The organism is Roseimaritima multifibrata (genome assembly GCF_007741495.1).
In the GTDB taxonomy this organism is placed as follows: Bacteria; Planctomycetota; Planctomycetia; order Pirellulales; family Pirellulaceae; genus Roseimaritima; species Roseimaritima multifibrata.
In genome coordinates, this window is the sequence record NZ_CP036262.1 from 5305772 (window position 1) to 5363442 (window position 57671).

Here is a 57671-nt window from a genome sequence, read left to right on the forward strand (position 1 = left end):
CAAGCCGAAGACAATCTGCACTTCCAGTATCCAGACTGCGAACACGACTTTCCCGAAGACGTCCGTGAGCAGGTTTATCAATGGTTGGAAAAGGCACTGAAGAAGTAGAAAGATTGTAGCCTTTCACGCCGCGACACCGTTGCGCAAGAATCGCCATCCACGGCGGTGCAATCGCACGTAGCAGAGTCTCTCCGAGACTCGTGCGATATATAAATGAAGAAAGTCTGGCTCCCCTCGCCCCTAAGCGAGCTCTTTGGTGCGGAAGAAATCTCTGCTAGCTCATTGTGTGATCTCTGCCTCTTTGTTTGATTTAGTGGAGCTCGCTTGGGGGAGAGGGGCTGGGGGTGGACTGTCAGAAATCATAGCGGCGTGGCAATCTACGTAAACTGCAGCATGTCAGACAACCCGGACTTGGAACGCTGTGAAACCATATTTTTACCAGCACTTTGCGGTAAAAACGACCGTGAAACACATCGGTTTTGTCGGGTTGCGTCCAGGTCGACACCGACAAGTTTTTGACAGTCCAGGCTGGGGGAGAGGGGGAGATTTCCAGGCGGCGATTTTGCAGCGAAGACGCGGTGAAAGCCTCGGATTTCAAGCGATTATGCCACGCCTTGCCCAACGCTGTCGGCCCCTCTCCCCCAGCCCCTCTCCCCCAAAACAAGCCTTTGAATCGTACTTAATTGCATTAGCTGGCGAACCGTTGATCCAGTATCAAACCTGTTTTAAGCGAGCTTGTTTTGAGGGCGAGGGGAGCCAGACTTTCTTTACTTGTAAATCTCATCGCCTCTCGGGACGTGCGATTTATTAATGAAGAAAGTCTGGCTCCCCTCGCCCCTAAGCGAGCTCTTTGGTGCGGAAGAAATCTCTGCTAGCTCATTGTGTGATCTCTGCCTCTTTGTTTGATTTAGTGGAGCTCGCTTGGGGGAGAGGGGCTGGGGGAGAGGGGGAGATTTCCAGGCGGCGATTTTGCAGCGAAGACGCGGTGAAAGCCTCGGATTTCAAGCGATTATGCCACGCCTTGCCCAACGCTGTCGGCCCCTCTCCCCCAGCCCCTCTCCCCCAAAACAAGCCTTTGAATCGTACTTAATTGCATTAGCTGGCGAACCGTTGATCCAGTATCAAACCTGTTTTAAGCGAGCTTGTTTTGAGGGCGAGGGGAGCCAGACTGTCTTCATTTATTCTTTTCACGTCCCGAGAGGCGGAGCCACACGTAGTAGAGTCTCTCCGAGACTCGTGCTGGCTGCTCTCCGCCTCGGAGAGGCGGAGCTACGAGAATGGAGCTACGAGAGGCGACAATTTGGTGCCGCGCGCTTATGGCGGGTTACTCTTTTACTTCTGCGATGTAGACGGCGGTTTTGAATTTCTTGTTGCCGACCTCGTGCGCTGAATAATAACTAACCCACAACGAATCATTGTGCCAGACGAGCCCTGGATAGCTGGTGTCGCCTCCGGAGGGGAGCGTTTGGAATTCGGTCAACGCACCGGTTTCTGGATTCAACCAACAAAGTGATGTGCGAACTCGTCCGTCATACAGTCGTACGGCGGCGACGATTCGGCCATCGGGTAACTGCAAGATATGAGGCCCACCGACTCGGGTGCCCATGTCGATCCATTCCCACTGATCGTAGGGAGGCATCGATTTCCCTAGCATCCCCGACTTCGAATCGCCGTCGCGACGCAGCAGACAAATCGCCTGCCCGTCGGCCTGAAATAGGATCGACGTCTCGTTGGGATAACCGGCTTCGAACATCCGATCGACATGGGTCTGAAAGGTTCGTCCGCCATCCTGACTGCGGAACAGGCTTATATGCTTGTCCACCGGAACACCGGTATGGTAGCCAATCGCATAGGCATTGTCCCCGGCAAACGTCGTTCGCCATAACCAATAGTTTGCCGGTCCGATGTCTTGTCCCTCGGACCATGTCTTTCCGTCTTTGGAAAACCAGGCGATCGACTGATGACGCACGCCCGTTTCCGGCGGAAAGGCTCCAGCCCCCGACAGCATCAGCTCTCCTTCAGGCGTGACGGTCATTTTTGCATCCCGCAAATCGGCCGTGGGATGCGTGATCACCGCGGCAGAGGTCCACGTCTTGGCATCGTCGGACGTCAAAATCTGCAACGCTCCATCGGGCGAAACATGAGCCGTTCCTTCGCGATAGACGCAGTACCACTTATCTTTAAACAAGACCAAATCGGTAAACGCATTGTGGAATTTTTTATCTCCGATCCGTTGCAATTTCTTAATCTTGAACGCATGCAACTGCTTATAAATTTCGGATAGCGGCAACCGACGGACGACCGATGTCGAAAGGTGTTCCCCTTTGGCTCGCCGGCCTGCAACATGCGACAACAATACCGAACCATCGACAAAATCGATCGAGGTGTAGCAGTACCATCCCATCGGATCCGAATCTAACGGGATCGAATCCGACCAGGTTTTTCCGTCGTCCGACGAAATAGCCAGGGCGAGAGGCGTGCGGTTTGGCGACGGGGAATCCATGAATCCATGATCGTTCCAAATCGCGATCAAATCGCCCGTTGCGGGGATTCGTTCAATCGAAGCGGGCGAGCGAGGCGAAACCAAAGCGGATGGTTTCAAAGTCGTCCAGGTCGCACCCCGGTCGGTTGATGTCGCTTGGTATTGGACTCCGGCGTCCGTGCGAACCCACATCAATAAACTCCCGTCCCGACGTTCGACGACGCCAGGCTCTTGGGCGGCCACGCGATTCCCTTCGGCATCGCTTGCTTTCTGAAACGTATCCGATCGTTGCCAAGTTGCTCCCGCATCGTCCGATGTGTAACACGTCACTTGCCCTAACCAATCCGGCTTCTCCTGTCCGGGACGATGATGCAGGGCCACCGGGGCAACCAATCGCCCAGCCGACAGTTGGATGACACGATCATTGTTCAATACGTAATAGCCAACTTCCGCATCCGGGATCATCTGAACCGGTTCGGTCCATGTCTTGGCTTCATCGGACGAAAAACGAACGACCGGTCGGCAATCGGTAAGCGAATTCTTAACCAGGTAGAAGAGGGCGATGCGATCGTCTGCCAAACGCAATAGCGATACCGACATCACATTCATGCCACCTTCGTTCGCAACGACCAATTCATCTTCGGTGCTCCACGTTGCACCACCGTCGTCGCTATATCGACTGACCAACGTCGCCGATCCATGGTCACTGGCGTCCGATTCAAAACGCGAATAAACATGCAGAACCCGGCCGTCGGCCAGCTGAATCAAATCACCTTCGCTGTTCCGCGGATTCCCTTCGCTAGGGGCGAGTGTCAAAACGGGTTCCAGCGATTCGATCCACTTCATCGCGGCCGCATATCGATAACCAAATTCACGCAGCGACGGGCTATCGAAATGAACCTGATCTCCTTTGTGGTTCAATCCATCGGCGGGAACAAACGCGGTCCGCGGAACAAGCCGAGTGACATTTTGTTGAGCGGTATCGACCTGAATGCGTCCTTCGGTCCAAGGGCGTTCCTCAAATTTGCCCAACTGACCGATCAAGAACGGCAGACGAGGGTTCTGAAAAGTTTCACGGAATCGACCGATCAATTCGATCAGGCGACCTTCATACTTTGCGGCCGCAGTCGGCTTCGAATCCGATTCGCCTTGATGCCACAAAATCCCCTTCAAATCACCTTGCTCCACGGCCGCAGTTGCACGAACCAACATGTCATCCCAGGGATGGGAATTGGTCTGTTTATGAAAACCTTCGGGCTGCCAAGTCTCGATCCCCGATCCACCCACAGCACAAGGGATCAAACCGACGGTGACTCCGGGATGTGCTTTGGCGTATTCCGCGGCAAAGGACCTTCCCACACCAACTCCGGCGATCGTTGGTTTATCGAAATGGAGCGGATCGACAGCCGGCACCCATTGGCGGTCTTTGTTTAGCATCAGAATCCGAGGATTCGGTTTCTTGTCGGCTTCGCTGACCACGCCTCGACCAGCCATATTGGACTGACCGGCCAACAAGAACAGATGAAATTTCTGCGGGTCTGCGGGGACCGGTGACGCGTCAGGGTCTGCCGACCAAGCGAGCGATACCGAAGAGCAAACCACGGCGAGGGAATAAAGAAAGAAACGCTTGAGGCGTTGCGCAGAAAAATGTCGAAGCATCTTGGAGGCTCAATTCATCGAGGCGGGAAATGCACATGAGGGCATCTAATATAGCCCAAAAGAATTGGCAACCTCGGCTTGGATGCAGATCGCGAAAAATTTGGAAACGTTTTTTGCGAGAGATTTTGGAGGAACGCTCCTTGCGGAGCGGCGCGAGCCGTCCGGACTTTCGGTGGGAGTGCGGCGGGCCGGAGGACTTGCGCCCTACCGCTAAGAATTTGCGTGACAGTCCTGGTGGAACGGCGTGAGGCGTCTGGACGTTCGATGGATGCGCGGCGGGCCGGAGAGCTCGCGCCCTACCGCTAAGAATTTGCGCGTCGCTCCTTGCGGAACGGCGCGAGCCGTACGGACTTACGTTGGGAGCGCGGCGGGCCGGAGAGCTCGCGCCGTGCTGCTAAGCCGATTCGTATTCGCTTAATCTTTTTTCTTGGCGGCCGGTTTGCTTTCAGACTTCTTTTCTGCGGGCTTGTCGTTCTTGGCAGCTTTCTTGTAGGAATCGCTGCGGTAGTCGGTTTGGTAGAACCCACTCCCTTTGAACATCAACGCCCCACCGGTACCGAACAGACGACGCAATTTCAGCTTTTTGCACTCAGGGCATTTCTTCTTGATGGGATCATTGATCCCTTGAAAAAGCTCAAACGTGTGATGGCAAGCGTCGCATTCGTAATCGTAGGTAGGCATTCTAAAAACCTTATCGCTTAACTGGTGGGTTGTTGAGGACCGGTGCTAACAATGACTTGGCTGGGGCGAACCACGCGGTCGTACAACTGAAAACCGGACTGGACTTCCATCGCAACGACGCCCGCAGGGTACTTGTCGCTTGGAGTCTGTTGGATCGCATCATGATAGTTCGGATCAAAAACTTCGCCCAACGCAGGAATCTGCTTGCAGTGATGTTTCGCCAAGCTGTCATCCAGTTGTTTGATCACAATGTTCAAACCATCGCGAACCGACCCTTCGACGTCACTGAAATCGGCATCGAGTGCACGAAGCAAGTTGTCCCGAACCTGGAGCACGTCCTGCAACAGTGGGATTGCCGCAAATCGCAATTGCGATTCGTAGTCAGCTTTGATGCGTTTGCGAAAATTTTCTTTCTCCGCTTCCGCCATCAAAACGCGTTTATCCGCCTCGACCAATTGCTGCTGCAAGGATTCAACCGTTGGTCCCTCCGCGTTGGAGTTTTCAAAAGTATCTTGCGGCCCGCCTTGTGCGGAATCTTCGCTCGAGTCTTGTTCTTGGTTTGAATTTTCTTCAGCCATCGTGATTCAGATCAGGATTCAGAGGGTGGGGTTGTTTCAGGGTCAAAAAATTCTCGCAGCTTCGACAGGAAAGACTTCCGTTGTGGCAGCACGGATTCATGCTCCAATTCCGCCAACTCTCGAAGCAGTTGTTCCTGCTTTTCACTCAATTTCTTTGGGACTTCAATAATGGTCTGGACCTGCAGGTTACCGCGTCGGCCTCCGCGTGGATCGGGCATCCCTTGGCCGCGAACCACAAACACCTCTCCACTATGCGTGCCGCTCGGAATCCGTAACTGATGCGGTCCATCCAGGGTCGGAACCTCAATCTCGGCTCCCAACGCGGCTTGGCTGTAGGAGATCGGCAATTGCAACACCAAGTTGCGTCCATCGCGTTGGAACAGCGAATGGGGCTGCACGGAAATAAACAGGTAGCAATCGCCAGCGGGCCCACCATCGGGACTCGCTTCCCCTTCACCGGGAACCCGCACGCGCATCCCATCATCGACTCCGGCGGGAATATCGACGCTTCGTTCGACTCGCTCGGACTGCAGTCCTTGGCCACCGCAATCGGGACAGGGAGTCCCGATCATTTTACCTGCCCCATGACACTGTGGGCAGGCGGTTTGGACGCGTAAAATACCGGCCGACTGAATCACTTGTCCCTGCCCACCACAGGTGGTGCAGGTTTGTGGTTTGCTACCGGCCGCGGCGCCGTTCCCTTCACAGGTGCTGCAGATCACGCGGCGGCGAAAGGAAACCTCTTTCGAAACTCCTCGGGCAGCCTCTTCCAACGTGAGCGATACATCGCAGCGGACATCCGCCCCGGGGCGTTGTCGTCTTTGTCGGCCGCGACCGCGTCCACCAAACAGATCGCCGAAGGAGCCTCCACCTCCGAACAGATCCCCGAAGGCATCGAAGATATCTTCGACGTCATGGAACTGCGAACCGCCCCCACCGCCGTTGTTCACTCCAGCGTGCCCGTAGCGGTCGTAACGTGCTCGTTTATCGGCATCGCTGAGGACTTCGTAGGCCTGACTAGCTTCTTTGAATTTATCTACCGCATTTTCATCATCTCGATTGCTATCGGGATGGTAACGAATCGCGAGCTTGCGGTAAGCGCGATCGATGGTTCCCTTGTCGCTATTCCGTTCGACTTGGAGAACTTCGTAGTAGCAGCGTTGCTCGGCCATCACTAATGAGCTGCGTTTTAGAGTAAATACGAAAAATCGGGCCATTCCTGCCAAATGCAGAGCATGGCCCGATTTAGTGAACGTCAAGCAATCCGAATTAGGCGATAACGCCTTCAACGGGACGCTTGTTTTTATCTTCGTCCTCGAAGTTGGTGACCAACGCTTCGGTGGTCAGCAACAAACCGGCGATCGATGCAGCATTTGCAAGTGCAGTGCGAACGACCTTAACCGGATCGATAACTCCAGCTTTGAACATATCGACGTATTCGCCGGTGTTCGCATTGAAGCCGATGTTGTCCGCTTTCTGGCGGACTTCATCCACAACCACGCTACCGTCGATGCCACCGTTATCGGCGATCTGACGCATTGGAGCATCCAGGGCTCGCAAGACGATATCAACACCAACGCGTTCGTCACCCTTGGCAGCTTTACGAGCGGCCAAAACGGCATCGTGACAGCGAACCAAAGCGACACCACCACCAGCACAAACGCCTTCTTCGACGGCTGCACGCGTCGCGTGCAGAGCATCTTCCAAGCGGGCTTTGGTCTGCTTCATTTCAGCTTCGGTTTCGGCACCGACGCTGATCACAGCAACACCACCGGCCAGTTTGGCCAGACGCTCTTGGTATTTTTCCTTGTCGTACTCGGAATCGGTTTGATCGATTTGAGCACGGATCTGGGAAACACGTTTGTCAATCGACTCACGAGGACCAGCACCTTCGACGATGGTGGTACTGTTCTTGTCGACGGTGACCTTTTTGGCGCGACCAAGCTGTTCCAGGGTCACGTTTTCCAACTGGATCCCTAGTTCTTCGCTGATCAACGTACCACCGGTCAGGGTCGCGATATCGCCCATCATGGCTTTACGACGATCGCCAAATCCTGGAGCCTTAACCGCACAGACATTCAAAGTCCCACGCAGTTTATTGACAACCAACAACGTCAACGCTTCGGCGTCAACGTCTTCAGCGATAATCAGCAAAGGCTGCCCGGTCTGAGCGGTCTTTTCCAACAACGGAACCAGGTCCCGAATGTTGCTGATTTTCTTGTCATAGAAGAGGATCAACGCGTTTTCAAGCGAAGCTTCCATGGTGGTCGAATCGGTGATGAAGTACGGGGAAACAAATCCCTTATCGAACTGCATTCCGTCGACGTATGAAACTTCGGTGTCACGGGTTTTGCCTTCTTCAACGGTAGTCACACCGTCTTGGCCAACCCGTTCAAGTGCATCGGCCAACAATTCACCAATGGCGTTATCGTTGTTTGCACTGATCGCACCGACGTGAGCAATTTCTTGCTTGCTGGTGACAGGACGAGCGGTTGCCAAGAGGTGATCGGTTGCAGCCTGAACGGCTTTATCGATCCCACGACGGACAGCCGTTGGGTTACTACCGGCAACGATATTTCGCAGCCCTTCTTTGAAGATAGCACGGGCCAGCACGGTAGCCGTGGTCGTTCCGTCCCCAGCCAAATCGCTCGTCTTCTGAGCGACTTCGATGACCAGTTTGGCACCCATGTTTTCGAACCGGTCTTCCAGTTCGATTTCTTTGGCGACAGTAACACCGTCTTTAGTGACCGTTGGTCCACCAAACGATTTATTAATAATCACGTTGCGGCCGGTGGGCCCCATTGTCGTGGCGACCGCTTTGGCCAGTTTCTCGACTCCGGCCAGCATCCGCGCCCGGGCGTGATCTTCAAATAGCAGTTGTTTTGCCATTTGTTATGTCCCTTGTAATGAAAGTTGGATTAAATGAAATGAAGTGTGTGCGTTCGGAGGGTCCTAAAGGACTTTTGCCAAAACGTCGCTTTCGCGAAGGATCTTCATTTCCTGGCCATCGATTTCGATTTCGCTTCCGCCGTACTTACCGTAGATCACGGTATCGCCAACCGCGACGCTCAGTTCGCCTCGGTTGCCACTGTCAAGCAGACGGCCTGGGCCAACGGCAACAACGGTTCCGCGTTGTGGTTTTTCTTGAGCCGAATCTGGAAGCACGATCCCACCAGCGGTGGTCGATTCAGCGGTAGCAGGTTGAACAACAAGGCGGTCATCCAGAGGACGAATGTTGATTTTTGCCATTAGTAGATTCCTGAAATTAAATTGAAAATTTGAATTGATTTAGAAAGGTAAAAGAGAGTGGCAGCCGGCGAGGGCCTACATCATGCCGCCCATGTCCATGCCGCCCATGCCACCCATTCCGCCCATGCCTGGCATTCCGCCACCCATGCCGCCCATTCCACCCATGCCGTGGTCATGATGATGATCGCCACCATCTTCTTCGGCTTCTTCGGGAATGTCGCAGATCAGGGATTCGGTCGTCAGCAACAGGATGGCAACACTTGCAGCGTTGGTCAGCGAAGTTCGCACAACCTTGGCGGGATCGACGATCCCTGCAGCCAGCATGTCGCCATAGCTATCGACGTTGGCGTCATAGCCATCGTTCTTACCCTTCATTTGGGCAACCCGGTTCACGACAACCGCACCTTCTAAACCAGCATTCGTGGCGATCGCTCGCAACGGTTGATCAAGAATTTTGCGGATGATTCGGACGCCCATCATTTCGTCCCCAGAGAGGGACTTTTCCAGTTTCAGGACTGCTGGAGTGCAGCGGATCAAAGTAACCCCGCCTCCAGGAACAATCCCTTCTTCCAGAGCTGCCTGAGTCGCAGCGCGAGCGTCGTCGATCAACGCTTTGCGTTCTTTCATCTCGGTTTCGGTTGCGGCTCCGACACTGATCTGAGCCACACCACCGGCCAACTTAGCAAGACGTTCTTGCAGTTTTTCGCGATCGTAATCGCTGTCGGTGTTTGCAATCTCGCGACGAATCTGCTCAACGCGTCCTTCGATCGCATCCTTTTTACCAGCACCACCAACGATGGTCGTTTCTTCGCCGGTAATGCGAATCTTTTTGGCCCGGCCCAGATCGCTCAATTTGACGCTTTCTAGATCGATTCCCAAATCTTTGAAGATGGCTTGGCCACCACAGAGAGTTGCGATGTCGCCCATGATCGCTTTACGGCGGTCCCCGTATCCAGGAGCCTTTACCGCACAGACCGAAAGGATGCCACGCATCTTGTTAACGACCAAAGTCGCCAACGATTCGCCTTCGACGTCTTCGGCGATGACCAACAGAGGCTTCTTCGATTTGCTAACCGCTTCCAACAGCGGAATCATCTTTTTGTTGCTGCTGATCTTTTCTTCGAACAGCAAAACGTAGCAATCTTCCAGTTCGACCGAAACGTCGTCCTGGTTGGTGACGAAGTGAGGCGAAAGGAAACCGCGATCAAACTGCATCCCTTCCACAACGTCGACCGTCGTTTCGCTGCCGCGGCCTTCTTCGACCGTGATCACGCCATTCTTGCCGACTTTGGTGAACGCATCCGCCAAAACCGTTCCGATGGTCGGATCATTGTTTCCAGCGATCGTCGCAACTTGCTTGATGGACGATTTCGATTTTTCGTCGATAGGAGTCGCCAATTTGGCGATTTCTTTGCTGACGGTTTCAACCGCACGATTGATTCCGCGGCCAAGAGCCATCGGATCGCAACCGCTAGCAACCGATTTCAGGCCTTCGCGGAAAATCGCTTCTGCCAAAACGGTTGCCGTTGTGGTGCCGTCACCAGCGACGTCGTTCGTCTTACTGGCAGCTTCCTTGACCAGTTGAGCTCCCAAATTTTCAAAAGGATCGTCTAGCTCAATATCTTCAGCAACCGTGACCCCGTCCTTGGTCACTTTCGGGGAGCCCCACCCTTTATCCAACACTGCATTGCGGCCACGTGGGCCCAAGGTGCTGCGGACGGCTCGGGCCAATTTGCTCACGCCAGCCAGCAAAGGGCCGCGGGTGTCGTCATCGAACACGATCTGTTTAGCCACGTCGTGTTTCTCCTGTGTCGTGTACAGAGGGAAGGTTTAGAAAAAATGTTCAGCCACCGAACCTGTTTGAATCAGAAACCGTTTTGGTTTGACTCGCAAAGACTCAGTAGATTGTTTCCTACGCCAGAGGGCCGGTCCGCCGATCTCATGGGATGGCAGTGCCCGTCTTGGGTCACCACCAATAGCAAGGAGCGTGCCACAACCTAAAAATCAGATCACAAACAGTTACCAGCAAACCACTTAAAGAAATTTCGAACCAGGCAATCCAGATTCCCACGATGGGCGCCATGTCACTCTGACAGCCCACAACGAACCGGCCTGAGGACCTGAGTCGGGATTGTTCGCGCGGTTTACGTGTTCGCGTGCAACTTGACATCGTCCCCACGACCGGGGGGCACCGCACGATTTCCCCCAAGTGGCCACGTCCGCTCGGGAGGCGAGAAAGATGGCTGGCTTTCGCTCGGGTCGCTGAACGGACAAGTGAAGAAAAGCCGGCTCCACTCGCCTCGAAGCATGCTCGTTGCAGCGAAAGAACTTATCGGCGGCCTCACTACGCCATCGCTTTGCGACACCTCTTTGCGACATCGCTCCTTTCTTGGTGGATCTGGTCTTGGTGGATCTGGCAGAGCTTGCTGCAGGGGGAGGGACTGGCGGGCCAGGAGGGACGACATGAAACAAATGCCAGCATTTCCGATCGTCGTGCCGTGACACTAAAAACAGCCTAACGCAAAACACAACAACCTTGACTCACCAACAAAGGAGGATAAAATAACAATAGCCACTAACCGACAACGATGGGCTACCCATTCTTCTTAGACATGAGTCGTTCGACCGAACGTCCGGTCGAGCGAGTTGCAGGGACGCAGGACCTTTCCTTTTGAGGGAGGTTTGCGATGTTGGACTGGTACGCATTCGCGTCTGGGCCTCTTCTTGGCCCCAACGTGCAGGATTGCTGGAAGTCTGCCGACCGGGTTTCTCCTAGCCGCCAGGGTTCCAATGACAGGCCGCGTGGCAGCGGTTCGCCGCTGAATCCCGATACGCTGGCGTGCAGGACACACCACGCTCCCAATCGGGTCTATTCGCGCCCGGTCTGGGAATTGCTTGACCGCGCCGCGTCGCAGGTCCCCGCTCAAATCGCCTGCCGCTACAACGACCAGACCTGGACCTACGAATCGTTGCGAACGGACGTCCTTCGGATGACGGGGATGCTGGAGCGAGCAGGCATCGGCCGCGGGGACCGTGTCGCTCTGCTCCTGCCCAACATTCCTGAAATGCTGGTCGCGTTTCACGCCATTTGGCGACGTGGCGCCATCGTCGTTTCGGTCAGCCCGCTGATGGTGCAGGAGGAAGTCCGCAAGTTCCTCAACGAAGTCGAATGCCGGCACGTGGTCGCTTTGGACTTGTTGGCCCATCTGCTTCCGACCCCACAACAAGGTTTGCAACAGGCATGGCTGGTGTCGCTTCGAGAACGCCTGCCAGGGTACCAACAGGTGGGCTACTTTCTCTCGCGGCTAAAACGGACTCGACAGTGGAGCCCCACCGGTCCGGCTCACGCGGACTGGCTGGCTGATTCACTTTGCGATTGTGAACCGTTGGCAGAAACGCCGACGTTCAATCCCAACCAAACCGCTGCGTTTATTTTGCCGACAGGCGGAACGACGGGATCGCCCAAGTCGGTTGTCCTCAGCCATCGCAATCTGGTCGCGAACGCCATGCAACAGGCCGCCCATGCCGGAGCGACCATGGGGGAAGAAAAACTGATGGGCGTCCTCCCGTTTTTCCACAGCTACGGACTGTCGGCGGTCGTCCTTGGCGGAGCGGCTTTGGGAGCCGAACTGATCCTGCACCATCGCTTTAACACCAGCCATGTCCTTGACCTGATCGAGCGGCAGCACCCCTCGGTCCTGCACGCTGTTCCCGCAATGCTGGTCGCAATGAATGCGCAGCTGCGGCGACATCCTCGCGATATCCAATCCCTGAAATGGGTCATCAGTGGCGGGGCCTCGCTGGAGCCCGAGGTCGCTGAAGAATTTGCAAAGCACAGCGGCGCAGTCGTCGTCGAAGGGTATGGCCTATCGGAAGCTTCCCCGGTAACCCATAGCGGTCCACTGGACGGAAGCGGTATCGCCGGCACGATCGGCCATCCTTTACAAGACACCGAATGCCAAATCGTCGATCGAATCGACGGGCATACCAATGTCCTTCCCGGCGACGTGGGCGAACTGATCGTACGTGGGCCGCAGGTGATGCTTGGATACTGGAAAGACCCCGCGGCGACGACCGAAGCGATCCGCGGTGACTGGCTGTATACCGGCGACCTGGCCTGCCAAGATGCTGCGGGAAATTACCGTATTGTGGAACGCAAAAAAGACCTGGTGATCACTTCGGGATACAACGTCTTTCCACGCGAAGTCGAAGCGGTGCTCCGCCGCGACCCGCAGATTGCGGACGTGGCCATTATCGGAATCCCCGATCCCGAGCGAGGCGAAATCGTCAAAGCGATCGTCCGCACGGTGGGCGATCGACGCCTGAACGAAACCTCTCTGCAAGCGTTTTGCAAAAAGCATCTTGCGGCCCACAAACGCCCACGGGTGTTCGAGCAAATCCAAGGCGAGCTACCGAAAAACTTCCTCGGCAAAATCCAACGTCGCAAACTCCGCAACCAGGCCCCTCACGATGCTCCAGCGGATGCTGCCGAAAGCGAGAAAACCGCTTTAGAAACGGTCGATTCTCCGCTCACAGACCAGCCCTCGATGACCACCTCCATCAGGGTGCCCGCTCCACAGGAGACCTTCTGATGGATCACGATTCACGAATCGCTATTGTCGCGGGCATGCGAACACCGTTCACCAAAGCCTTTACCACGATGGCCACGGTGTCGGCGGCCGAACTGGGGACCCATGCCGCCGTCGCCGCGTTGAACCGCCTATCCGAATCGCCTTGCCTTGACCTCCCGGCTCAAACGTTGGTCGACGAACTGATCATGGGCAACGTTGCTGGCCCCGCCGACGCGGCCAACATCGCTCGCGTGATCGCTCTGAAAAGCGGACTGCCCGAACACACAATTGCCCATACGGTGAATCGCAACTGCGGATCCGGCATGGAATCAATCCTGCAAGCCGCCACGATCTTGCGCGGCGGACGTGCGGAAATCGTGATCGCTGGCGGCACCGAATCGATGTCAAATGTACCGCTTCTTTTTAACGCCCCCGCCCGCCAATGGATGATGCAAATGGGGCGTGCACGCACGTTCGCTGCAAAGCTGAAAACGCTTAGCCGATGGCGACCGCAGATGTTGCGTCCGGTCGCGGCTCTTGAACTGGGGCTAACTGACGCGGTTTGTGGTCTGAACATGGGTCAAACCGCCGAAGCCTTAGCCGAAGAGTTTTCGATTTCGCGTGAGGACCAAGATGCGTTTGCGCTCCAAAGCCACCAGCGGGCGTACGAAACGCAACAGTCAGGTTTTTTCTCGGGCGAAATCGCTCCCTGGAATGCCAACCACCAAACCGTCGCCCAGGACAATGGGCCTCGGCCCAACCAATCGCTCGAGCAACTCGCAAAGCTCCGGCCAATCTTTGCGCCAAAAGGGAGTGTGACCGCCGGCAACAGCTGCCAGCTTACGGACGGGGCGGCCGCCGTTTTGCTAATGACGGAAGCCTCCGCCAAACGACGCGGATTTGTTCCGGTCGGATACATCACCGCGACCGCGATCGCAGGCTGCAGCCCCGCGCGAATGGGGCTTGGTCCCGTGTTCGCGATCGCCAAATTGCTGGACCAGCAACAGTGGAAACTCGATCGATTCGAACTGTTCGAAATCAACGAAGCTTTTGCCGCTCAGGTCCTCGCCTGCCTGCAAGCCTTGGGCTCCGCAGCCTTCGCTGAAAAGGAACTCAACCGCAGTACCCCGGTCGGCGAGATCCCACAAACCAAATTGAACATCCACGGTGGAGCGATTGCACTTGGGCATCCCGTCGGCAGCACGGGGACCCGATTGGTGCTGACTCTGCTGCGCACGCTAAACAAGTTTGGACTGCATCGCGGCTTGGCGTCGCTTTGCATCGGAGGAGGCCAAGGAATGGCGATGGCCGTTGAAACCGCAGGAGACAACTAATGTCCACTTACAACTGTTTTAGGCTAGCCCGCGATGACCGTAATGTCCTGTCGGTCTGCCTGGATGTCCCCGATCGTTCCTTCAACGTAATCACGCTTCGGGTCCTTGCTGAATTGGAATCGATCGTCGCCATGATCGAGGCGGACCCTTCCATCGAACTGGTCCTCTTCCGAAGCGGGAAACCGACAGGATTCTTAGCGGGTGCAGACATTCACGCATTCCTCAGCCATCGTCCAACGTCCCATTCCCCCGCAGCCGAAGAGGATGAAAGGGCCATCGACCAAATCCTCTGCGATGGTCAAAAACTTTTTAACCGAATCGAAAACCTGACGCCTTTGACCGTGATCGCAATCGACGGAGTTTGTTTAGGTGGTGGGCTTGAGTGGGCGCTGGCTTGCAACCATCGAATCATCTCCGATTCAAAATCAACGAAACTAGGACTGCCCGAAATTCGTCTCGGCTTACTACCTGCCTGGGGAGGCACGCAACGTCTGCCCGCTCAGATCGGTTTGAGCCATGCGTTGAAAATGATCCTTACAGGCAAACCGCTCGACGCACGCCAAGCCTTCGCTCAGGCGCTTTGCGATACGGTCCTCCCCGCGAAAGACTTTCAGCTCCACCTAGCAAAAGAAGTCTCATCGCTGCTGGAGCGGCACCACAAGTCCGATTCGCTGGAGCGGGGCACGAGCAAACGACGGCGTACTCAGGCCCCTGCCGCCGACAACTGGACAAACAAGTTGATGGACCACTTTACCCTGGGCCGCAAGTTCATTTTCCGCAAAGCGAAACAGCAAATTGCCACCCGAGACCCTAACGGGTTTTACCCCGCGGCCCCACTGGCCATCGATGCAGTGGAACAAGGGCTTCAGGATCGCCAAGCGGGACTGCACGCCGAGCGCACGGCTTTCACCCACCTGTTAAGAACCTCCACCGCGCAGCATTTAATCGGATTATTTTTCCAACGTGAGCGAGCCCGCAAGCAACAGACATGGCTGCCGCTGGCTTCACAGTCCTCTCGAACCGTTCGCCTGTCATCGATGGAATCGCCTGAGACCACGTCTTCCTCCAAGCAACCGATCGAGCGAGTCGTTGTGATCGGAGGCGGAGCGATGGGGGCGGGGATCGCCCACTGGATCGCCAGCCACGACATGGACGTCACGATCCAAGAACTCGATTCAAAAACAGCGACCGCGGCAACAGAGCGACTGGACCAGTTAACAACATCCTGGCGGAAACACCACAGCGCCACGAACGACGACGAACAACGTCTCCGTTCGCACCTAAGCGTCACCACTCACACCGACGCGATTCCCAGCGCCGACCTGGTCATTGAAGCGGTCGTTGAACGCTTGGACGTAAAACGACAAGTCTTTCAACAGACCGAACCGCTGCTTGCCGACGACGCGATCATGGTCACCAACACCTCATCGCTCCTGGTCCATCAAATCGCCGAGGTCATGCCTCGACCGGAACAGGTTGCCGGGCTGCACTTTTTCAATCCCGTTGCCCGCATGGAATTGGTAGAGGTGGTCCAAACCACAGAAACCAGCATGGCCACAACCGAACGGTTACTGCGGTTCCTAAAAGCGATCGGCAAAACCCCAATCGTGACCGCGGATGCTCCGGGTTTTGTGGTCAACCGAGTCCTCTTTCCATACCTGGGCGAAGCGATCCAAATGGCCGCCGAAGGGTTTGACGTGTCACAGATCGACCAAGAAATGGAGAAATTTGGAATGCCGATGGGACCGCTGGAACTGCTGGATCACGTCGGTATCGATATCGCGTCCCATGTCGCAACATCCTTGGCGACAATCCTTCCGCACAGCGAGTGCTCGGCGCAGGACCTGCAAAGAATGATCGACAAGCAGCGTCTAGGAAAAAAGAACGGAAACGGTTTTTATCGCTACCGGAACGGCACCAAGCGGGGACCGTTTACCGAAGGCAAGGAACTGCCAACGGCTTCGGTGACCGGAATCCAAAAAGATGGCCTGTCCGTCACCCAACGACGACTGCTTTACCCGATGGTCAACGAAGCGATCCGCTGCCTTGACCATCACGTTGTACGCGAATCCTGGATGGTCGATCTAGCCATGGTTTTAGGGACAGGGTTTGCCCCTGCCAAAGGCGGCCCGCTGCAGTGGCTGGAAGAGGCCGGCCCCGAAATCGTCCAACCCAACATGCAGCGATTGTTCCAGATTTACGGACCACGCTACCAGCCCGCTTCCGGTTTGGTCGCTCGATGGCTTGAGAAAGGAGTCGCTTAAGAAACAGAAAAACGTTTGAATTCAATTCCCTTTTGCGGAGGCCTACAGATGAGTACTCACATGCCCAAACGCCACGAAGCACCGGAGCCCCCGACCGTCTCCTTCGCGGAAACCGCACTCCGACTAGGAGGTGCTGGCGAAGACGAATCGCGCCGGACAGGCCAATTGGATACGGCCGATGATCAAATCGAAATGCTGTTTGCCCCGCAGTACCAAACCGTCAACAGTCCCATCCACCGAGCTGTCTGGAGCAACGAAGTCGATACGGCGTCGTTTCAGGCTCATCCGGCAGAACGTCTTTCCGCCGGCCCGGCTTCGTTTCCCGATTCAATCGCCCACAACAAAACGCCTCTCAACGTCCAGGAAACCATCGATCGCTGCACGGCAATTGTCCGCAGGCATCAAGAACAGGAAACGCTGCTTGACCAGGACAACAAGATTTCCGCCAACGTCCTCAACGAACTAGGAAGAGAAGGCTACTGGGGACTTCTGATCCATCCGAGATTCGGAGGGGGAGGGTGGTCCTTCCGGCATTTCGCCCAAATGATCACTCAGATGGCGACCGTCGATCCGACGGTCGCGGGCCTTGCCTCCGTCCATGGCTGTATCGGTGCAGTCGACCCCGTGCGCACCTTTGGAACGCCGGAACAGCAAGCTCGCTTTTTGCCGGACCTAGCCAACGGCAACCGATTGTCGGCATTTGCGTTGACGGAACCTTGTGCGGGAAGCGACTTAACCGCTCTAAAAACGACGGCAGTGCTGGACCGAGACGAGTACATCATCAATGGAGAAAAACTGTTTATCACCAACGTCCTTCCCGGACGAACCATTGGATTGGTTTGCCGGATCGAAGGGCGGCCGGCGGTCCTGATCGTGGAACTGCCGGAAACCGAAAGCGAACATTTCTACCTAAGACGATATGGACTGCATGCGTTGAAACATGCCCACAACTGTGGGATCGTCTTTAGAAACTTCCGAGTTCCGGCGGCGAACCGATTGAAACCACTAACCGGAGATGGCTTAACCGTTGCCTATCATGGCCTGAATCTGGGACGCATTGCTTTGTGCGCCAACGCTGCGGGAACCATGCGATCGATGCTGGCCGGTCTGCTTCCCTGGACGGCGTACCGCGAAACCTACGGACAAGCGATCGAGAAACGGGAACTGGTTCGCTACCGGATCGGCAGACTCGCTGGAGCGATCGTCGGGGCCGATGCATTGGTTGCTTGGTGTAGCGATCTGATTGACCGGGGATACCGAGGCGAAATGGAGTGTGTCGTCGCGAAGATTTTTGGCAGCGAAATGCAAAAAGAAGCGGCCATCGAACTGGTCATGAAAACGCACGGCGGGCGATCGTTCCTGCATGGGCATTGGTTCGGCGAAAACGTTCACGAATTCCTCGCCCCCTGCATCTACGAAGGGGAAGGGGAAATGCTAAGCATGGCGTTATTCAAATCGTTAGTAAAACAGCATGGAAGAGAGTACTTCGAATCGATCGGAAGAACGTTTGCGACCGCGGGGATTAGCAAACCCAACCTATTGAATCCTCGGCACGCATGGGCTGTCCGCAGCTCGCTGTTCCGCTATGCACGCTGGATGACAGGGCGGACCTTGCGTGGCAGTCCCTGGGATGTGTTGCCCAACATGCCTGGCGACCTGCAAAGCCATGCGACCGTCGCCCAGCGGATCCTGGCGAAAAGCGGTGACCAGATTTCAGCGATGATGCGGCGACTTCAACTACAACTGGCCAACCGCCAATGCCGCATCAACGCCGCTTCGACTCGGGTACAAGATGCTGTCGTCATGCTGGTCACCTCCCTTTACGCCGCTTCCAGCGACGACCCGATCACCCGGCAGGCCGCCGACACGCTTTGCCGAAGACTTGGCAACCGCCTGACGCACCGTGGCGAGAGCGACAGCGATTATGCGGCGACCGCAAAACTAGGACAAATGATCAGTGAAAACGGCTGGTCAGAACTCCTAAATGTCTCGTCCCCGCCCCTCTTAATGCCATACAAATAGCCTCAAAACAGGCCTAATTGCCTAGCAAAAAGGTCTATTTCAAGAAATGTTTCAAAATATCAGTAAATAACCCTCGCCCCAGCCTCAAGAAACGCTATGGTGGAGGTCGCTATGTAGCGGGCCGGGTGGTAACACACGGTCCAAGATGTTGTTGAAAATCCAAGAGCGTTTCTCGGATGGCCAGCGACACATTGTTTTTGAGAGTACTGGGTAACAGAGATGGCAGAAGGCACGATTAAACGCCTGACCGACAAAGGTTTTGGTTTTATTTCAACCGACACCTCGAACGACATGTTCTTTCACTGCTCGAACGTCGAAGGCACGACGTACGAAGAGCTTCGTGAAGGACAGCGCGTCGAGTACAGCGTAGGACAAGGCCCTAAAGGCCCTCGCGCAGAAAACGTCCGCTTGCTAGACGAGTAAAATCGTATGAGGTGACTTCACCGAATCACGAACAAGCATCGAGTTTTCCCTTTGGGAACTCGATGTTTTTTTATGCGCCGACCCAACGTTCGCCTGTCTAAATTTCGCCTGCCTAAAACGAAACCGTCCGCCCAAACGTGGCGACAAACAGACCGACGTGACCAAGCAAAAATCCAAGCGACCAGCGCGGATAGACCGACGTCAGGCCCAACAATCCCATCAGGCCCCCCAGACCAGCGATCAACAAGGCTCCGGGGGGGAACACCCACATCGCCACCACCACAAAGAACAACAATAAACCGGAAGCCAAAGTCGCACCACTTGCCGTGTTGCGCCACATCCCGGCTTCGAATTCTCGCCGCATCTGAATGGCCAACCGAGCCCGTGCATAGACCTCGGGCGGATCGCTGACAAATGGCGAACCGGTTCGAATCGGTTTGGCGTAACCGTCTCCTTCCGCCAAGGTCGCAACAAAGACATCCACGGAATCGGGCGATGAAGGCGTAGGCTCTTGCGAATCGGACATAATCATTTCTGACATTCAAGACAACAAATTTGCAGCTTGATCGAAATGAGACAAGCCAGCCAACAAGGGCAGTCTAACAAAAAACCACACGGTTGATCCGAACCGACGGCGCCCCGCAGGTGGACGTCTTCGTTCCACGGGAAAAAAGGTTCCGCGGGAAAAAGATCAATGGCGGCGACGGCGATCTACTTTCTTAGCGGAACGCCGCAAGCCGTCCGGCAATCGCAGAGAAAACAGAATGAGGCCGGTCGGCTTGTGCCGATCCACCAAGAAAGAGTTCGGGCGGCTTGATGCATCGCGGCCACTTCGAGCTAGGCAAATTCGGATCGGTGAGCCTGAACGACCCCTACGATCGCTTGGGCGATGACGATTGCGATCCCGGCGGTGATTGCGACATCGGCAAAGTTAAAGATGCCTGTTTGGAACGCCCCTAATCGCATGCTTAAAAAATCGATGACCTCACCGCGGTGGACCAGGCGATCAAGCAGGTTTCCAATTCCCCCAATCAGCAGAAGCCCTAAACCGATTCGAAGCATTCGCGGCACCATTGCCGGGACACACAGGAACCAGGCGATCGACCCCAGCAGGCCGATATTAAAAACAACGAAGAGGCCGTAACGGGCCGAAACCGAAAGATTTTCCCCAGCTCCCCAAAAGCCACCTGGATTCCTTGCTAGCTGCAAACGAACCGTATCCTCCCCGAATCGCAGCACTCCATGAGGCTGCAGTTGATCCAAAGCCCACAACTTTGTCCCTTGATCGACCACCAATCCCAACAAGAGGATCACCCCCACCACCCCGACTCGGCGGAAGGTGCGTAGCGTGGGCGTGGTCGGCTGAACCGAAGGACTGGCCGCCGCAGTGGAATTTAGGGGAAACAAACCGAAGGCATCCTGCCAGAGGAGGGGGCAAAAAAGAGGGATCGGTAAATCACGCTGCCAACCCGTCTACAGACAACCGCGCTGAGGTTGTACGATGGGCCTTTCTCAGATCGACCAAAACACCTCTCAGACCGCAGAAAAAAAGGATTCTCAATGGCTTTGCTGCAATTTGATCCCTCGGGGGCCTTAAACCCTGAATATGGCATCACCGAATCTCAATTGTCGCAATGCCTCGAATCGCTGCTGCCTCTTCGCCAAGAAATGGTCGATGTCGATCCTCAGCAATATGCTAGCGGCAACATTCCAAGTGAAAAACAACCGCTAGACGCTCGATTTTTCTGGCTTCCAGAAGAACAGTTGGCCGCGTACGAAAAACATCGTGACGCGAGCGAACTAGGGCGGATTTTCAATGTCGCCAATGGCATGCACGACCGCCTAGATGCCGTCGTGACCCTGGGTATCGGCGGATCGTACATGGGTGCCCGAGCGATGATGGAAGCTTGCTGTGATCCCTATCACAACGAGCTATCCCGAGGCCGCCGCGGCAGCAAACCGCGAATGTATTTCGAAGGAAACAACGTTGATAATGACGCCTCCTCGGCGTTGCTACAGCGTTTGGCAGCGGGCAGCTGCGAAGATACAGCCGTCTCCGATCGCTGGGGCATCTGTGTCATCAGCAAAAGTGGTGGCACGATGGAAACTGCCGTTGCCTTTCGGCAGTTCCTTGCTGCCCTTGAGAAATCGCTCGACAAGGACGCCGCCAGCCAGCTTTCCGATTTTGTCTTTCCTGTGACGGGTGAAAGCGGAAAACTTCACGACTTGGCAACTCAGATCGGCTGCCCTGAAATCTTTGCAGTCCCCGATGGAGTCGGAGGCCGATTTAGCGTGCTCTCTGCCGTCGGCCTTCTGCCAGCGGCAATCCTTGGCCTGGACTGCATGCAGTTGCTTGCCGGAGCCGTTGAGATGAACGAACATTTCAAAAACGCGGCCCCCGAAGACAACGTGGTCCTCAAGTATGTAGCGACCAACCACTTGCTGGAAAAACACCGCGGCTGCAACATCCGCGTCATGAGCGTCTGGAGCAAAGCTCTGGAATCGGTCGGAATGTGGTACGACCAATTGCTCGCTGAATCAAATGGCAAAGAGGGCAAAGGTGCCACCCCGCTGACAACCGTCAACACACGCGATCTGCACAGCCGGCATCAGCAGCACCAACAAGGACACGCGGACAAAGTCTTCAACAATGTGATCGTCAAAAACTACCGCACCGATCCACTGACCGTCGGACACAGCGACCGCAACCAGGATGGGCTGAACGATCTTGCCGATAAGACTCTGCCACAACTAATGGACGCGGCCATCAAAGGGACGAACGAAGCCCTGCACGCCGACGGCCGGCCAACGACAGACATCGTGCTCCCCACGATCGATACCCATGTCCTGGGACAATTATTTCAGATGCTGATGATCGCAACGGTCATCGAAGGGCGACTGTTGGGAATCAATCCTTACGGGCAACCCGGCGTGGAACAGTACAAGAAAAACATGAATAAGAACCTAGGAAGAGCGTAATGTCAGCCATCGACGATCTATTTCAGCAGCTCCGGGCCAAAGGCGAAAAAGCGCTCATGCCGTTTATCACGGCAGGGGATCCCGATATCGCTTTCACCGGCGAGCTAATCGAAACCCTGGCCGATGCCGGGGCTGCGATGTGTGAAGTCGGAGTCCCCTATAGTGATCCGGTCGCCGATGGTCCGGTGATCCAAGAGTCCTATCAACGAGCTCTGGATAGCAAATTTCGCTTGGAGCAGTTGTTTGAAATGGCAGCGAACCTGCCCAAGCAGCAAGCCCCCGATCGACCGGCCATGCCATTGGTAACGATGGTCAGTTATTCGATCATCAACCGAATCGGTTTGGAAACCTACGTGCAACGGGCACTCGCCGCCGGCTACAGCGGAGCGATTGTTCCAGATCTGCTGGTCGAAGAATCGGCGAAACTAACGGCAATCTGCAAAGCCCATGATTTCAGCTTAATCCAGCTGGTAACCCCCACGACTCCACGCGACCGGCAAATTCGGATTGCAGAATCCTCTACCGGGTTTCTTTACTTCGTCTCCGTCACCGGGATCACCGGCGAACGAACGGAACTGCCAACCGACCTAGTTGAAAATGTATCCTGGCTGAAAGAGCAAACCGATCTACCAATCTGCATCGGCTTTGGAATCAGCGGCCCGGAAACCGCCAAGCGATTGGCACCGGTCGCTGACGGCCTGATCGTCGGTTCCGCATTTGTCCGCCGAATCGCTTCTGTCACGCCGGAGAATCGCCAGCAAGTGTTAACCGAAGTCGGCAGTTTTGCGCGGAGCATCATCAAAGCGATGCACTAGTGCCCTCGCGATCCTGAAACGGCAGCGCATGCTTTTCCTACGATCCAAACCGCAGACAAAGCCGCCAGCGACAGCCCCCAACAGGGCTGACGCAAGCGGCTTGAGCCCTCTCAACGAAGTAGAGGCGTCGCGAAGGGACGTGAAGATCAACCTTCGCGACAACCAGACAACAAACCAAGCATTGGATTTTTACAAGCGTCATTAGCGGGCAAAAAGAACCGCGCAAAGCAACCTGCTCGCGAATCGACGCGAATCCGATCCTCGCAATTCTTGGCCGCTAGTTGGTTGCTGGCGAAGCCTCTCTCCAGGTGAATTCACCAAGGACTAAACTTTCTAGGCGAGCAGACCAAAAACCGAGCATTGGATTTTTATTAGCGTCATTAGCGTGATTAGCGGGCAAAAAGAACCGCGCATAACATCCTGCCCGCGAATCTACGCGAATCCGATCCTTGCAATTCTTGGCCGCTGGTTGATTGCTGGCGAAGCCTCTCTCCAGGTGAATTCACCAAGGGCTAAACTTTCTGGGCAAGCAGACCCAAAACCGAGCATTGGATTTTTATTAGCGTCATTAGCGTGATTAGCGGGCAAAAAGAACCGCGCATAACAACCTGCCCGCTAACCTACGCGAATCCCATATCCGTGAGGTTTAGCCGTTACTGGCGACCGGTGTAGTCCTCCTTCCGCGCCTGCCACTTTTTCAACTTTGATGCCTTGGCTGACGATTTTTTTGAGTACATCCATTAACCCCATAAATTCAGCTGCTTGCGACTAAAGAATTACTAACCGATGAACCGGGGTTTTCATTTGGTGCAAATCCGTGTCTCCATAGGATGACTCCTTCGAACGCAAACCTTGCGAATCGCAGACGAAACGGACGTATCGTGCTCTGAAAAATTCAATGAACACCGACGCATCGTCTAGCCTCCACTCACAGCATGCAGTGACTTCCCGAACCGAAACATTTTGCTTCACTTAGCGTCTTGCGATGCTGCAGCGCAAGGCACTCGCCCGGACTTTGGCGAGGCCTTTACTCCGGTGCGACCGCAGGTCTTTTCCGCATAGCGATCGCCCCCTGCCAATGCTCAAGATTGCTACCGTTTGATGGCATGAAAACGCAATCAGGGGGCACCAAACCACCACTAGGAATGCTTTTCACCGTTCCCCCATACTTAGCTTGCATATGGAACCAGATCACCCTATAAACAGCACTGTACGGTAGAATCAGCACCCGAAAGAGGGTCGTTTCTATTTGCGACCTCGGGCTACTTTTTTGAATTCACAGGATTTCCATGACAAACGCAGGCAGCAGGATGATCGCTCGAATTCCACATTACCTCTTAAGTGCGGTTTTTGCCGCAGGCTTAATGGGCACGTTCAGTGGCTGCAGCCCCGACACTGGTGGACGCGTGCCGGTCGCCGGAACGGTTACGCTTGGAGGAACGATGCTGGACCGGGGGACCATTGAATTTCATCCCGTCTCTACCGGTTCGATCACCGGTGGCACGATTCGCGACGGACGTTTCGAAATTCCCGCAACAACGGGAGCTTTCCCAGGCAGTTACGAAGTTCGCATCTTTTCGACCGACGTCGATGCGGCTGCTGAAGCGCCTACTGACGCTCCTCCGGGCCCAGAGTCCGAACGCCGTCCTTTGCAGCCAGAGCGGATCAACAAACGCTACAACATCGAAACCGAACTGACCGCAGAGATTCCAGAAGGCGGCACCTCCGAACTGGTCTTTGACCTAGAGTCGTAGTCGCCCCCGGCCGACTTGCCGCTTCGCTTGGAAGCCCCCCCCTTACAAGTCCCACCTTGCATCCCCTGCCTTGCAAAATTTTCGCCACCCACAACTCTAGCTGGGTGCGCGAACGGTAATCGGTAGCTACGTATGGCCGAACCGAACCTGTCCACGGACTCTTGCGCTAGAAGAGGTACATCCAGAAACCACCCCTATAGAGTTTATCAGAGAGACCGCAGAGCCCTTATTGGAAGGGAACCGAGAGCGCCTTCATTAAGCAGGTGTCTTACTAAATTCATTGCCTCGTTGTCCCTTATTCACAGAAGACGCCCCGGACAAGGCAACCATACTTTTCTCATTTTGGAGCGATAATAGATGCAGACGAAACGCAGGCGAGGTTTTACGCTAGTTGAACTACTAGTGGTCATCGCAATTATTGGTGTTCTTGTTGGTTTGCTACTCCCAGCCGTCCAAGCAGCTCGCGAGGCTGCCCGACGAATGTCCTGCAGCAACAATCTAAAGCAAATTGGATTGGCGATGCACAACTACCACGACTCGTTGGGCCAGTTCCCAACCGGGTCGTCTTCGTGCTGTTGGGGCACATGGCTACCGCTGATTCTTCCTTACATGGAACAGGGAAATATCGCTGACCTGTACGTCGACTGGGGGAACACCTCAGCCACTGCAGTCCGTTATTCGGGCGCTCCCAATACGACGAACGTTACAACCGTCCGCCAGGCCGCCTTCAGCTGCCCAAGCGATTTGGACAATGCTCCACTCGCTTCGATTACCAGCCACAGTTACGCCGTAAACTATGGCAATACCGGATACACCCAGCAAGCAACGCTGAATGGTGTCACATTTGGAGGAGCTCCTTTCGCGCCGCGTCTAGGCACAAAATACGGGTTCCGCGACGTGATCGACGGCACCAGTTCAACCTTGATGGTTGCCGAAGTGAGACAAGGTCAAGGAAGCGATCTTCGCGGCTTCCTATGGTGGGGCGATGCTTCTGGATTCACCACTTACCTGGGCCCTAACAGCCCGCTTCCAGACCGCATCTATTCATCCAGCTACTGCAAGGAAGTCCCCGGAATGCCGTGTGACATTTCGTCGGGCACCAACCCCACGATGTTTGCCTCACGCTCATTGCACCCGAGTGTTGTGCAAGCGGTCAACTGCGATGGTTCGGTCCAAATCCATTCAGAAACGATTGATCTGAATATCTGGCGAGCTCGAAGTACCAGCCAAGGTGGCGAAGTCATTAGCGATTAATCAGTCGCCGCGTCTCCGTGAAAATCGTTGAGCTAGAAGAGTTTTCTCTTCTAGCTTTTTTCATGCGCGGCCCGCACCTGAGGTTCGGCAAGCCGTCACTTTTAACAACCGCGTGGCGTGACGCGGTGAGCATGTTGAAAAACGACACAATCACGAACACCTAAACTTCTCACCAGGACTGAAAATTTAATTTAGCTTGCATCGGGAATTCATCACCTCTATAAAAACACCTGCACGGAAAAAGAACACCCCCTAAAAAACAACCGGATCTCCATTCTGCCTCGACCTATTTCTTAAATCTCACGGGATTTTCATGTCATACGCAGACGCTCGGCTGATCGATCAAATTCCACGCTACCTCTTAGGTGCAGTGCTGGCCGCAGGCCTGACAGGCACACTCAGCGGCTGCAGCCCCGATACGGGAGGCCGAGTACCGGTCGCCGGAACGGTTACGCTGGGTGGCACGATGCTGGATCGGGGGACCATTGAATTTCACCCTCTATCTACTGGCACGATTACGGGCGGCACGATTCGCGACGGGCGTTTCGAAATCCCCGCAACGAAGGGTGCTTTGCCCGGAAAGTACGAGGCACGCGTCTATTCGACCGATGTCGACTCAGCTCCCATCGTCCCAGATGATCTTCCTCCCGGCCCGGAATCCGAACGCCGCCCGTTGCAGCCAGAGCTAATCCACAAACGCTACAACCTTGAATCGGAACTCACCGCAGAGATTCCGGAAGGTGGCACCTCCGAGTTGGTTTTTGAACTGGATTCTTAGACGACCGCAGCCCCCAATACTCTCATACTCCGACGCAAATCATTCCTTTTTATAAAAAGATTAGTCCACCCGTCAGCTGTCGACGAAAGTCGCGCGAGAACGGAACGAGACGTTGATGTTGACGTTTCGCCGGACAGTGCAAGCCCGCTGACTTTTAATCCCCGGAGGTAAATTCAAGAAACGCCCAAGTAGATCGTATCGAGAGAGAGCCGAGCCCTTCATCGGAGGGAATGCAAACACCTGCAACGAGCAGATGTCTTGTTTATTTCATTGCCCTATTCGCCCTCACTCAAATATTTTTCGAGGGCCAGGCAAACATCCTTTTCTAAATGCGGAGTGATAATGATGCCCACGAAACGCAGACGAGGTTTCACGCTAGTCGAGTTACTAGTGGTTATCGCAATTATTGGTGTTCTTGTTGGTTTACTCCTGCCGGCCGTTCAGGCCGCACGCGAGGCTGCACGGCGAATGTCCTGCGGCAACAATCTAAAGCAGATTGGCTTGGCGATGCACAACTACCACGACTCGTTGGGACAATTCCCAACCGGATCGTCATCCTGCTGCTGGGGCACTTGGTTGCCTCTTATCTTCCCTTATATGGAACAGGGAAATATCGCCGAGTTGTACGTCGATTGGGGTAACACCGCAGGAGCCCGCTACAGTCACGCTCCTAACACGACAAACGTGACAACCGTGCGCCAGGCCGCATTCAGCTGCCCAAGCGATCTGGACAACGCTCCATTTTCAGGAATCGTCAACCATAGTTACGCAGTGAACTATGGGAATACGGGATACTCCCAGCAAGCAACGCTGAATGGTGTCACGTTCGGATCCGCTCCTTTTGCACCACGGCTAGGCCAAAAATACGGTTTCCGCGATGTGATCGACGGTACCAGTTCAACTCTCATGGTTGCCGAGGTAAGGCAAGGCCAAAAGACGGACCTTCGCGGTTTTCTGTGGTGGGGTGACGCGTCTGGATTCACCACTTACCTGGGCCCCAACAGCCCCCTTCCTGACCGTATTTATACCGCGTATTACTGCAACGAAGTCCCCGGAATGCCGTGCGATGTTTCGTCGGGTACCAACCCCACGATGTTTGCATCGCGCTCGCTTCACCCAAGCGTCGTGCAAGCGGTCAACTGTGACGGTTCCGTCCAAATCCACTCCGAAACCATCGATCTAAATCTCTGGCGTGCTCGAAGCACGACGCAAGGTCGAGAAGTTATTGGCGATTAATCAGTCGCCGCGTCTCTTTGAAATTCGTTGAGCTAGAAGAGTTTTCTCTTCTAGCTTTTTTTGTGCGCTAACGGCAACTTATCGATCGCACTTCATGTTTTGCTAAGCCCACCGACCTCCTGCCTCTTCAGCCATTCACGACCCGCCAACGGCCTGCGGACACCCCTCGGACAAGATTCGAACCGGACCGCAGACCAAACGCTGAGATCTGGGGCGATACAACGTATGCCTCCCCCCCGCCGGCAAAAATTTTTTGAAAGTTGTCCACCAAACCGAAGGGCGACATCTTTTCCCGTCCACCCCGTCTAGCTTTCAATTCTAATCCACAATCGTCAACAGCATAACCTAAGCTTATCAAAAGAGCATTTAATATACATTTTTCTTTTGATTTATAGTGTTCATTCCGTATAACGAGAGGAGTGTTCGGGCATTCAGTTCTATTCATTACCGAGTTCGCCGGTGGCGAATGCCCTGGCGACTTGAGCTCCCAAATAGTGACTTTTCTTATGTTTCAAGCGTTTCCCCGCAATAGGTTTCGACCCACCCCGCATCTCTCCTGGAGCCGTCTTCCATTTAGCGTGCTACTGATCGGCCTGTTTCTTCTCGGGGGCTGTGGGGCCCCCGATTCTGGCAAGTATCCGCTAGCGGGAACGGTATCGCTTGACGGGGTTCCCCTTGACCGGGGAACCATCGAATTCCACCCAGTAACTGCGGGCACGATCACAGGGGGCACCATTCGAGAGGGCAAATTCGATATTCCCGCTGCTCAGGGAGCCATGCCAGGCAGCTACGAGGTCCGGATTTATTCAACGGACCTAGAGGGGACGGCCGTTCCCGATCCTGAAGCGCCTCCAGGCCCCGAATCAGCGCGGCCAGCGAAACCGGAGCTTATCGCGAAGCGATACAACGTCGAATCGGAATTAGAGATCGAAGTCGAAGATGGTGGAAACACGGAATTAGATTTCCAATTGACAAAGTAAACCGACGAAGCAGCCTCTCCAAAATCCAATTCAGTTTTTCTTATCCATCCCACATTGGGATTCATTCCACGAAGTTTTTGAAGGATTTATTATGAAGAAGATGCGTCTAAGACATGGATTCACGCTTGTCGAACTGTTGGTCGTGATCGCCATCATCGGCGTTTTGGTCGGCCTTTTGCTACCTGCGGTTCAAGCAGCCCGCGAGGCCGCCCGCCGAATGTCTTGCAGCAACAATCTAAAACAGATTGGTTTGGCAATGCACAACTATCATGACTCTCTGGGACAATTCCCTACAGGTGCAACCAACTGTTGCGCCGGCACATGGCTCCCTTTGCTGTTACCTTACATGGAGCAAGGAAACCTCTCCGAGCTTTATGTCGACTGGGGCAATTCATCAGGAGTCCGTTATTCAGCGGCCCCGAATACAACCAACGTTACAACACGCCGCTTGGCCGCCTTCACCTGCCCTAGTGATCTAGAAAATTCGCCAATTTCAGATATTACCAGCCACAGCTACGCCGTGAATTACGGGAACACCGGTAAAAGTCAAGAATCGACGCTTAACGGCGTCGTTTTTGGTGGGGCTCCCTTTTCGCCAACGGGGGCCGGCAAACGATTCGGATTTAGAGATGTGATCGACGGCACCAGTTCCACTTTGATGGTTGGTGAAGTCCGGCAAGGGCAGGGGTCCGACTTGCGTGGATTTCTCTGGTGGGCCGACGCGTCAGGGTTCACGGCCTACCTTGGCCCAAACAGTCCCTTGCCAGACCGCATCTACAGCAGTTCCTACTGCAATGAAGCTCCGGGCATGCCATGTGACGTAACGGCCACATCCAATCCGACCATGTTCGCCTCGCGTTCGCTGCATCCCAGCGTCGTGCAAGCGGTTCGATGCGATGGATCGGTTAAAGCGTTTACCGAAACGATCGATCTTCTGAACTGGCGTGCACTCAGCACCACTCAAGGTGCCGAAATCGTCACCGAAGACTGATTCGCAGCGGACGTGTGAACGACACGTTGCGGTTTTCAAAAGACCGCAACGGTTCCCCCGTCGCTCTGCCGTCTACCCGAGCACGTCATGGACGACGTGCCCGTGGACGTCGGTCAAACGGAACTGACGTCCTTGGTACTTATACGTCAGCCGTTCGTGATCGATTCCTAGCAGGTGCAAAATCGTCGCCTGCAGGTCATGCACGTGGACAGGATTCTCCGTCACGTTGTAACCGTATTCATCGGTTTGGCCGTAGCTCATTCCCGGCTTCACGCCCCCTCCGGCCATCCACATACTAAAACATCGAGGATGGTGATCGCGACCGAAGTTGTTGGCGGTCAGTTTTCCTTGGCAGTAATTGGTACGCCCAAATTCGCCGCTCCAAACGACCAGTGTGTCGTCCAGCAGGCCTGCTTGCTTAAGATCTTTTACCAACGCAGCCGCGGGTTGATCGGTCTGTTGACATTTCTTAGGTAAACCGCCTGGCAATCCGCCGTGATGGTCCCAACCGGGATGATACAACTGGATAAATCGCACGCCCCGTTCTGCCAAACGCCGGGCCATCAAACAATTTGCGGCAAAGGTCCCGGGGTTGGCTGCATCCGGTCCGTACTGATCTAAAACGTGTTGTGGTTCATCCGACAGGTCGATTGCTTCGGGGATCGAAGCTTGCATCCGGTAAGCCAACTCATACTGGGCAATCCGTGTTTCGATTTGCCCATCGGCCTGGCTATTCAGTTGCAACTGATGCAATTCCCCAAGCGTATCCATGGCCCGGCGACGACTTTCCGAATCGATCCCCGCAGGGTTATTCAGGTAAAGCACGGGATCCGCTCCACTTCGAAAACGAACTCCCTGATGCTTACTTGCGAGGAATCCGCTTCCCCAAAGCCCCGAACTAAGCGGCTGACCTCCCTGATCTTTTGTGACCATAACGACAAACGCCGGCAAGTCTTGATTTTCGGTTCCCAGTCCGTAATCAAGCCAAGCTCCCATACTTGGTCGTCCGGGAATCATCGCCCCTGACTGCATGAAGGTAACGCCCGGGCCATGGTTGATTGCTTCAGTCACCATCGAACGGACGACGCAAATATCATCGGCAATCGAAGCGGTGTGAGGTATCACGCTACTGAACTCGGTACCACATTCTCCAGCGGGCCTAAATTCGAAAGGGGACCCGACCAGGGGCAAACTGGACTGATTGCCACTCATTCCGGTTAATCGTTGACCGCCCCGAACCGAATCGGGAAGTTCCAGTCCTTGCTTTTCCTTCAGCAACGGCTTGTGGTCAAACAAATCCAACTGCGAAGGGCCTCCGGACTGAAACAGAAAGATCACCCGTTTGGCTTTGCTTGGATGATGGGTCTGGGAGAGGATTCCATTCGCAGCGGAATCGCCTGCCAGCATTTGGCTAGCGGCTAAGCCACCAAAGCCCAAGCCCATCGACTGTAACATTCCGCGCCGCGTGAAATTTTCATTCATCGTTTCACCATACTTAAATCAAAATTCATAAGCGTGCTGACCACCACCGTCATTGCTGCGACGCTAGAAGCATCCAGATCAGCATTCACCGGTGCGTCCCCGATCGCCAAATACTCAGAAGTTCGTTTTGGATCCTCGGTAAAATATTCAAGCTGCGATTCAAACAATCGGCTCAACAAAGCGGCTTGAGCTTCACTAGGGTGTCGACTGGTAGTGATCCGAAACGCTTTCCGCACCCCGGCGTCTGCAAGTTTCTGATTCACCATGGCAGGTTTGCTTTCTTCCTCACCGGAGGAAGAAAGCTCTGCATATTCGCCAACAATCTGTTCGGCAAGGCCTCGAGCCGCTTCAACGTACTGCGGCCCATTCAGAATCACAAACGCTTGCAACGGAGACGAAGTGCGTTCGCGTTGAACACGGCAGACGTCTCTCGCGGCGGCGTCCAGGGTCATCATTGCTGGAGCAGGGCCGGTCCGTTTCCAGTAGGTATATAAACTGCGACGGTACAACCCAGCACCTTTGTCTCGACCACTTGGCTTAAACGAGGCTTCGATTTCGTACGGTTTAACGGGGGGCCCTCCAATCTTATCGACCAGTCGGCCGCTGATTGCCAGGGCGTTATCACGGAGCATTTCGGCAGGCAGTCGATAGCTGGGAAAGCGAGCCAACAACCGGTTCTCTGGATCTTGCTGAGCCAGTTTGGAATCGGGATGGCTGCTTGCTTGCTGGTAGGTCTGACTGAGAAAAATCTGCTTGAGCATCCGTTTGGTATCCCAGCCATTTTCGGCGAAGTCGACCGCCAACCAATCCAATAATTCGGGATGGGTTGGTGGCTGTCCCTGATTGCCAAAATCTTCCGGAGTCCGCACCAAGCCAACTCCAAAAACGATCTGCCAGAGGCGGTTAACCGCTACGCGGCTGGTCAGCGGATGCAGCGGTTTGGTTTCAAACAGCCACTGCGTCAGCCCCAAACGATTTCGAGGTGCGGCTTCGGGGAAGGGAGGCAACGCGGCAGGCGTCCCCGGATGGACCTCTTCTCCGATCTGCGCGTATTCGCCTCGGATTCGAATGAAGCTGGGGCGCGGCGGATCCAATTCCCGCATCACCATGATCTCTTGAAGCGAATTTTCCAGGTTGCAGTAAGTCTCGCGAGCCTGACGCAGTTTCTCCCGCTGTTCACCAACAACAGGATCCAAGCGATGCAGCAGGTGGGCCTTTACCGCTTCGCTAGTCGTGTCCAAATCTCGAGTGAATTGAGCAAGATCGTTCGGCTGGGAATCGGCCAAACGCTGAACTTCCAACTCGGTTAGCTGGCCATCAAAGACCTGAAAACGGTCGACCATCCCCCCTTTAAAACCACGATCACGAAAGCGTTCGCCAATCGCGATATTATCGCCGCCCCCACCCGTAATATTTTTCTGCAATCGATCACGAACCACTTCGCTTTCGACAGGCTTTCCATTCATGAAAATCTGTAGGCCTGCCGCACGACTGGAACCGTCATAGGTTACGGCAACGTGCACCCATTCTCCCACCGGCAGCGGCTGAACGGCTTGCAGACTGATCGCATTGCCCGGCCAGAAATGGATCAGCGACCACTTCAAACGTCCCTCTTCAATCAGTAGCTCATAGCCACGACTGGCCGCATCGGTCCAAGCTCGCGAACGGTGAAAAATGACGGCCCGCTCCTTCACATCCGGGGTTTGAATCCAAGCGGCGATGGCAAAAGGTTGCGAGCGTTTAAAATTCCCGACACTTGTTCCAACCGCATCGTCGCCGGTCAACTGAAAGGCTTTGCCAAAGACACCATCGACAAGAGAGTTCTTGGCGGGCGGAGATTCATCACACTCCAGAACCAATGTCGGCTGGAGGAGCAGTGGCTTGTCTGCGTAGGAAGTGTCGAGCAAGGCTTGCAGGTCTTTGCTTTCGGCAAATCTTTTCTCCCAGACTTTTGCCTGCGTCTTTAACGTTTTATCCCATTCGGCTGAGACGTTTTTTAGTTTTGTAGCAGCCTTATCAAGCTCCGCCTGCTGCTTGTCGGTCGGCAGGGTCAGGGTTGGAGTCGGGACCGAAGGCGTAAAGAACGAGTAGAGTCCTGCTTCATCGATGTTGTCGAAAAAAGCGGTCAGCTGGTAGTATTCCGCATGGCTGATCGGGTCGTATTTATGGCTGTGGCATCGACAACATTCGTAGGTCAATCCCATGACCGCCGTCGCAACCGTTTGCACGCGATCAGCGATGTACTCCGCCCTAAACTCTTCGGGAACGCTTCCTCCTTCGACCTTTTGCGGGTGCAAGCGACTGAAGGTCGTCGCAAGGATCTGGTCGCGACTTGCGTCCGGCAACAGATCGCCAGCCAATTGCTCCGTAATAAATTGGTCGTAAGGCAAATTTCGATTGAACGATTCGATCACCCAGTCTCGCCATGGCCAGACAAACCGATCACGATCGACCTGATAGCCGTAGGTATCGCTGTACCGAGCCGCATCCAGCCACTCGGCCGCCATTCGCTCGCCAAAGGCTTTATCGGAGAGCAGCCGGTCAACCAATCGTTCCACTGCATCGGGGGACGCATCGGATAGAAACGCGTCCATCTCGGCCAGCGTGGGAGGCAGGCCGGTAATGTCAAAAGTGATTCGGCGAAGCAATGTTTCGCGATCGGCAGGCGGGGCAGGGGAGATCCCTTCGTCGCGAAGCTTAGCCTGCACGAATCGATCGATGGGCTGAAGATCAGATCGTTCGGGAAGCGGCAATTCGGGGCGTACAGGAGGGCTGAACGACCAGTGCCCCTGATATTCAGCTCCCTCGGCGACCCACTGTTTCAATGCTTCGATCTCTTCGTTCGACAGCGAGCGTTCCGAGTCGACAGGGGGCATTCGATCCTCAGGATCGGTCGCAAGAATGCGGGTAATCAGCTCGCTTGCTTCCAAATCCCCTTCGACAATGGCATAGTCCTTTGCATCCGCTTCGACATCCAAACGAAGGTCCCCGCCTCGAGCCTCTTCATCGGGACCGTGGCAATGGAAACAGTTCTCCGACAGGATGGGGCGGACGACCGTGTTGAAATCGACACGTTTCGGCTGGTCCGCAACGACGGCCGAGGCAACAAAGACAGACCAAGCAAAGAAAGCCCAGCAGGTTAATAACGGAAGAATTCGCATCTTATGGCAGGGCAGGTGCTATTGGGAAAGGAGCGAAACATCCAGCGGGACTGGGACGTCGTGAATTTATATGGTCAAGCTTGGGTAGTTTCGCCTCGTGCTATGCAAACGCTACTTTCGCGAAAGACACAAAATCTTTTGATGACCTGTTGCCGGGCGGTCCACGCTCTGGCGAGCGCAGCGACGTGACTGCCGTAACGACCATCGCCAGACGCTCGTTCCCTTTTGGAAACCGTCACTTATTGAATTCACGTCCCTAGCGAAAGGCGACAATAAAAGCCTCACAGCCTCTGCGGGCTTCATGCCGACCGCAGGGGGTTGTTTCAGTATACCAGCGGTCTCTTCCGAAAGCACAAACGGCCTTCAATAGCGCATGCTGAACAGAGAATCACCATGCGGCGGAGCCACCATTTCAAACGGGGACACCCCGCTAATAAGTGCTCTGTTGCTGGACCGCTGCGACGATTTTCTCTGCGGGTGCGAAAACCAGCAGATAAGAGTTTCCTCCGTCCCGGATAACGACATGTTGCGTCGCCGCCGGTCCAATCGGAAGGGCTTGGCTACCCAAAACCTGCAAATCGATTTTTTGGGCCCCAGCGGGCAATTCGATACGAGCGACCTGAATTTCACGGGGCAGCAGGCCCCAGCAGCGGAGATCGGCCTTCTCGCGCGATTCCCAAACCGATCCTGCTGCAAAGGCAACGATGCCTGCGGCCTGACCATCCATATTTAACGCGTTGGTCGTCGTCTTAATCGCGGTCTCTTTGGCAACCCTCCGCATGACGGCTCGAGCAATGGTCCAAGGACGTTCCGCTTCACTTTGTGCCAACGCCAACTGAGCAACATCGGTCAGCGTGGCGGTCGCAGCCACAGGCCGATCGTTGACGCGGACGCCGACTCCAAAAGCAGGTGACGCGGGAATAACGACCGCGGGGATGGGAACGCTTGAAATCCGCGGCAGCGCCGTCTGGCCCGACGCGCTATCGACCGCCAACGATGCGATCCGCAGTGCATCGCTGGTCGTTTGGGCGACTTGTTCTTCCAACACGGGCCCGCGGCCGACACACGCGAAAACATACAGGACGCCGTTGCCGGGTTGGCAATGAAGTCCCTCCGAGGCTCTTTGAAAATCACCTTCGGCGGGCGAAAAACTGGGTTGCCACAGCGACACCAACTGGTAGGCCTTGGCGGCATCGTCATAGTCATGGTGGGTCGATTCGCGAAGGACTCCGCGAAGATAGGGTGCCAACGCCACAGGCTGAAACGCTTGCTGCACCTTCAAGCCCCGTTCTTCCGCTTGCTGTGCCAACTCCGTCTGACGCATCTGAGCCTGCATCGCATAGCTTTCTGCATCCGACCCATCTTTGGCCAAACTGCACATCGACAGCATTGCCCGCAGCATCACTTGCTCATAGCCAGCAGCGGAGTAGGTCCGCTTGGTGTCGTCTGTGAGCAGGGCGTGCGTTTCGGTAAGCGGATTGAACTTGGGCTGTTGATCAAACGCATCGCGAGCCTCGCGGAGCAAGTGCTCTGCTTCGGCCGGCTCGCCCGCTGCAAGTTGAGCGATCGCCAGATCGAGATTCGCGGCGGCAGCCCAACGTCGATCGTCATCGGCTACGGAAACGAAATGGGACTGAGCCGTTTCCAGGTCTCCCTGAAAAAACGCCTGCCGGCCTTCGTTCATTGGATCTCGAGTGACCGCACATCCAGCGATCCCCCCCAGCGCAACAAGCAGCATGCCGGCGGCCCACAAGGGAACCACCGACCCTCGGCCCGCCAAAACGGAGACCGGTTCGCTTGCCGACGGCCGCGTCATCGACGCGGCAGCAGCGAAGGGTGGGCTGGCCGGGTTCGCCAAGACCTTACCCATCGGCTTGTTTGAAAGGCCCATAATTCCACCATTTACCGGCGCGACTGTCATGGTACCCCTTACGGATCGTCGCCGATTCTTTGATGTATTCACCGCTTTCCAGATCGACCATTTCCAGCGTCAGCAGGTAATCGCGCTGCGTGGTGTCATTCCGCTCGGTCGTCCCGGAAGTGATCCGAGCGTAAAGCAGATAGTTGATCGGCGATCCGGCCCGCCCCAGATGAGCGGCAAAAACGTCTCGATTTTCGGGGATATAGAGGGAATCGGGACGCAAAGCCGTTTCATGCAGCGCGACATCAACCATTCGCCGGCTGACGCTCCGAAATCCGCCATTGCCGTTGATTTGGGAATCGATTCGCTCGTAAAGCTGATCTTTGAAATCAACCATCTCTTCGGCGCTTTTGTTTTCGATCCCGATAAAGCAGACCGTCGCCGGCCCAGCGGGCATGTTGGGCACCACCTGCCCATCAGGCGTTTCAAAACGGGTCGCATGGACATCCGGACAGCGAGAGAGCAGTTTTGCGACCGCTTCATCGACCAGCGGATTCCAGACGGCCGAACCGGCCTGATGACTGCCGACCAAGTCGATATCGTCCGACTTGAGGATGTGGGCGTACTGGGTGCTCTTGCACCCACCGACCAGCACGGCAGCGGCAACCGGGCCAATCCAGGAAGTTTGTTTCAGAAATTCTCGGCGACGCATCTTTGGGTTACCTGATTCGAGCCATTCGTGAAGGTCGGAAGACGAGTCTCCGTGTAGAATTTCCTTCATTTGCAGGAAAATCCAGTCGCTCGCCGCGATCCTGTACGTACCAAAAGGAGGCCAATTCTGCCAAGACGAAGTCGTCTGAACGGGTCGGCTCCACTGGAAAGATCGGTTGTCGGGGTCGTACTGCGTTGACAAACCTGCCAGGGTCGCGAAACTTTTAGCTTTTTCCGCACCTTGCCAAGATCAAACGCTGTTCTTTTTCGCAGCTAGCACCTCATAAGAGTATTGTTGCTCCCATGCTGACGTCCCTAATGACCCCCGGTACCTCTAACATCGCGTTGCTCGGTAAGGGCAACTCGACTTACCCCAATGGTAATATCCGCACAGAATTGTCCGGTTTTGAGGACGACGACCTCGATGAAGAAGACGACGACAATCTTGATGACGACGATGATGAGGACCTAGACACCCCTCCGGCGGGTGACCAGGACGAAGAAGACCTGGATACCTTCGACGATATCGACGACGAAGACTTTGACGATGACTTCGATGACGATTTCGAAGAAGAACTCGAAGAAGATTACGAATTGGACCTAGACGACGACATCCCAACCGAATTCGGCGGTGCCGGACTGGATGGTGACGACGCGGAGGACGATCTTCTTGATGATGTCGACGACCTTGATGATTTGGACAATTAGGGCAGATCCCAGCCTTGTCACAGAACATGCAGGCTGTCGACTTCATTCGCCGTGCGCACGAGGGCGTGCGGCTACCGACTGTTATCCGCTTGCCTTTGCATAGCGGCTGATCATTCAATGCACCCACTCCAATTAGCTCGACGCCCAGCATGTTCAAAGCCGTTTCGACCGATGTTTCTTTTCCCTCTCTTGAAAACGAAGTCTTAGAGCGTTGGGAATCGCAGGACATTTACGCTCAGTCGCTCGCACGTCGCGAAGGCGCCCCTCCGTTTGTCTTTTACGAAGGGCCTCCCACGGCCAACGGCATGCCCCACCCAGGGCACTGCCTAACGCGAGCGATCAAGGACCTTTTTCCTCGCTACAAAACCATGCGTGGTTTTCGCTGCGAACGTAAGGCTGGCTGGGATACCCACGGCCTGCCAGTCGAGGTCGAAGTCGGCAAAGAACTAGGGATTCACAGCAAAGAAGAAATCGAAGCCTACGGTATCGAACCGTTTATCCAACGCTGCCAGCAGAGCGTTTGGCGATACATGCAGCAGTGGGAACGGCTGACCAAGCGACTCGGTTTCTGGGTCGACATGGAACAAGCCTATGTGACCTACCACCAGCAATACATCGAAAGTGTCTGGTGGAGCCTAAAAAATCTGTTCGACCGCGGCTTGCTATACCAAGGCCACAAAATTGTCTGGTGGTGGTCGCAAGGGGGCACGGCACTATCCGCCGGCGAAGTAGGGCAGGGGTACCGCCAGGTTGCCGACCCTAGTGTGTTCGTAAAATTCCCCTTGATCGATTCCCCCACCGAAAGCCTGCTGGTCTGGACGACGACCCCCTGGACGTTGCCCAGCAATATGTTCGCTGCGGTCCATCCCGACCTTGAATACACCTTGGTGTCGGTTGCTGATAGCGATGATCAATTGTGGATCGCGACCGCGTTGATCGAAGCGATCGCCACGAAAACAAAACAAACGCTAACGGCTTTAAAAACATGCCAAGGGAGCGATCTGATCGGGCAACGGTACAAGCCGCCGTTCGATTTTTTCTATGCCGACCTGGGCGAACAGGAAGGAACCCTGCTTGAAGGGGGAAAAGAGCACTTCTACTGGCGTGTTGTCGCGGCCGATTTTGTGACCACCGACAGCGGTACCGGCTTGGTCCATCAAGCCCCTGCGTTTGGCGAAGTCGATTACGAGGTCCTGGCCCAGCAGCAATTGCGTTTCGTCGAAGGCGAACAGCCTGAACTGTTTCACTGTGTCGCCCCCGATGGCAAACTAACCGCCCAGGCAGGCGAATTTGCCGGGCTGTGGGTCAAGGAAGCAGACAAGCCGATCATCCGCGACTTGAAAGAGCGGAATGTATTGTTTTTCCAAGAACAGTACCTGCACGATTACCCTTTCTGCTGGCGTGCCGACCAGGATCCACTGATCCAATACCCGCGTGAAAGCTGGTTTGTGCGGACCACGCAGTTCAAAGATCAGATGCTGGCCAACAATGCTGAAATCGGCTGGATGCCAGAACACATCCGCGACGGCCGGTTTGGCAATTTCCTCGCATCCAATGTCGACTGGGCACTTTCCCGCGAGCGATTTTGGGGCACCCCACTACCGATCTGGGTTTGCCAAGAAACCGGCCGGATGGAAGCAATCGGTTGTTACGAAGAACTGCTCGAAAAACCGGGCGTCCGAGGAACCGAAGTCTGGCTAGAAGCCAAAGCGGCAAACCCTGAACTAGTGGATGACCTCCGCGTCCACAAACCGTACATCGATGCCGTCAAATACGATTCACCGTTCGCCCCAGGGGCGACGATGGAACGTGTCACCGAAGTGATCGATTGCTGGTACGACAGCGGAGCGATGCCGTTTGCACAGGTGGGTTACCCACACCAGGAAGGAAGCGTTGAGAAATTTAAGGAGAATTTCCCCGCCGACTTTATCAGTGAAGCACTCGACCAAACGAGAGGCTGGTTCTACAGCCAACTAGCGATCAGCACCTTGCTGTTTGGCCCTCAAGAAGGGGACAGCCCCACCGATCCGAAAGCGGCTGAAACTTCGCTTTTGGCACAGCCGTGGCCGCACCCTTACCGGAACTGTATCGTTCTTGGATTGATGCTGGCGGAATGGTACGAAGCCAAACAAGCGGGCGATAAAAAAGAGATTGCCCTAACCGAAGACGAAGCGAAAGAGAAATTCCCTGCGGGATTTGAGAAGAAAACCGGCAAGATGTCGAAGCAACTGCGCAATTACCGCAGCCCCGACGAGATCTTTGACCTGTACGGTGCGGATGCGCTGCGATGGTACTTCTTCGCCAATCAGCCCCCTTGGACATCGATCCTCTACAGCGAACGAACCATCCGTGATTCGATCCCTGAATTCCTGCTCCGTTTATGGAACGTGTTCAGTTTCTTCACGATCTATGCGGAAATCGATTCGTTTGACCCGACGGACGGAGTTAAACTGACCGCCGATTCGCAACTGAATCCAGAAGATCTAAGCCAAGGCAAAGGTTACCGACCTCCGTCGGAACGCTCGGAAATCGACCGCTGGATCCTTTCGGAATTAAACCGGACCATCGCTCAGGTAACCGAGCGAATGGACGCGTTTGACAACTATGCTGCCTGCCAACAAATCACCGCTTTGATCGATGGTTTAAGCAACTGGTACGTCCGCCGCAGTCGTGACCGTTTCTGGGCAAACGACAAATCGGATCCCAACAAACTGGACGCGTACTGGACGCTATATGAATCGCTGCTTCAAATCACAAAACTGATCGCCCCGTTTGTTCCCTTTCTCGCCGAGAAATTATGGGAAGAATTGAGCAAACCGTTTCAAACTGCAGCAGGGCAGGGCAAACCGCTCAGCAGCGTGCATTTGTGTGATTACCCAGAATCCGATGCCACTCGAGTCGACCAGACGCTATCGCAGCGAATGACCGTCTTACGTGAAATCGCGTCGCTCGGCCGGTCCGCTCGAAGCGAAGCCAAACTGAAAGTTCGGCAACCTCTATCCAGCGTCACCGTCGTCCTTGCAGACGAAGACCACATCCCATGGCTCAAGCAGCACGACGCGTTGGTACAGCAAGAACTGAATGTCAAAGCAGTGGATTACGTCACCGACGCTGAAGATCTAGTGCAGTACAAGATCCAGCCGAATTTCAAGCGACTAGGCCCTCGAGTTGGCAAAAATATCCCGGCCGTCAAAAAGATGCTCGGCGAAGCGGACGGCGGAGAACTGATGTCTCAGCTTCAGTCCAACGGTTCGATTGAAATTGTGGTCGGTGAGCAAACGCTGAAACTAGATGGCGAGGACATTCAAATTCGCCTGCAAGCTCGCGAAGGCTCGGCCGCGTCGCAGGGTGAGCACAGCGTTGTGGTACTGAGCACCGAAGTGACTCCGGAACTATTCCGCGAAGGGATCGCCCGGGACCTCATTCGGTTCATCCAAAGCCAACGCAAAGAAATCAATTGCGATTTTGTCGACCGGATCTCCGTCAGCATTGTTACCGACAGTGAACCGGTACGGCAGGCAGCCGAGGAGTACCTAAAAACCATCCAGGCCGAAACGCTGGCCGAGCAGATTGGTTTTGAAGCGATTGCTGGCAGCGACCCTGTCCAACTGTCGGTTGCAGGCGACCAAGTCGAATTGACCGTTGTTCGCCAATAACATCCACCGGCTCATATACTAGGCGTCGGGGCAGACGCCACTTCCCTGACAGGTGCACACTCGTGCACCAAAGCATTCTCAAATAAACCGGAAATGTCGGTTTATCTCTCACCGGCCGAGCCTGAATCGCTTCAGGAAACGAGTCTAGGCTGTTCGAATTCACTGCAGGGTGCCCACAGCCTTGGGCCGATCGCAGCTGAATCATTCGCGGGTAACGCACCGCTAACGCAGCTATCTGGGATCGCCCGGCGGATGTCGCCCCAAAGAACAAGCCCCTTCCTTGGCCAAGCAAGCTACAATGGCAAAGAGAGGTCCAGCCAGAAGAGGCGAGCGATCCCACCGAAATATATCTCAATCGCTTTACGCTGAATCTCATTGGCAAAGGTTGCTCATTGAACGACAATGAAGCATGCCTCGCCCTCCAAGAAGCGTTTATGTGCGAGACAATCCCATAAATTTAAAATAGATAACCATGGATGATCGATTGGTTGCGTCTGCCCCTCCTTCCCACCCTTTCAACGTCCCCATGCTTTTTTCCATCCGTTTGTTTTGCGGTGCAATCACAATCCTTACGGCGTTTGCGTCGTCAAACTCAGCCTTTGCCGAGGTCGACTTTACCCGAGAAGTTCAGCCGATCCTGGCAAAACACTGCTACGCCTGTCATGGCCCTGATATCGCGGAAAGCGGCCTAAGCTTCGTCGATCGAGAATCGGCGTTGGCGGAATCGGAATCGGGAGAGCATGCAATTGTTCCCGGCGATACTGAACTGAGCATGTTGGTGGCTCGAATTTCTTCCGGCGATGAATTCGAAAGAATGCCTCCGGAGGGCGATCCATTGTCGCCTGATGAAATCAAAATTTTGAGTGACTGGATCGACGAAGGGGCTGAGTGGAGCGATCACTGGGCTTTCGTTCCAATGAAGCGAGTGGAGGTCCCGCAGATTGACAACCCTGAGTGGTCCGCAAATCCGATCGATGCCTTTGTCTATGATCGTTTAGCGAAATCAGGGCTGGCTCCGAATCCGTCTGCGGATAAACGAACGCTTATTCGCCGCGCCTACTACGACCTGATCGGCTTGCCTCCGACCGTAGAGCAAATCGAAGCTTTCCTTGCGGACACCTCGGCGGATGCCTATCCAAAATTGATCGATGAACTTTTGGAATCTCCGCATTACGGCGAACGCTGGGGGCGGCACTGGTTGGACCTAGTCCGTTACGGCGAAACGAATTCCTTTGAACGTGACAGCGTCAAACCGAACGCCTGGAAGTACCGCGACTATGTCATTGAATCGTTCAACGAAGACAAACCATACGATCAATTCATTCGCGAACAATTGGCTGGCGATGAACTGGACGAAGTCACCCGCGAAAGCTTGATCGCAACCGGGTACTATCGCCTGGGGATCTGGGACGATGAACCGGCCGACCGCTTACTGGCCCGCTACGACGAATTGGATGATTTGATCACCACCACGGGACAGGTCTTTCTTGGGTTGACGATCAATTGTGCTCGATGTCATGACCACAAGATCGACCCTATCCCGCAAAAAGACTATTACGCCATGGTCGCCTTTTTCGGCGACGTGACGCCCTACGGAAATCGTGGCGATGAGCGAACGAATAATCAAATCGACCTTTCCTCCCCCGAACTGCGTCAGGCCTATGCCGAAAGCGACCGCCGGATCGCGGAAATCGAAAAGGCGATGCATGCCATCGAGCAGGACGGGATCAGCCGGATGTCCGCCCCCGACCAACGGGCCACCGAAGGGCCCGCCAAAGAACGGCGTCAAATCTTAAAAGCAAACCTGAAGAAAAATCTTTCGGACGAGCAGTGGACGAAATACACCGAATTGAAAGAAACGCTGGCGAGTGCCCGCAAACAACGCCAATCGCTCGCCGCTCGTGAAACGGCAATGGGCTTGGCTAGTTACCGCAGTACCGAAGAACCGACGCGGTTGCTTTTCCGAGGCAACCCCCATTCACCTGCGGATGAAGTCGGAATCGGATTTCCCAAACTGTTTAATGCCGACGAACCCGCCGCCCCAACCAGAGGGACGGAAAAAGGGTCTGCAGGGCGGCGTAGGATCCTTGCTGACTGGATTGCCAGTAAAGAAAACATGATGACATCGCGAGTCATGGCGAATCGCGTCTGGCAGTTTCACTTTGGTCGCGGGATCGTGCGCAGCACCAGCAACTTCGGACAATTGGGAACGCCTCCGACCCATCCCAAACTATTTGAATGGCTGGCTTTCCGGCTGATGGACGAAGACTGGAAACTAAAGCCACTGCATCGTTTGATCATGACCAGCCGCACCTATCAGATGTCTTCACAAAACCGTGACGATGCGATTGCGGTCGATCCAAATAACGATCTGTTTTGGCGATTTGACCGTCGCCGCTTAAGTGCGGAAGAAGTACGTGACAGCATCCTCGCGGTGAACGGATCTCTCAATCGCAAACTGTACGGCGAGAGTGTGTTCCCGAAGATCTCTGACGAGGTCCTGGCAGGTCAATCGGTCCCCGGAAAGGGCTGGAACGTATCCTCTCCGGAAGAGAGCGATCGACGGAGCATCTACGTCCACGTCAAACGGTCGCTCCTGTTACCGCTGTTAACCGCGTTTGACTACCCCGAACCAGACCGCACCTGCGATGGCCGTTTTGCGACGCTCCAGCCAGGGCAGGCGTTGTCGCTGCTGAACAGTGATTTCATTCACGCCGAATCGAAGATACTGCTGGCGTCGATCGGTGGCAGTGAGCAGCCCAATGAAGCGATCGTCCGCAAAGCGATCCAATCGGTTCTCAGCCGCCAAGCGACCGACATCGAAATTGCCGAAGGGTCCGAATTGATCGAAGCTTTGGCGGCCCGTGAAGAGGTTTCAAGAGAACGAGCCACGCAGTTGTATTGCTTGTCCGTTATCAATTGGAATGAATTTTTGTTTCTTGATTGACGTTGTCCCCCACCGACACGTTGTGCCAACGACAACCCGCTCACCTGTTACTCAACCAATAAACATGAATAAACGAAACAATTTCTGCGGCCGAACTCGTCGAGAATTCCTCTGGCAAACCGGAGGCGGATTCGGGGCAGCAGCCCTTTCATCCATGCTTGCCGGCGACGGATTTTTTCCATCGGCCGCCGCTAACGAAGCGTCGATCGACAGCCCGCTAGCGCCGAAACCTCCGCACTTTGCTCCCAAAGCAAAATCGGTCATTTTCCTATTCATGTATGGCGGCCCCAGCCATATCGACACCTTCGATTTCAAACCCAACATGATTGGGATGGATGGAAAAACAGCCGAAGTCAAAACCTTCGGTCGCGGCGGTCACAAAGCGGGCGGTCGCATCGTCGAACCCCGCTGGAAATTCAAGCAGCACGGGGAATGTGGCAAATATGTTAGCTCCCTATTCCCAAACGTTGCCAAACATGTCGACGACATTGCCTTCTTGCACTCGATGACCGCGGATTCCCCGATTCACGGTTCCGCAATGTTGATGATGAACAGCGGACGCATTCTCTCGGGAAACCCGGCGCTCGGTTCTTGGGTCAATTACGGCCTGGGGACGGTCAACCAGAACCTTCCAGGGTTTGTCGTCATGCTGGATTCCAAAGGGGGACCGATCAGCGGTGCGAAGAACTGGAGCAGCGGCTTCATGCCGGCGACCTATCAAGGTTCGGTCTTCCGTACCGAAGGGGCACCGATCCTCGACTTGGCCCCTCCAAAGGATTTGCCCGATGGGGTCCAGCGCCAGATGATCCAGTCGATCCAACAAGCGAATCATCGTCACATGGCAGAGCGCCCCGGCGATAGCGATTTGGCTTCGCGGATCGCCAGCTACGAACTGGCCTACAACATGCAAACGACGGCCCCAGAATCGGTCGACCTAAGTCAAGAAGATGCCAGTACGCTTGCCATGTATGGCATCGACAATGAACGCACCAAGAACTTTGGGACTCGCTGCTTACTCGCTCGCCGCCTGGTCCAGCGCGGCGTTCGCTTCGTCCAGCTTTATAGTGGTGGCGCACACAACGACGACAACTGGGATGCTCACGGGGACCTAGAAGTCAATCACAACAAGCACGCAGGAGCGACCGACCAACCAATCGCCGCGTTGCTGGCCGACTTAAAGCGGACGGGGATGCTGGACGAAACCCTGGTCGTATGGGGAGGCGAATTTGGCCGCCAACCGACCGCCGAGTACGCCAACGGTTCCGGCCGTGACCATAACTCCTACGGTTTTACGATGTGGATGGCTGGCGGTGGAATCAAGGGTGGGATCAGCCATGGCACCACCGACGAACTGGGTGCACGAGCCGTCGAAAATCCATTGCACGTGAAAAACCTGCATGCGACGATCCTCCACCAATTGGGATTGGACCCGAATCACCTTTCCTACTTCTACGGCGGCTTAGACCAAAAACTGGTCGGCGTCGAAGAAGTGGAACCGATTCATCAGATCATCGCGTAGCGAAAGTAGGCCGGACCAAAGAGCGACAGCGATGCCGTTCCGGCGAAAATCCATTGCACGTGAAAAACCTGCATGCGACGATCCTTCACCAATTGGGATTGGACCCGAATCACCTTTCCTACTTCTACGGCGGCTTAGACCAGAAACTGGTCGGCGTCGAAGAAGTGGAACCGATTCACCAGATCATCGCGTAGCGAAAGTAGGCCGGACCAAAGAGCGACAGCGATGCCGTTCCGGCGAAAATCCATTGCACGTGAAAAACCTGCATGCGACGATCCTCCACCAATTGGGATTGGACCCGAATCACCTTTCCTACTTCTACGGCGGCTTAGACCAGAAACTGGTCGGCGTCGAAGAAGTGGAACCGATTCATCAGATCATCGCGTAGCGAAAGTAGGCCGGACCAAAGAGCGACAGCGATGCCGTTCCGGCGAAAATCCATTGCACGTGAAAAACCTGCATGCGACGATCCTTCACCAATTGGGATTGGACCCGAATCACCTTTCCTACTTCTACGGCGGCTTAGACCAGAAACTGGTCGGCGTCGAAGAAGTGGAACCGATTCACCAGATCATCGCGTAGCGAAAGTAGGCCGGACCAAAGAGCGACAGCGATGCCGTTCCGGCGAACTACCGCGCCTCATAGCGCCGCCTCTCCGGGACGGAAGCACCTTTCGGATTCATTGGCTTGGGGGGGCGATGACGCCCTCGCTGCTTTAGCAGATGTAGCGATTGTCCGGCTTCGCATGAACTAGCCTGCCCCCCGGGGAAGCGAATATTTTTGAATTGACTGCGGCGACTGTCTATAACATGAAGTTAGCTATTTCCCGCTTGCTGGTCTTCAATGCTCAATTCACTTCCGCGGATGACGAATGTCCTTTTTTAAGATTTCCTGCCCAGGATGCAATAAATCGCTGAAGGTTCCTGAGACCCTGGCAGGTAAAAGTCGCGCATGTCCTTATTGCCGCGCGACGGTCCGAATTCCAGAAACGGCCCCTGCGGAACCTGAACCGCTTTTTCCTGGAATTCAAGTTGCGGGAAGTCCAAACAAGCCTGATGTCACTTCCGACGTTCCGTCATTCACCCCCGCGGCAAGCGCCCCTGGCAAAGCCGCAAAAACGCGTCCCAAAGCAGCGGATGCTGAAGGCCTGCCAAACCTCCAAACGCCAGTCGGCGGCGAGAAAACGGCTGCGAAGAAAGGCGTCAAACGGCGTCGCCCCGAAAAAAGCTGGTTTAGTTCTGGCGGCGAATCGGCAAGCAGCGATGTCAGCCTGCTTTTAAGTTTTTTGATCGGCAGTGCGCTAACGCTCGTTTGGTACGGGGCTCTCTTCCCGTTCCAAGATATGGCGTTTGGTCAGTTATTCTGGCAGCGTGGTCCGGTCCCGTTTCCGACCACGCTACTGATGTTTTGGGCTGTTGCCATTTTGATTTTGAAATGGCTGAACCTCAAAAAACAGTCAGACGCGATGCTGTTGGATGTTCTGCCAACGGAAATCTCTGCCGAGATCACCGTCGATTCAATCGACCGTTTCATCGAAAACATCAACCAGCTTCCCGGAGCGACCAGCGACACGTTTTTGGTCAATCGCGTAACCCGCGGGATTGAGCATTTCCGCGTTCGCAAGAGTGCTGCCGAAACCGTCACGATGATGGAATCGCAGGCGGCAATCGACGCGAACAACATGGCGGGCAGCTATACGATCCTGAAGGTCTTCATCTGGTCGCTACCGATCCTGGGCTTCATCGGTACGGTGATGGGTGTGAGTGCTGCGGTTGCCAGCCTTGCCTCCAGCCTTAGCGATGGCGGCAGCATGGATGCGATGAAATCAGCACTTCAAGATGTCTTTGGCGGTCTGGGTACGGCGTTTGACACGACGCTGCTTGCCTTGATCATGAGCATGCTGGTCAAAATCCCCGCCTCGGCACTTCAAAAGAGTGAAGAGGACCTACTGACCAGCGTCGACGAATACTGCAATGAGAACTTGCTGAGGCGACTGAACGACTCTCGAGACCAGCCCAAAGATAACGGCATCGACGGGGACGACGCCGAAACGAGTACGTTCCGTAAAGCGATCGAACAAGCGCTCAGTTCGCATCATGTCGAAATGGAGCAGTGGTTGACCAAGCTGGACAAAATCGGCACCCATTTGACCGACCAAGTTTCCGATGGCTGGGACCGCGTTAACAAACGGATCGAAGACCAACAGAAGAAGCATGTTACGCTGTTACAAAAACAGCAACTGGACCAGCAGGCTCGGCTCCAGGCCCAGCTTGACCAAATGGCAAACGCCGCCGACAAAATCCAGCACTCGCTTGATTCTCTTGCTCAACAAACCATCACGCTGCAGTCCCAGGTGAACGAGACCTACTCGCAAACGCAGACCGAGCTATCGGATCACCTATCGGGTGTCCAAACCGGCTTGGCTGGGCTGAGCAGCGTGCTGGAAAAACTGGGTGAGCAACAGGTGATTGTTCAGCAAGTCGCCACTCCGGAAACGGCGACTCGCAATGGATGGTTTGGCAAGCGGTCGCGACGGTAAGGAGATTCATGTAAATGGCACGCAGACCAAGACCTGCGGACGACGACATTTCGTTGTTTCCGTTTCTCAGCATTATCGCCAGCGTCATCGGAGTCCTAACGATGATGATCGCTACGTTGGCGCTCGCTCAAACGGACACCCCCGATGTCGCTCAGATCGAACAATTTGAATCGACGCAAAAGGAACTGGAATCCGCCGATGAAGAGGTCGCCGAACTGAAACGCGAAATCGAGGTTTCCGATTCGACAGGATTGCAGACTCGCGAAGAAAAACGTTTGCTGGACATGACGCTTGCCGAACTGGAAGCCCTGCTTAAAGAACAAGAAGAAATCGACAAGGCTTTAGCCGAGCAGGAAAAAATCAAAGTCGTGATCCCGATGGTCAATCCCAAAGACCGCGAGACCGCCGGGCAGATGCAAACGGAGCTGCAGTCGTTGCAGGAAGAACTTGCACAACTTGAAAAAGAGGCGACCGAGCGGGCAGCCGCATCGGAATCGAACGTGACCGTGCTGCCTCAGGGTAGTGGCCTGCAGTTTGTTCCGCACTTCGTCGAATGTGCCGACGGTGCGATCGTGATGCACCACATGCAACCGGCCAAACGTATTCGCGCCGGCGAGATGGCTTCGGACAAAGACTTCATCGCCCTCCTAGAAAAAACCCTTAATGGCAAAGACGATACGATTGTCTTTTTAGTGCGAAGCGACGGGCTAGGCGTTTACCGCGCCGCCAAGAAAATGTGTACCGATCGCAATATTCGAAACGGCAAACTGCCGATCGTCGGCAAAGGACGTATCGATTTGAGTGCGTTTGCAGACCTTTCCACCAAGGAGGCCGAATAAATGGCGCGTCGCCCAGCCTCGGATGATGATGACGGCGGACTCGATTCGTTGCTCGATACGATGACCAATGTCGTCGGGATCTTGGTGCTTGTCCTGATCGTCACACAAATGAGCGTGGCGGACGTGGTGACTCGGATCACCTCGGAATCGACGATTGATGAAGAGAAGATTGCTGAACTAGAACAACAATTGTTGGCCAAAAAGAAAGAAGCCTACGAACTGAACCGTATCCTGGTCGATCCGCTGAACATCGATGCCGCTGCCCAGCGTGAAGAATTGCGAAAGAGCAAGGAACTCCTTGCACGCCGCAAAAAGAACGCCACAGAGAGCCAAAAAAAGATGAACGAGTTCGCCATCAAATTGGAATCGGATCGCGAACAAGCTGAAAAGAACGCTGCGGAAATCGCCAACACCAAACAACAGCGTGAAGAGCTGCAGACGTTGATTTCCAAATCGCTAGAGAGAAAAGCGGAACTGGAAGCGTTGCTAGATAAAACCCCAAAACGACAGGCGGCCCCGGACGTTCAGGTCAGCATCCCCAATCCGCGTCCGGCTCCCCCCGGTGCCAAAGAAGCCCCCTTTATCTGCTCGGGGGACCAGCTGTTTCCCGCGAACGTTGAACTGTTCCGGAAACGTGCTCAGGTCAATGCAAAAGCCATTATCCAGCGTGCCGGTATGGATCGAAATCCAACCACCGGCATCGATCCGAAACTGTTCACGCCGTTGTATGAACAACTAAAAGATCGAGACGATTTTTTTGACGTCGAGTATTACGTCCAATCCGACACCTGGCCGCGGATCCGATTGATCCCGCGCGAAGGGCGTGGTGCGACTCAGGCGATGCTAAAAACTCCCCGTTCAAAATTCCGCCGAGAAGTCCTCAGCCAAATGGATATCACGAAATACTTCGGCCGGTTTTATGTTTTGCCAGATAGCTTTGATGTCTACGTCGAAGCTCGCAGCCTGTTTAGCGATCAAGGCGTGCTGGCAGGTTGGGAACCACAGGACGCTGACTGGAACTACACCACAAGCATCGGTGGTGGCATCCGTTTAGGGCCTCCACCACCACCGCCCAAAAATCCGCCCGACCCCAACGCCCCCAAACCGAAACCAGCTTCGGTCATCGACTGAGCCAATCGCGCAAGTATGTAGGCCGAATCGAGGAGCCATAGCGACGAAGATCCGGCAATCGACACATCGGAAGCGTCCAACCAAACGTCCGCCGGATCGCTATCGCTCTTTGATCCGGTCTACTTTCACCGAGCCAGCTCCGCGAACAAATTGGCTAGATCAGCTCCGCGGATCGATAGGCTTGTTCCATGACAACGTTGGCGTCACGCCCCTCTTCGCCATCCACGCGTGGCGCCCTCCCCAGCTGAATGGCTCGATTAAAATCAGCGATCAACGGCGTGCAAAAATTGTCGGGTGGAGGAAGGATTTCCTGCTCCGTTTTCCCATCCCGTTCAATGATCAACTGGTCTCCGTTTAACGGCCGCGCGATCAATCGGCCTTTGGTCCCAGTGACCACAAATTCATCGGGATCGTCGGCTCCGAAATGACACTGCAAGGTTCCCACGATCCCCGCCTGGAACCCTAACAGGACAACCGCGGAATCTTCGGCGGGATAATCAGCAGCGACACGGCGGGTGATCGCTTTGACATGATTGATCGGGCCAAACAAGTGCGTAAACACATTGATTCGGTGGCTGCCAACATCCATCAACGCCCCGCCGCCTCCGGACTCCAACGCAACGCGCCAATACCCGTCTTCCCCTGGCGACATATCAAGCCGCGTGGCGGTGACCGCAGAAACGGCTAGCGGAGTCCCGATCGTGCCGGCCCGCAAGAGTTCTCCGATTCGTTCAACCAGCGGATAGAACCGTCGGTAGTAGGCGACCCCTAAGCGAACGTTCGCCTTATCGCAGGCGGCGATCATCTGATCGCACTCCGCCACCGACATCGCCATCGGCTTTTCAACCAAAACATGTTTACCAGCTGCAGCGGCGGCCAGAGTCTGGGAAACATGCAGCGCGACGGGGGTCGCGATATAGACCGCATCGATATCGGGATCGGCCAAGAGATCGGCCGCGTCGGGATACCCTTTATCGATCGACATCGATTGGCAAAAAGCTGCCAGCGCCGCCGCGTCGCGGCGGCAGGCCGCTGTCAACAATCCTCCCGGCGCAGCGACGATCGCTTGTGCCACACGTTTACGGACAACGTCCCCGCACCCCAAGATTCCCCAGCGAACCGAATCCATGATGTCTTCCTATCAAAATCGCGAATGAATTTTCGGAAAGTTTAATGCAAACCAAGCGGGCTGGCGGCCTACGAACGGCCCGCCTCTCGACGACATACTCTTTCCAACTCTTTCGGCCAACCGCTTTCGACTAGTCGAGCCATTTGACCATCCTCCAACGCGACCTTGTGGCTATTGGACCTATCCTGCCGGTTCTAGCGATTGCCGAGACGTTTCGGACCATTCCCATTGTCAGATAGCCACTTGAGGAATCCCCCTTTTCTTGGAGGAAATTGCGAGCATTGCCCCCCCCACACTGGTCGATACCTGAAACAGGTTTGACTCTCGCTCAATGAATGAGGTGGTTAGACCTGGGAACGGAATCAGTTCACTTCGGGAAACGGATAACCCGGCCAATTTTCAGATCGCAAGTCGTCAATCAGACAAGGACTGTCCAAATTGCAGCGATGCAACAGCCATTGCAGGATGCGACGCGATGACAACCACAGGAGTCGATCGGTGAAAACCAATATCATGCGAGGCTTGGCGATTACGCTTGGTCTGAGCGTCGCAACCGTCGCTCAGGCGCAATACGGCAATTATCCGGCCTCTCCCGGATACCAACCACAACGAACCAGTACGGTTCCAGTGCACCCCAGCCTGCAACAACCTCAGGTCGCGAGCAATTGGAACAACTACCAACCGCCGGCAACGCTGACGGCTCCTACCACTGGGCAGGCTCCGGCTTACGGGCAGCCGGCTCCAGCCTTCAGCCAGCCTGGGCCGGGATATCCCCAGCAAGCGCCGATCAATCAGTCGGTTCAGCAGGTTTGGCCCAACAGCCCTTACCGAACAGCCTCCACCGGCTCAGGGCAAATACAGCCCGAAATCCTTCCCAGCGTACAACATCAGCACTCACACCAGCATTCGCAGCATTACCCATCCAGCCCCGCGATCGGCTCACCGGTTCCTGCACCGGTACCGACTCCAGCGAATGGTGGCAGCTACGTCGGTGGCGAATCGTGCTACAGCGAAACGTCGGCTGCACCATGGGCAGGGACTGCTCCAATGCAGTACGGTTCCGCGGCATCCTGTGCACCGCCGATGGAAAGCTTCGGCCCTCCAAAGCTCCGCAATTGGTTTGCAGGCAGCAACCTACTGTTCTTAGAAATGGAACAGAACTGTGATCGACGTTTGCTGTTTGATCAAGCGATGCCGACCACAACGGGGCTGCGTACCAGCCAGGTGGATCCAGGATCGAACGTTGGTTTTGAAACGTTTATTGGCCGCTACTTCAATTGCGGACAACACGCCGTGATGGCCAGCTATTTCTTCTTCGACCCGACGTCCGAAATGGCTGCGGTCGATCGTGGCCCGATGCCGGGTTCCACGAACTACCGGGTCATGATGCCTAGCTGGAACAACGTCATGTACGATGTTGGTCTGGACGGCATGCCGGGCAATGACGTTAGCTTCTACGACCTGTATGACTCCAATCAGCGTTACCGAACCTCTCGCGACGTTTCGTTCCAGAGCATTGAACTGAACCTCGTTAGCTTCGGAATCGGTGGGGCTCGCCGAGCCGGTCTTGGAGCGTGTGGCGGTGGATGTGGCGGATCGTGTGGCACAGGCTCATGCGGCCCGGAAATGGGTTGCGGTGGAGTTTGTGGCCCGATGATTCCAGGCTGCGGCAGCAAACTGCAATTGCAAACAACGCACGGCCTTCGCTGGTTCCAATTCAAAGACGCGTTTGAATTCGCCTCTAGCCAGACCGACACCTTCTACGGCCCGACGACGGACGATTTGTACTACAACATCGACACCGAAAACAACCTGTTCGGTTACCAATTCGGAGCCCGCCTGGACTACTGCCTGGGACGCAAGCTGAACGTTTACGCCGGAACCAAATTTGGTATCTACGCAAACGATGCTGAATTCCGCTCCCGCTTGGGAACGACCGGAACCGCGGGTTATGTTTCCGGCACCGCCTACCCATCTTTGGGTGGACAAGCGGTTGTCACGAACAACTCGTCGACCGTGCTGGCAACCATGGGTGAACTGGACCTCGGACTTGGCTACCGAATCAACAACTGCTGGAGCATCAGTGGGGGCTATCGCCTCTATGGAGTCACCGGCGTTGCAACCTCGGTTGGCTCGATTGCCGACGACTTGGCAAACCTTCCTGTCGCAGGACAAGTTTGTGCCAACGACAGCATCGTGATCCAAGGTGGATACATCGGAGCCGAGTACAACTGGTAACCCGGTTGCTCGATCGCTGAACGCAAACATGAAATTCGGCCGCGACGCTTGCTGAATGCGGGCCGAAACCCGGAGCCTCGAACATCGTCACAGGTGTTCGAGGCTTTTTGCGTGGATGAATTCGATGGCGTCACCATCGAGGTGCATGGTCCATCCGCTCCCGCCGGCAAGCTCGCTGCCGCAGGCACTGCTTGGGCGACGTCCCAGCCAACGCCAACCTCCGTTAAAGAAGCGAAAGAGCAGGGCAGGGCAGCCCCTTGTCAAACCGGCAGGTCACTGTGCCTAACCCGTCATGCGTTCCGCTCACTTTACGCGTCGGGTTGTGATCGGAACGGGGAAGGCCTAAAAAAGATTACGCCGCTGGCCGCTCTAAGCCTCGGCAGCCGATCCGAGCATTTAAACCGCTCATTCGACACCCCCTCATCGCTTACACAGCCATTCATGTCTTCTTCCAATCTGCTTGACCCAACCTTTCCTTTCCGGTTTGAAACAGCCCTACGGCAGGTTCCGCTAAAGTGGTCTGCCCAAGGAATTTCGCTTCCGGACGCATGCCGAATGCCTGCTTGGGGAGCCCTTGCGGACAGGCCGCTTTATGCGGATATCCGAATGGCGTGGTCGATTTCAGGGATCGCGTTTTCCGTTCAGGCGACCGGTAAACGCCAACTTCCCTGGTGTCGCGATGGTCGAATTGACGAAAGCGATGGCTTCCAATTACTGCTAGACACGCGTTGTTCCCCTGGGATTCATAGGGCAAATCGCTACTGCCACCGGTTCATGTTCTGCCCGATCGGCGGAGGCAACAAACGGGACCAACCGATAGCCAGCATGCTGCCGATCAATCGCGCCCGCCAGATGCCTCACGCGATTTCCCGTAAACAGATTGGGGTCGCCGCCAAATTGACCCAAGACGGCTACGGCCTTTCGGGGATGATCGCGGCGAGCGGGCTGACCGGTTTTGACCCCGGAGAATACCCGCGTATCAGCCTCTGGTATGCCGTCATCGATCGCGAACTTGGCTGGCAAACGTTTTCGTTAGGGCCAGAATTCCCGGTTACCGAAGACCCAACCTTATGGGGCGAAGCGACCCTCGATCCGAGGGTCGCACAGCAATAATACAGAGGAAATTGCTTCGGTCTATTCTGCAGCAAGCGCTTTGCGCAGGACCGGTTCAAAAATTTCCGCCTGACGCATGAAGCCCAGATCACTTGCGTGTGAACCGTCGGTAGCTCCTTCGGAATCGGTCCCATATAACCCGTCCCCTGGAATGTAATACAGGTTCGGGACCTTCAAATCTTGCAACTGTTGATAGGCGTTTCGCAGTGCGGCGTGGTTCGCCGTATGGTGCTTTTGTCGAGCCGGCAAGATCCAGTCGTTGGTGTTGCGACGGTCCTCCACCAAGACAATCGGGGTCTCCGGATGTGCCTCGCGCAGTTGTTGCACCAGAGGCACGCACCGCTGCGCGACATCGCCGGGCTGCATATTCGGCAGACAATCGATGACAAACACGGATGCATCGACCCGTTTCAGAATATCACCAACCTCAGCATCCATTCTTCCGTTTCCCGAAAACCCAAGATTCACCACGGGACGATCCAACCGGCGTCCTAGAATGCCGGTATGCACCATCCCCGGACGGCTCGCACATGCTCCGTGGGTGATACTGGTTCCATAAAAGACGATCGGTTTTTCGCGTGGTGCATGGGTTTCGAAACGCGCTCCTTCGGGAACTCCGATCTGCAGGAATTCAACTCCGTTATAGAGTGGCAGATAGACTGCATATTCGCGAAAACCCTCTGCTAAGCCTGAAACTAAAACCTGGTTCATTTCCTGCTTGCCAGGTTTGACAACTTGCACCCATCGCCAAGTTCCCTCGGAATCTCTGGCATACAAATCCACCCCGCTGACGCCGGTTGCCGGCATATGAGGGAGCGCTAAACTGGCGGACAACAGCTTGTAGTGAACGCGGATGGTCGTTGCATCGGTGGAGAAACGAACCATCATGCCGGAGCTATGGCGACTAAGGTTCCAGACGTTTTTGGTTACCGATCCTTCGGCCGATGCGGGCAAACGATCGAACCATCGCGCCCGATCTTCGTCAGGCAAAACACGTCCTTCGGCGCCCCACTCCGAAACATCGTGCCAGGTAATCTCCGCGGCCCGTGCCTCGCTGCACAGCGGAACCAGAAACGTCGCCAACACGAAACTCAACACACAACGAACCAACATAGATAATCTCGCAAATCAAGAAGCAAACAACGGAACGGATCGAAACCAAGCCAACTATTCTGCATTCAACTCTGCAGAGGTTCCATACAGCCAATGAATTTCGTTGCCCGGAGCGACGACGGTTGCCCCCATTCCCTGTGAGGCAAATTCTCCCCCCACTTTAAAGATCCAGCCTTTCCCCGCCTCGGTTCCATGCCCGTTTATCGATGCCATGAAGGCCGTTTCGCCCGAACCTCGTATCGACGTCTCCAGCGAACAGTCCTGCATAACGGTCTCGACCGTTGCCCCTTCTTCGATTGCGATTTCTTCAACGTGCGATTCCCCTTCGGGAATATCGACAACGACCTTTACCGTTCCGACCGGTTTGGCATCCGAAGCGGACTCCGCAGCAGCATTTTCGGTTTCGGACGAATCGATGGTTGCAGTTGATTGGCCGCAACCAACCATCGCGATGCACAACAAAGCGAAACCAACGCTCGCAATTCGGGACAAAGACAAAACGGGAAAAGCGGACATGAAAAGCTCCAAGGAAACATAGGTAGGACGGGGTCTGCACGGTATAACATGCTCCCATGAACACCGATCGACAAGCACAAACTCCGGCGACGACTCCCAATATTTATCTAATAGGAGGAGGCGTTGTCGGCAAAGCAATCTTGGCCGCCCACCTGCAGGCAGGCTGCCCGGTCGCATTAAGTGACCAAAACCCTGAACTCCTGCGATCCGTTACCGCTCAATTCGCCCAATCCTTTCCGGACGTCCGAATTGTCGAAGCGGCTTCACTCGGAAATGAATTGCCGACACTGCACTTCTGGCCACCTACCGAACCAAAAGGCAAAACGCCAGAAAATCAGAACGAGAGCGATTCCGATCCAGGAGGGATACGGTTAGCCATTGAATCGATCACCGAGAAGAAAGAGGCGAAACGATCGCTTTTAAGCCAGTTGCAGAGCTGGCTGGGCAAGGAGACCATTCTCTGCAGCAACACTTCAACTCTGCCCATCCATACCCTGACCGATCACCTGGAGGCTCCGGAAAAGGTGTGCGGCATGCACTTCTTCATGCCGGTCGACAAAAGGCCACTTGTCGAAATTGTGATCCCCAAGGGGGTTGCGGAGAAAACGATTCAGAATGCGGTCCAGCATGCGACTCGGATTGGCAAACCGACCCTTCCGGTCGCCGACAGCCCAGGTTTTGTGGTCAACCGCATGCTTTCGCCTTATATCAACGAGGCCCTTTTATTGCTTGGCGAGGGGGCGAGTGCGGAACAGATCGAACAGGTTTCTAGGGAATTTGGAATGCCGATGTCCCCCTTGGAGCTGATTGACTGGATTGGCCCACGGACCGCATTTGATGCCGGGCGGGTCTATTGGCAAGCTTTTCCGAAGCGAATTGACCCTGCGCCGATTCTCACGGGGATGGTGAAAAGCAAGAAAACGGGGCGAGGGAGCGGGGAAGGGTTTTACAGCTATTC

41 protein-coding genes and 2 pseudogenes (2 of these 43 running past the window's edge) are annotated in these 57671 nt (G+C 55.1%); 27 read left to right on the forward strand and 16 right to left on the reverse strand.

Features of this window, described 5'->3' with window-relative positions:
- Nucleotides 1-108: the 3' end of an alpha/beta fold hydrolase gene (locus tag FF011L_RS19230; RefSeq protein ID WP_145353393.1), read on the forward strand. Its footprint begins 2193 nt before the window's first position; 108 of the gene's 2301 nt are visible here — the last part of the coding sequence; its start codon lies beyond the left edge, outside the window; the stop codon is at nucleotides 106-108.
- A gap of 1216 nt (nucleotides 109-1324) precedes the next feature.
- On the opposite strand, the gene FF011L_RS26490 is transcribed toward FF011L_RS19230, so the two are convergent.
- The 7 genes from FF011L_RS26490 to groL (FF011L_RS19275) all read right to left on the reverse strand — a co-directional run bounded on the left by FF011L_RS26490 (nucleotide 1325) and on the right by groL (FF011L_RS19275) (nucleotide 10443).
- Nucleotides 1325-4084: a sialate O-acetylesterase gene (locus FF011L_RS26490; RefSeq protein ID WP_246109519.1), complete on the reverse strand. Its 2760-nt coding sequence runs from the start codon at nucleotides 4082-4084 to the stop codon at nucleotides 1325-1327.
- 471 nt (nucleotides 4085-4555) lie between these two features.
- Nucleotides 4556-4822 carry an FmdB family zinc ribbon protein gene (locus FF011L_RS19250; protein WP_145353395.1) on the reverse strand — a complete coding sequence of 89 codons (267 nt, stop codon included), beginning with the start codon at nucleotides 4820-4822 and terminating at the stop codon, nucleotides 4556-4558.
- A 17-nt stretch (nucleotides 4823-4839) separates the two neighbouring features.
- Nucleotides 4840-5400, reverse strand: coding sequence for a nucleotide exchange factor GrpE (locus tag FF011L_RS19255; protein ID WP_145353397.1), 561 nt, complete (start codon nucleotides 5398-5400; stop codon nucleotides 4840-4842).
- Between the two features lie 11 nt (nucleotides 5401-5411).
- A complete protein-coding gene (dnaJ, locus tag FF011L_RS19260) occupies nucleotides 5412-6572 on the reverse strand; it encodes a molecular chaperone DnaJ (protein ID WP_145355622.1) in 1161 nt (386 codons plus the stop codon).
- Nucleotides 6573-6669: 97 nt separating this feature from the next.
- Entirely contained in the window at nucleotides 6670-8289 is a 1620-nt protein-coding gene (groL, locus tag FF011L_RS19265; protein WP_145353399.1) for a chaperonin GroEL, read from the reverse strand.
- A gap of 63 nt (nucleotides 8290-8352) precedes the next feature.
- On the reverse strand, nucleotides 8353-8649 hold the full coding sequence (locus FF011L_RS19270; RefSeq protein WP_145353401.1) for a co-chaperone GroES: 297 nt from the start codon (nucleotides 8647-8649) through the stop codon (nucleotides 8353-8355).
- A 75-nt stretch (nucleotides 8650-8724) separates the two neighbouring features.
- Nucleotides 8725-10443: a chaperonin GroEL gene (groL, locus tag FF011L_RS19275; protein ID WP_145353403.1), complete on the reverse strand. Its 1719-nt coding sequence runs from the start codon at nucleotides 10441-10443 to the stop codon at nucleotides 8725-8727.
- 893 nt (nucleotides 10444-11336) lie between these two features.
- Between groL (FF011L_RS19275) and FF011L_RS19280 the strand changes: the two genes are divergently transcribed.
- The 5 genes from FF011L_RS19280 (at nucleotide 11337) to FF011L_RS19300 (ending at nucleotide 19263) form a co-directional block, all read left to right on the forward strand.
- Complete coding sequence (locus FF011L_RS19280; protein WP_145353405.1) at nucleotides 11337-13241, forward strand: AMP-binding protein; 1905 nt, start codon at nucleotides 11337-11339, stop codon at nucleotides 13239-13241.
- The gene (locus FF011L_RS19285; protein WP_145353407.1) at nucleotides 13241-14554 is read left to right on the forward strand and encodes a thiolase family protein; all 1314 of its coding nucleotides are present in this window, start codon (nucleotides 13241-13243) and stop codon (nucleotides 14552-14554) included. The genes FF011L_RS19280 and FF011L_RS19285 overlap by 1 nt, the downstream gene beginning before the upstream one ends.
- Complete coding sequence (locus FF011L_RS19290; protein ID WP_145353409.1) at nucleotides 14554-16818, forward strand: 3-hydroxyacyl-CoA dehydrogenase NAD-binding domain-containing protein; 2265 nt, start codon at nucleotides 14554-14556, stop codon at nucleotides 16816-16818. The genes FF011L_RS19285 and FF011L_RS19290 overlap by 1 nt, the downstream gene beginning before the upstream one ends.
- Before the next feature lie 48 nt (nucleotides 16819-16866).
- The gene (locus tag FF011L_RS19295) at nucleotides 16867-18840 is read left to right on the forward strand and encodes an acyl-CoA dehydrogenase family protein (protein ID WP_218932743.1); all 1974 of its coding nucleotides are present in this window, start codon (nucleotides 16867-16869) and stop codon (nucleotides 18838-18840) included.
- A gap of 219 nt (nucleotides 18841-19059) precedes the next feature.
- A complete protein-coding gene (locus tag FF011L_RS19300; protein WP_145353411.1) occupies nucleotides 19060-19263 on the forward strand; it encodes a cold-shock protein in 204 nt (67 codons plus the stop codon).
- Nucleotides 19264-19375: 112 nt separating this feature from the next.
- Here the strand turns inward: FF011L_RS19300 and FF011L_RS19305 are convergent, their stop codons facing one another.
- Nucleotides 19376-19804, reverse strand: coding sequence for a hypothetical protein (locus tag FF011L_RS19305; RefSeq protein WP_145353413.1), 429 nt, complete (start codon nucleotides 19802-19804; stop codon nucleotides 19376-19378).
- Between the two features lie 296 nt (nucleotides 19805-20100).
- A complete protein-coding gene (gene lspA / locus FF011L_RS19310; protein ID WP_218932744.1) occupies nucleotides 20101-20670 on the reverse strand; it encodes a signal peptidase II in 570 nt (189 codons plus the stop codon).
- A gap of 153 nt (nucleotides 20671-20823) precedes the next feature.
- On the opposite strand from lspA, the gene FF011L_RS19315 reads away from it, so the two are divergent.
- The 8 genes from FF011L_RS19315 (at nucleotide 20824) to FF011L_RS19350 (ending at nucleotide 30050) form a co-directional block, all read left to right on the forward strand.
- Nucleotides 20824-22242 carry a glucose-6-phosphate isomerase gene (locus FF011L_RS19315; RefSeq protein WP_145353417.1) on the forward strand — a complete coding sequence of 473 codons (1419 nt, stop codon included), beginning with the start codon at nucleotides 20824-20826 and terminating at the stop codon, nucleotides 22240-22242.
- Nucleotides 22242-23057: a tryptophan synthase subunit alpha gene (gene trpA, locus FF011L_RS19320; protein WP_145353419.1), complete on the forward strand. Its 816-nt coding sequence runs from the start codon at nucleotides 22242-22244 to the stop codon at nucleotides 23055-23057. The genes FF011L_RS19315 and trpA overlap by 1 nt, the downstream gene beginning before the upstream one ends.
- Nucleotides 23058-24346: 1289 nt before the next feature.
- Nucleotides 24347-24811: a hypothetical protein gene (locus tag FF011L_RS19325; RefSeq protein ID WP_145353421.1), complete on the forward strand. Its 465-nt coding sequence runs from the start codon at nucleotides 24347-24349 to the stop codon at nucleotides 24809-24811.
- Nucleotides 24812-25168: 357 nt separating this feature from the next.
- The gene (locus FF011L_RS19330; RefSeq protein WP_145353423.1) at nucleotides 25169-26065 is read left to right on the forward strand and encodes a DUF1559 domain-containing protein; all 897 of its coding nucleotides are present in this window, start codon (nucleotides 25169-25171) and stop codon (nucleotides 26063-26065) included.
- A 313-nt stretch (nucleotides 26066-26378) separates the two neighbouring features.
- The gene (locus FF011L_RS19335) at nucleotides 26379-26843 is read left to right on the forward strand and encodes a hypothetical protein (RefSeq protein WP_145353425.1); all 465 of its coding nucleotides are present in this window, start codon (nucleotides 26379-26381) and stop codon (nucleotides 26841-26843) included.
- Between the two features lie 345 nt (nucleotides 26844-27188).
- Nucleotides 27189-28079, forward strand: coding sequence for a DUF1559 domain-containing protein (locus FF011L_RS19340; RefSeq protein WP_145353427.1), 891 nt, complete (start codon nucleotides 27189-27191; stop codon nucleotides 28077-28079).
- Nucleotides 28080-28657: 578 nt separating this feature from the next.
- On the forward strand, nucleotides 28658-29059 hold the full coding sequence (locus FF011L_RS19345) for a hypothetical protein (protein ID WP_145353429.1): 402 nt from the start codon (nucleotides 28658-28660) through the stop codon (nucleotides 29057-29059).
- 91 nt (nucleotides 29060-29150) lie between these two features.
- Nucleotides 29151-30050, forward strand: coding sequence for a DUF1559 domain-containing protein (locus tag FF011L_RS19350; protein ID WP_218932745.1), 900 nt, complete (start codon nucleotides 29151-29153; stop codon nucleotides 30048-30050).
- Between the two features lie 72 nt (nucleotides 30051-30122).
- On the opposite strand, the gene FF011L_RS19355 is transcribed toward FF011L_RS19350, so the two are convergent.
- From FF011L_RS19355 to FF011L_RS19370, 4 genes are all read right to left on the reverse strand, one after another.
- Entirely contained in the window at nucleotides 30123-31532 is a 1410-nt protein-coding gene (locus tag FF011L_RS19355; protein ID WP_145353431.1) for a DUF1501 domain-containing protein, read from the reverse strand.
- Nucleotides 31529-34693 (reverse strand): DUF1553 domain-containing protein, encoded by a 3165-nt coding sequence (locus FF011L_RS19360; protein ID WP_145353433.1) that lies wholly within the window; start codon nucleotides 34691-34693, stop codon nucleotides 31529-31531. Before FF011L_RS19360 ends, FF011L_RS19355 begins: the two co-directional genes overlap by 4 nt.
- A 430-nt stretch (nucleotides 34694-35123) precedes the next feature.
- Nucleotides 35124-36584 carry a tetratricopeptide repeat protein gene (locus tag FF011L_RS19365; RefSeq protein ID WP_218932746.1) on the reverse strand — a complete coding sequence of 487 codons (1461 nt, stop codon included), beginning with the start codon at nucleotides 36582-36584 and terminating at the stop codon, nucleotides 35124-35126.
- A complete protein-coding gene (locus FF011L_RS19370; RefSeq protein ID WP_145353437.1) occupies nucleotides 36556-37335 on the reverse strand; it encodes a penicillin-binding protein activator LpoB in 780 nt (259 codons plus the stop codon). The genes FF011L_RS19365 and FF011L_RS19370 overlap by 29 nt, the downstream gene beginning before the upstream one ends.
- A gap of 233 nt (nucleotides 37336-37568) precedes the next feature.
- Here FF011L_RS19370 and FF011L_RS26495 point away from each other — a divergent pair, with 233 nt between their 5' ends.
- From FF011L_RS26495 to FF011L_RS19420, 10 genes and pseudogenes are all read left to right on the forward strand, one after another.
- Nucleotides 37569-37973: a hypothetical protein gene (locus FF011L_RS26495; RefSeq protein ID WP_218932747.1), complete on the forward strand. Its 405-nt coding sequence runs from the start codon at nucleotides 37569-37571 to the stop codon at nucleotides 37971-37973.
- A 149-nt stretch (nucleotides 37974-38122) separates the two neighbouring features.
- The gene (gene ileS, locus FF011L_RS19380) at nucleotides 38123-41629 is read left to right on the forward strand and encodes an isoleucine--tRNA ligase (protein WP_145353439.1); all 3507 of its coding nucleotides are present in this window, start codon (nucleotides 38123-38125) and stop codon (nucleotides 41627-41629) included.
- A gap of 472 nt (nucleotides 41630-42101) precedes the next feature.
- Entirely contained in the window at nucleotides 42102-44576 is a 2475-nt protein-coding gene (locus tag FF011L_RS19385) for a PSD1 and planctomycete cytochrome C domain-containing protein (RefSeq protein WP_145353441.1), read from the forward strand.
- Nucleotides 44577-44640: 64 nt separating this feature from the next.
- Nucleotides 44641-46095: a DUF1501 domain-containing protein gene (locus FF011L_RS19390; protein ID WP_145353443.1), complete on the forward strand. Its 1455-nt coding sequence runs from the start codon at nucleotides 44641-44643 to the stop codon at nucleotides 46093-46095.
- 44 nt (nucleotides 46096-46139) lie between these two features.
- Nucleotides 46140-46289: pseudogene (locus FF011L_RS19395) on the forward strand (DUF1501 domain-containing protein); the annotation flags it as partial.
- 44 nt (nucleotides 46290-46333) lie between these two features.
- Nucleotides 46334-46483: pseudogene (locus FF011L_RS19400) on the forward strand (DUF1501 domain-containing protein); the annotation flags it as partial.
- Nucleotides 46484-46536: 53 nt separating this feature from the next.
- Nucleotides 46537-46677, forward strand: coding sequence for a DUF1501 domain-containing protein (locus FF011L_RS19405; RefSeq protein WP_261342549.1), 141 nt, complete (start codon nucleotides 46537-46539; stop codon nucleotides 46675-46677).
- 289 nt (nucleotides 46678-46966) lie between these two features.
- Entirely contained in the window at nucleotides 46967-48634 is a 1668-nt protein-coding gene (locus tag FF011L_RS19410) for a MotA/TolQ/ExbB proton channel family protein (RefSeq protein ID WP_145353444.1), read from the forward strand.
- A gap of 14 nt (nucleotides 48635-48648) precedes the next feature.
- Nucleotides 48649-49473 carry a hypothetical protein gene (locus tag FF011L_RS19415; protein ID WP_145353446.1) on the forward strand — a complete coding sequence of 275 codons (825 nt, stop codon included), beginning with the start codon at nucleotides 48649-48651 and terminating at the stop codon, nucleotides 49471-49473.
- Nucleotides 49474-50604, forward strand: a complete 1131-nt coding sequence (locus FF011L_RS19420; protein ID WP_145353448.1) for a DUF4200 domain-containing protein — start codon at nucleotides 49474-49476, stop codon at nucleotides 50602-50604.
- 154 nt (nucleotides 50605-50758) lie between these two features.
- On the opposite strand, the gene FF011L_RS19425 is transcribed toward FF011L_RS19420, so the two are convergent.
- Complete coding sequence (locus FF011L_RS19425; protein ID WP_145353450.1) at nucleotides 50759-51733, reverse strand: Gfo/Idh/MocA family protein; 975 nt, start codon at nucleotides 51731-51733, stop codon at nucleotides 50759-50761.
- Nucleotides 51734-52231: 498 nt separating this feature from the next.
- On the opposite strand from FF011L_RS19425, the gene FF011L_RS27100 reads away from it, so the two are divergent.
- Nucleotides 52232-53971 (forward strand): BBP7 family outer membrane beta-barrel protein, encoded by a 1740-nt coding sequence (locus FF011L_RS27100; protein ID WP_145353452.1) that lies wholly within the window; start codon nucleotides 52232-52234, stop codon nucleotides 53969-53971.
- Nucleotides 53972-54412: 441 nt separating this feature from the next.
- Complete coding sequence (locus FF011L_RS19435; RefSeq protein WP_246109522.1) at nucleotides 54413-55084, forward strand: DOMON domain-containing protein; 672 nt, start codon at nucleotides 54413-54415, stop codon at nucleotides 55082-55084.
- A gap of 21 nt (nucleotides 55085-55105) precedes the next feature.
- On the opposite strand, the gene FF011L_RS19440 is transcribed toward FF011L_RS19435, so the two are convergent.
- Together FF011L_RS19440 and FF011L_RS19445 are read right to left on the reverse strand one after the other, a co-directional pair.
- Nucleotides 55106-56197, reverse strand: coding sequence for an SGNH/GDSL hydrolase family protein (locus FF011L_RS19440; RefSeq protein ID WP_145353454.1), 1092 nt, complete (start codon nucleotides 56195-56197; stop codon nucleotides 55106-55108).
- A gap of 54 nt (nucleotides 56198-56251) precedes the next feature.
- Nucleotides 56252-56713, reverse strand: coding sequence for a DUF4430 domain-containing protein (locus FF011L_RS19445; RefSeq protein ID WP_218932748.1), 462 nt, complete (start codon nucleotides 56711-56713; stop codon nucleotides 56252-56254).
- Nucleotides 56714-56769: 56 nt separating this feature from the next.
- Here FF011L_RS19445 and FF011L_RS19450 point away from each other — a divergent pair, with 56 nt between their 5' ends.
- Nucleotides 56770-57671 carry the 5' portion of a 3-hydroxyacyl-CoA dehydrogenase family protein gene (locus FF011L_RS19450; RefSeq protein ID WP_145353458.1) on the forward strand. It continues 346 nt past the right edge of the window, so only the first 902 of its 1248 coding nucleotides appear in the window; the start codon lies at nucleotides 56770-56772; the stop codon falls past the right edge of the window.

Excerpts from the sequence above, each read along its gene's own strand:
- FF011L_RS19385 (WP_145353441.1), top strand. The coding sequence starts at position 42,102 with ATGGATGATCGATTGGTTGCGTCTGCCCCTCCTTCCCACCCTTTCAAC.
- FF011L_RS19340 (WP_145353427.1), top strand. The coding sequence starts at position 27,189 with ATGCCCACGAAACGCAGACGAGGTTTCACGCTAGTCGAGTTACTAGTG.
- FF011L_RS19365 (WP_218932746.1), bottom strand. The coding sequence starts at position 36,584 with ATGGGCCTTTCAAACAAGCCGATGGGTAAGGTCTTGGCGAACCCGGCC.
- FF011L_RS19390 (WP_145353443.1), top strand. The coding sequence starts at position 44,641 with ATGAATAAACGAAACAATTTCTGCGGCCGAACTCGTCGAGAATTCCTC.
- FF011L_RS19285 (WP_145353407.1), top strand. The coding sequence starts at position 13,241 with ATGGATCACGATTCACGAATCGCTATTGTCGCGGGCATGCGAACACCG.
- FF011L_RS19445 (WP_218932748.1), bottom strand. The coding sequence starts at position 56,713 with ATGTCCGCTTTTCCCGTTTTGTCTTTGTCCCGAATTGCGAGCGTTGGT.
- FF011L_RS19370 (WP_145353437.1), bottom strand. The coding sequence starts at position 37,335 with ATGAAGGAAATTCTACACGGAGACTCGTCTTCCGACCTTCACGAATGG.
- ileS (WP_145353439.1), top strand. The coding sequence starts at position 38,123 with ATGTTCAAAGCCGTTTCGACCGATGTTTCTTTTCCCTCTCTTGAAAAC.
- FF011L_RS19290 (WP_145353409.1), top strand. The coding sequence starts at position 14,554 with ATGTCCACTTACAACTGTTTTAGGCTAGCCCGCGATGACCGTAATGTC.
- FF011L_RS19270 (WP_145353401.1), bottom strand. The coding sequence starts at position 8,649 with ATGGCAAAAATCAACATTCGTCCTCTGGATGACCGCCTTGTTGTTCAA.
- FF011L_RS19360 (WP_145353433.1), bottom strand. The coding sequence starts at position 34,693 with ATGCGAATTCTTCCGTTATTAACCTGCTGGGCTTTCTTTGCTTGGTCT.
- FF011L_RS19440 (WP_145353454.1), bottom strand. The coding sequence starts at position 56,197 with ATGTTGGTTCGTTGTGTGTTGAGTTTCGTGTTGGCGACGTTTCTGGTT.
- FF011L_RS19325 (WP_145353421.1), top strand. The coding sequence starts at position 24,347 with ATGACAAACGCAGGCAGCAGGATGATCGCTCGAATTCCACATTACCTC.
- FF011L_RS19425 (WP_145353450.1), bottom strand. The coding sequence starts at position 51,733 with ATGGATTCGGTTCGCTGGGGAATCTTGGGGTGCGGGGACGTTGTCCGT.
- FF011L_RS19295 (WP_218932743.1), top strand. The coding sequence starts at position 16,867 with ATGAGTACTCACATGCCCAAACGCCACGAAGCACCGGAGCCCCCGACC.
- FF011L_RS19315 (WP_145353417.1), top strand. The coding sequence starts at position 20,824 with ATGGCTTTGCTGCAATTTGATCCCTCGGGGGCCTTAAACCCTGAATAT.
- dnaJ (WP_145355622.1), bottom strand. The coding sequence starts at position 6,572 with ATGGCCGAGCAACGCTGCTACTACGAAGTTCTCCAAGTCGAACGGAAT.
- FF011L_RS19355 (WP_145353431.1), bottom strand. The coding sequence starts at position 31,532 with ATGAATGAAAATTTCACGCGGCGCGGAATGTTACAGTCGATGGGCTTG.
- FF011L_RS19420 (WP_145353448.1), top strand. The coding sequence starts at position 49,474 with ATGGCGCGTCGCCCAGCCTCGGATGATGATGACGGCGGACTCGATTCG.
- FF011L_RS19305 (WP_145353413.1), bottom strand. The coding sequence starts at position 19,804 with ATGTCAGAAATGATTATGTCCGATTCGCAAGAGCCTACGCCTTCATCG.
- groL (WP_145353399.1), bottom strand. The coding sequence starts at position 8,289 with ATGGCAAAACAACTGCTATTTGAAGATCACGCCCGGGCGCGGATGCTG.
- FF011L_RS19255 (WP_145353397.1), bottom strand. The coding sequence starts at position 5,400 with ATGGCTGAAGAAAATTCAAACCAAGAACAAGACTCGAGCGAAGATTCC.
- FF011L_RS19335 (WP_145353425.1), top strand. The coding sequence starts at position 26,379 with ATGTCATACGCAGACGCTCGGCTGATCGATCAAATTCCACGCTACCTC.
- FF011L_RS19280 (WP_145353405.1), top strand. The coding sequence starts at position 11,337 with ATGTTGGACTGGTACGCATTCGCGTCTGGGCCTCTTCTTGGCCCCAAC.
- FF011L_RS19435 (WP_246109522.1), top strand. The coding sequence starts at position 54,413 with ATGTCTTCTTCCAATCTGCTTGACCCAACCTTTCCTTTCCGGTTTGAA.
- FF011L_RS19250 (WP_145353395.1), bottom strand. The coding sequence starts at position 4,822 with ATGCCTACCTACGATTACGAATGCGACGCTTGCCATCACACGTTTGAG.
- FF011L_RS19300 (WP_145353411.1), top strand. The coding sequence starts at position 19,060 with ATGGCAGAAGGCACGATTAAACGCCTGACCGACAAAGGTTTTGGTTTT.
- FF011L_RS19410 (WP_145353444.1), top strand. The coding sequence starts at position 46,967 with ATGTCCTTTTTTAAGATTTCCTGCCCAGGATGCAATAAATCGCTGAAG.
- trpA (WP_145353419.1), top strand. The coding sequence starts at position 22,242 with ATGTCAGCCATCGACGATCTATTTCAGCAGCTCCGGGCCAAAGGCGAA.
- FF011L_RS19330 (WP_145353423.1), top strand. The coding sequence starts at position 25,169 with ATGCAGACGAAACGCAGGCGAGGTTTTACGCTAGTTGAACTACTAGTG.
- FF011L_RS26495 (WP_218932747.1), top strand. The coding sequence starts at position 37,569 with ATGCTGACGTCCCTAATGACCCCCGGTACCTCTAACATCGCGTTGCTC.
- FF011L_RS19350 (WP_218932745.1), top strand. The coding sequence starts at position 29,151 with ATGAAGAAGATGCGTCTAAGACATGGATTCACGCTTGTCGAACTGTTG.
- FF011L_RS19415 (WP_145353446.1), top strand. The coding sequence starts at position 48,649 with ATGGCACGCAGACCAAGACCTGCGGACGACGACATTTCGTTGTTTCCG.